Origin of the sequence: Mesorhizobium metallidurans STM 2683 (assembly GCF_000350085.1) — a bacterium.
GTDB lineage: Bacteria > Pseudomonadota > Alphaproteobacteria > Rhizobiales > Rhizobiaceae > Mesorhizobium > Mesorhizobium metallidurans.
This window is the reverse complement of record NZ_CAUM01000035.1, coordinates 1-46,726: the sequence shown is the minus strand read 5'-3', so window position 1 is coordinate 46,726 and position 46,726 is coordinate 1. Positions and strand designations below refer to the sequence as shown.

Below are 46,726 nucleotides of genomic sequence, written 5' to 3'. Positions count from 1 at the left end.
GTCCCATCCAGATGTTCGTTTCAAACCCTAACACCGCAAGGATCGCCAGCGCTAACAAGACCTCGCCTTCCCAGCGCGCCTCATAGCCCCACTTTCGCAAAGTGAATTTCCCGCTGATCTCCCGCAGTTCCCCCTTCTCGAACCAAAAGATGCTGCGGAGAACCGCCATCTACTTACGCCTCACGCGCGGCCTAGGCGGTGTCTTCGCTAGTCGTCTCATGAGTTCGTCCGCAACCGAATGTTCTTCGTCCGCCGCAATTTCCGAACAAGCAGCTCCGATTGCTCGGGGTCATTCTTGCTCGGGCGGCTCTTGGTTTTGGTCTTTCTTGTCACCTGCGGCCCTCGTGATATCTGCGGCATGTTCAAGCAAATCCAGCTGGGCTTTTTGAGGTGGAAGTGGCAATTCAGCCAGACCGATCACGTTTATTTTGGCGCGTTTTCCCAACGTCGCGATGTCGCCATCGTCTGAATAGATCGTCGTTGCGCCATTGACCTTGGCGATAGCGACTATTTGGCGGTCATACTTCACCTTCGCCCATGTCGCGCCCGAACCTCCCCGTTTGTTACCGCTCCCCATCGCCTCGCGGGACATTGCGGCTACCTCGATAGCGGCGCGAGTGTCGAACGGCTCAATACTGAAAACCGAATAGCGCTGTAAGTGGTCAATGATCTGCTGTGTCGCGGCGGCTCCAGCCTTCACCAACGCTTCGCCCAACGCAGGCGTCGGTATGACGATTTTCGCCTTTGCCTTATCTAGCTGCTGCACCAAGTAATCAATGCGATCCTTGGGTCTATCAATCGGTACTCCGTTTGGACCGCGCGGAACTGGTGTATCGGGACGCAGCATTAGCAACAACGTGGTGGCGTCAATGACCACCATTCCGTTGGCCCCCTGGTCCGTGACGCAGCTTCTCAAGCTCGCTGTATGCGTCGTCACCCCACTCGGCTGGAATCTCTCTGAGCGCGGCCAGAGCATTAGTCAAAGACACATCCTGCAACGCTTCAAAGCTTTCGATCTTGAAGTATTGAAGAGCCCATTCCCCATCGGCATCACGACTCCAGCGACCGCGCCCGAACAACCGCACTGGCTCAAAGAGCTTGGCTCCAAGCTGCTTCGCGATTGTTCGATTGGTTTCGCAACCACTGATTTGCTGCCCTTCGGATTGAATGGTTATGTGAATTGTATCGTCTTTCCCTCGAATACCTGTCACGAGGCCGTCGATAGACCCTTGCTGCCGAATGGAAGCGAACTTTTCCTCTGCAATTTCCCTGCCTGGGAAGCGCACAATGATGCCACTCGGGGCCGTATCACGCAGAATCCCGATTGCGTTGTCGTCCCTAAGAAACTTGTTAAGCATGTTGAACGCGCGCATGGGCTCACCGGGCGCGTCGCCGGCACGAACGGAAGCAACACGGTCCCGAACTTTCGGCGCCGCCTCACGATCAATCCTCGCATTTAGGACAGTGCTGCCTTTCGTCACACGCCTAAAGTGCACGGCATTCTGTTCGCCCAACAACGCAGCGAGTTCGCCCATGTATTGTGCGAGCCGCGCCATAGGCATGGTGTCCGGGCTATAGGCATCGATCTTGAATCGGTATTCGATACCGTCACCCCGCCCCGCGATTTTGGGTTTACGTGGCATAGCAATTGGCAACTCTAGTTGGCGTGGCCAGAGATCGACGCCTGAAACAAGCCCTTGTACATCAAACGTTTCACTATGATACCACGAGTGGGACTATCTGCACGAACTTCATTGCCAACGCCAACAAGCCATCGTACTTATCAAGTTTGCACCTCCGTTATTTGAGGCTGCCAGCTAAGGAACCTTGTCGCTGGTGCTGTCCAGATACTGGGTCAGCGCGCAGATCAGAGGGCAAAGGATGCTGGCCGGCACGTCGCTCATACCACGTTCAAAAATTCCTTGCTATTCGCGGCCTAGCTAAAAAGTCTGGTTGTAGGCGCCGACTTCCGGGCTGCGGCGCAGCACGGCATCGACGGCTTCGAACATCTGCCGGCGCCGCTCTGATGACACCGGGCTCTCGACCACGACGACGAGTTCCGGCTTGTTCGATGATGCCCGCACCAGGCCCCAGGTGCCGTCCTCGGCAACGACGCGGACGCCATTGACGGTGATCAGGTCGACGATCTTCTGCCCGGCAAACGCCGCGCCATCCTGTTTCATGGCCTGGAAGTCGGACACGACCCGCTCGACAACGCCATATTTCACCGCGTCGGCGCAATGCGGCGACATGGTCGGCGTGCCGAAGGTCAGCGGCAGATCGCGATAAAGATCGGCCATGCTGCTCGTCGGGCTGCGGTCCAGCATCTCGCATATGGCGATGGCTGTGATGAGGCCATCGTCATAGCCGCGCCCGATCGGCGGGTTGAAGAAGAAATGGCCGGATTTCTCGAAACCGGCGATGGCGCCGAGCTCGGCCACGCGCCGTTTGATGTAGGAGTGGCCGGTCTTCCAGTAGTCGGTGACGGCGCCATCGGCGCGCAAGGCGGCGTCGGTGTTGAACAGGCCGGTCGACTTGACGTCGACGACGAAGGTCGAGCCCGGATAAAGGCGCGCAATGTCGCGCGCCAGCATGACGCCGACCTTGTCGGCGAAGATCTCGTTGCCTTCATTGTCGACCACGCCGCAGCGGTCGCCGTCGCCATCGAAGCCAAGTCCGACATCGGCTCCCGCCTCCAACACCTTGTCGCGGATCGCGTGCAGCATCTGCATGTCTTCGGGGTTGGGATTGTAATGCGGAAACGTATGATCGAGCTCGACGTCGAGCGGGATCACCTCGCAGCCGATCCGTTCCAGCGCCTCGGGCGCAAAGGCGCCGGCGGTGCCATTGCCGCAAGCGGCGACCACCTTGAGCTTTCGCGAGATGCGCTTGTCCCGGGTCAGATCGTCGAGATAGGTCTTGCGGAAATCCGCAACGAAGTCGTAGGAGCCGCCGCCGACAAGGTCGAAGTCGCCGGCAAGCACGATCGCCTTCAGCGCGCTCATCTCCTCGGGACCGAAGGTCAAGGGGCGCGCCGCGCCCATCTTGACGCCGGTCCAGCCATTCTCGTTGTGCGAGGCGGTGACCATGGCGACGGACGGCGTGTCGAGCGCGAACTGGGCAAAATAGGCCATCGGCGACAGCGCCAACCCGATATCCTTGACGCGGGCGCCGGCGGCCATCAGACCGGAAACCAGCGCCAGCTTGATGGCCAGCGAATAGGAGCGGAAATCATGCCCGGTGACGATATCGGGTCCCGCGCCCAGGCGCCGGATCAGCGTGCCGAGCCCCATGCCGAGCGCCTGGACACCGATCAGATTGAGCTCCGGCGGCTCCGCCGAGGCCGGATGGCCGAACCACCAGCGCGCATCGTACTCGCGAAAGCCGGACGGCTTGATCAGCGCCGATGTTTCGAACTCGAAAGTGTTGGGACGGGATTCGCTAACGATCTTCAGGGGCAAGACAGCAAAACTCCAAGTGGCTGGAAATCACGGAGGCAGTATCGGTGGATCGCTTACCAAACAAGCCTTTAAGCCGTGTTTATCCGGCAGGAAACCGAAACCTGTATGACGTTGCCGCAAAAGCCGAGGAAATGCGACAAAGGCGCTTCCATTGGCGCTTGCAGGAACGAGGTGCGGCGGCTATAAGCCCGCGGTCTGGTCACGGAGTGTAGCGCAGCCTGGTAGCGCACATCGTTCGGGACGATGGGGTCGCAGGTTCAAATCCTGCCACTCCGACCAGAAAAACAAAGCGACTTAGTTGTTTCCCGAAGCCCCTGGGATGGGGGCCCATTCTCAGTAGGGCATAACCCTCAACGAGCGTATTCAGAGCACGGACGCTCAGTCCTCGCCGTAGCTCGCCGGGAGATGGCGTTCGAGTTCCATCACGTCATGAAGAACGCGGCCGACACCGATCAAATCGGCGCGGGCCACGTGATAGAGCAGGAGATGGCGCGGGCGCAGGACGATGCCGTGCTCGGTCCTTGCGCGCTCGCGACTGTGCCGCAGATGATAGCTGCGGACTTTGCCGCCGAGTTCATTGCGGGCAAAGCTACCTGGCCGTTCAGGGTCGGCCGCGATGTCGCGCAGCGCCGTGATCAGCAACCGTTCGTAGCGGACGCGCGCAATCTCACCGAAATTAGCTTCCGTGTAAGCCAGCAACTCGACGATATCTTCTTCGGCGGACGCAGCAAGCCGATAGACAGCCACCGCCTCACCGACCGGCGTTTTTTACGCTTGCCTGCCGTCCCAAGCCGCTCATGAATTTCTCAAGCCTGTCGTTGCTCACGTCGCGGAATCTTCCCTCTTCGAGGTCCCGAAATCCGATGCGCGCCGCCTCTTCGAGTGCGGCTAGCCTTGCCTTCTCCCGCGCCTCACGCTGCTCGACCAAACGCAGACCATCACGCAGCACTTCGCTGGCGTTCTGGTAGCGGCCGGTTTTCACCAGCCCCTCGATCACCTCTTCATGGTGTTCCGTCAGGACGACGTTACGCGTTGGCACCGGAATCTCCTTGAAGCTGTTGAGCAGCATATAGGATAATGGCATATTATGCCAATGACTCATATCTGGTCACGGACTGCAACGCGCCGGCCAAGCTCACTGCGATCGTGCTCGACAATATCGACAATAGATGTCGACTTTGACGAAATGGCCGCAGGACTTTAGTCGCGGTTTCCTTCATGGGTGAATCCTGATGAAGAGAAAGGTTGGCGGCTGACCGGCTCGGGCTTTGGGAAGATGGCCTTATGGTCGGAAGCAGTACCTCTGGTTCCGACAGTGGCCTCAAATGATGATTCGACAACGCAGGGAACCCCAACTCATCAGCCTTTCAAGTTAACGATCGCAGAAGCCAAACGGGGTCTTGCGGAAAGTTTTGGCGTTTCTCCTGATAGTATTGAGATCATCGTGAGAGGATGACCGACATACACGTCATTTGTCAGCATAAAATGAACTGGGCCAAACTCCAAGATGGCCTTTTTGAAGCCGGAGAATGGGTAGTTTCTGACGATACAGCCGACGAATTGAAGCAGACCCGTGGCCGAATATATCTCCACGAAAAGCAGAAGGAGAGGGCTTGGCACGGTGGTGCCGTTTTGGACTGGAAACCTTCACCCGGAGATTCCAAGCGGAAAATTTTTCCCTATAGTGTCGACGGCCCTTTTAGGAGCATTTGTCCGGGCAGTTGGTCGCGAGAAATCGCGATCGTTCGAGAGTAAAAGAGGTTCCGCCTCACGCGCTCAACCGAAACCGCGTGACATCGATGGCGGCGTTCATCAGCGTCTGTGTGTAGGCCGCCTGCGGATCGCTGAAGATCGCCTCGGTCGGCCCCTCCTCGACGATCTTGCCCTGCTTCATGACGATGATGTAGTCGGCCATGGCGCGCACGACGGCGAGATCGTGGCTGATGAAGAGGTAGGACAGTTCGTGGTCGGCCTGCAGCTTGCGCAGCAACTCGACGATCTGCTTCTGCACCGAGCGGTCGAGCGCCGAGGTCGGCTCGTCCAGCACCACCACCTTGGGCTTGAGGATCATGGCGCGCGCGATGGCAATGCGCTGGCGCTGGCCGCCGGAGAATTCGTGTGGATAGCGATTGCGCGCATTCGGATCGAGCCCGACTTCGCGCAGAGCCTCGACCGCGCGCTGGTCGCGCTGCTTGCCCGACAATGCCGGCTCATGCACCAGAAGCCCTTCGGTGATGACCTGGCCGATGGTCATGCGCGGCGACAGCGAGCCGAACGGATCCTGGAAGACGAGCTGCAATTCGCGCCGCAGCGGCCGCATCGCCTGGCGGTCGGCGCTGGAAATGTCGCGGTCGCCGAGGCGGATCACGCCGTCGCTCGGCAGGAGCCGCAGCAGGGCCCGGCCGAGCGTCGATTTTCCCGAACCGGATTCGCCGACGATGCCGATGGTCTGATTCCGCTTCAGCCGGATCGAAATGCGGTCGACCGCGCGCAGCAGCAGCGGCTCTCCGGCAAGGAATCCACCGCCGATCTTGAAGGTCACTTCGACATTCCTGCCTTCGAGCAGGACAGGCGCGTTTGGCGGCGGCGGCGCCTTGGTGCCGGTCGGCTCGGCGGCCAGCAGCATCTTGGTATAGGCGTGCTGAGGATTGGCGAATATCGCTTCGGCCTCGCCCTCCTCGACGACCTCGCCGTAACGCATGACATAGACCCGGTCGGCAAAACGCCGGACGATGCCGAGATCGTGGGTGATGAAGACGATCGCCATGCCGAGCTTGCGCTGCAGTTCGGCCAGCAGCATGAGGATCTGCGCCTGGATCGTCACATCGAGCGCCGTCGTCGGCTCGTCGGCGATCAATATGTCGGGATCGTTGGCCAAGGCCATGGCGATCATGACGCGCTGGCGCTGGCCGCCCGACATTTCGTGCGGGTAGGATTTCATCCGCCGCTCGGGGTCGGGAATTTGGACCAGCCGCAACAGCTTGAGCGCCTCTTCGCGCGCCTCGGCCGCGTTCAGCCCGCGGTGCCGGCGGATCGGCTCGATCAACTGGTTGCCGATCGAATAGAGCGGATCGAGCGAGGTCATCGGCTCCTGGAAGATCATGCTGATCTTGCGGCCGCGGACCTTGTTCAATTCGGATTTGCTCAGCGCCAAAAGGTTGCGGCCGCGATAGTCGACGGCGCCTGATGCCTCGCCGTTCGAGGCCAGCAGGCTCATCGCCGCCATCATCGTCTGGCTCTTGCCGGATCCGGACTCGCCGACAACGGCAACGGTTTCACCCGATTTGACGTGGATGTTGATGCCCTTGACGGCCTCGACCGCGCCGTCGAGCGTGCGGAAGCGGACGCGAAGGTCCTTGACGCTGAGGATCGTTTCGGAGGCAGCCATCTCAGCGGTCCTTGGGGTCGAGCGCATCGCGCAGGCCGTCGCCGACGAAGTTCAGCGCAAACAGCGTCGAGACGAGGAAGAAGGCCGGGAACAGAAGCAACCAGTTCGCCGAGCCGATGTTCTGGGCGCCGACCGAGATCAGCACGCCCCAACTGGTCATCGGTTCCTGGACGCCGAGGCCGAGGAACGACAGGAAGCTCTCCAGGATGATGACCTGCGGCACCAGCAGCGTCATGTAGATCACCACCGGTCCGAGCAGGTTGGGTATGACATGGCGGACCAGGATGCCGCGCTGGCCGACGCCCAGGGCTTCGGCCGCCTGGACATATTCCTGGCGCCGGATCGACAGCGCCTGGCCACGCACGATGCGCGCCATGTCGAGCCACAGCACGGCGCCCACCGCCAGGAACATCAGCACGAAGTTGCGGCCGAAGAACACCACCAGCATGATGACGAAGAAGATGAACGGCAGCGAATAGAGCACGTCGACGATGCGCATCATGACCTCATCGACCTTGCCGCCGGCAAAACCGGCGGTGGCGCCGTAGAGCACGCCGATCACCACCGCCACGACGCCGGCGAGCAGACCGATGGCCAGCGAGATGCGTCCCGCCATCAGCGTGCGCGACAACAGATCGCGGCCGGTGTTGTCGGTGCCGAACAGGAAATATTGCTGCTTGATCGAGGCGCTCATCGTCACTTCGAGACCGTCGGGCGATTTGCTCTCGATCTTTGTGTCGTCAAAGGCATCGGAACGGTCGAGATAGCGGATGTTGCGGTCGTCGATCGGCCTGGTCGACTTGACGGTGACGAAGACCTTGTTGCCTTCCTGGCGCCACTCCTTGATGTCGGTACGCATGCGCTTGATCGCTTCATCGAGCGCAACCTCGATCATGTCGGCTTTTGGATATGGCGAAAAGCTCGGCGGCGTGCGCACATAGTCGGCATAGATGGTGGTGTATTGATGCGGCGCGAACCAGGGGCCAAAGACGCTGATGGCCGCGATGAAAGCAAGATAGTAGAGGCTGAACATGGCGGCGCGATTTGCCTTGAGACGCGCCCAGGCATCGCCCCACAGGGAGCGGCCGACGACGGCCGAAGCGGTGGCTGCGATGTCAGTCATAGCGCACCCTCGGATCGACGACGGCATACATGAGGTCAACGATGAGATTGAAGATGATGGTGAACAGCGCGATCACCACCACCGTTCCCATCACCAGCGTGTAATCGCGGTTGAGCGCGGCAACGACAAAATGGCGGCCAACGCCTGGAATGGAGAAGATCGTCTCGACGATGACCGAGCCGGTAAGAAGCGCCGCCGCTGCCGGACCGGTGAAGGAGACGATCGGCAGGATGGCGCCGCGCAGCGCATGTTTCACCACTACCGACCAGTCGGACAGACCGAGCGCACGGGCGGTGCGGATATGGTGGGAGCGCAGCGATTCGATCATCGAGCCGCGCATCAGGCGGGCAACGATAGCGATCTGCGGCAAGGCGAGCGTCAGCACCGGGCCGATCTTGTTGATCAGAGCGCCATCGCCCCAGCCGCCGATCGGCAGCAGCTTCCAGGTCAATCCGAACAAAAGCTGGATCACAGGGGCGATGACGAAGGTCGGAATGGTGCTGCCGGCGGTCGCCAGCGCGATCACCGAATAGTCGGCGAGCTTGTTCTGGTTGAGCGCGGCGATCGTGCCGAGAACGCTGCCGAGCAGCAGCGCCAGAATGAGCGCCGAGGCACCGAGCTGGACCGAGATCGGCAGGCCCTTGGCAAACAATTCGCCAACCGTGAAGTCCGGCATGTTGTAGCTCGGGCCGAAATTGCCGCGCAGCAGATTGCCGAGATAGTGGACATATTGCAGCCAGAGCGGATCGCCCAGGCCGAACTGCGCATCAAGATTTGCCTTGATCTCGGGGCTCAGGCCCCGCTCCTGGTTGAACGGGCCGCCTGGCGCGACGCGTATCAGGAAGAACGCCGTGGTCACGATGACGAACAGCGTCGGGATGGCGGTCAGAAGCCGCCGGAATACATAACGCAGCATCGGCGCCCCGCTTCGGCCAGAGCGACACGCGTCCATGCGGACGCATAACCACGCTCCAGCGCCTTCAAATCTTCGCATCGTGTTTGCCGAAAATCGACCACGACTTTCGGACCGATGCGACGACCGACCGGACCATCGCGCCCCCGGAAGAGAGCGCGGCGATCCAGCCAAGGATGATTGTCATTCCTTGGAGATGAAGCGCGACGGATGCACATCCATCACGTTGTCGACGAAGCCTTGAAGCTTCGGAGAAACGATATCTTTGTAGCTAAAGTAGAGAAGCGGGATGTTGCCGACGTCGTCGACGAGGATGCGCTCGGCGTCAGCGAGGTCCTTCATGCGTTCTTCGGGTTTGCCGCCGGCGGCGGCCGCCTTGTCCATGGCCGCCTCGTATTGCGGGCTGTTGTAATTCGAATAGTTGTTGCCGCTCGCCTTGCGGGAGATGCCGAGGAAGGTTTCCGGATCCTTGTAGTCGGCGATCCAGGCGGCGCGCGCCACGTCATAGTCGCCCTTCTGCTCGAGGAAGGAGTAGTGGGTCTTGGTGTCGGTGTTGACCATGGTGACTTCAATACCGAGCGGCTTCAGCTGCTCCTGGATGGCCACGGCGGTGTTCTTGTGGTTTTCCGAGGTGTTGTAGCGGATTTCCATCTTCAATGGTTTCTCGGGCGTATAGCCGAGTTTCTCGAGGATCTTCTTGGCTGCGTCCTCGCGGTCGATCTGCGACATGTCCGCGTACTTGGCCACTGCCGGCGTGTAGCCCGCAATGCCCGGAGGCACCATCGAATAGCCGGGCAGCATTGAATTCTGCCAGACCTTTTCGGCGAGGAAGTCGCGGTCTATCGCCATCGAGATGGCGTTGCGTAGCTCAACATTGTCCCACGGCGCCTTGTCGGTCTTGATCGCGTAGTAGTAGGTGCCGAGATACGGCCCGACTCTTATCTGGTCACCGAACTTGGTCTTGAGGTCGGCGAGCTGTTCGGTCGGGAGATCGTCGTAGCTGTCGAGTTCACCTGCCTCGAAGCGCTTCATCGCCGACGAGCGATCTTCGGTCGGGATGTAGTTGACGGTGTCGATCTTGACGCTTGCCGCGTCCCAGAATTTCGGATTCTTGACCAGTTTCATATGGTCGTTGGGAACCCACTCGGCCAGCGTATAGGCGCCGTTGGAGACCAGATTGCCCGGCTTGATCCAGTCGGCGCCGAGCTTGTCCATTGAGGCCTTGTTGACCGGATAGGTCGCCTGGTGGGTCAGCATCTCCAGGAAATAAGGCGTCGGCGCCTTGAGCGTGACTTCCAGCGTGTTGGCGTCGACCGCCTTCACGCCCATATCCTCGGGCTTGCCCTTCTTCGTGTTGACGTCCTCGGCGCCCTTCACCGGATAGAGCATCGAAGCGTATTCGGCGCCGGTGGCCGGATCTTCCAGCCGACGGAAGGCGAAGACGAAGTCTTCAGCCGTCACCGGGCTGCCGTCCGACCACTGGCCGTCCTTGCGCAGCTTGAACGTGTAGACGGTGCCGTCATCCGATACCGTCCAGCTCTCGGCGGCGCCCGGGATGAGGTTCGCGTTCTGGTCCTGCATGACCAGCCCCTGGTACAGGTCACGCAAGATATTGGCTTCGTAGACCGTGGAGGTCTTATGCGGGTCGACCGACTCCGATTCGGCGGCGGTGCCTCTGTTATAGACGACCTCGGCGAAAGCCGGCGCAAGGAAGGCGCCAGCAGCGAGGGCCATGGTTGTGGCGAATACTGTCGCCTTCAGCATGTTTTTCAGCATGAAGTTCTCCCTGTCGAGACGGCCCTTTGGCGACGCCTCTGAGTGTTGTCGCCCTGAAACCGATCGATGGCCTCTTTGAGCGCGCCGCCGGTTCCCTTTCCGTCGGCTTGGTGCCCAGACAGTAACGCGGAGATTTTTTATTTCAACAGACTCTCGGGGTCACCCAAAGTAAGGCCTCCGCACGACAGCCAGACCGCCGATCGAAACCATGAGCCGCCGCCCCCCGTTCTTCTCGCCGCGAAGCCTTCGCTTCGGGCAAGGTACCTGCATTCATTTGCAGTTCGCCAAAACCTTAATGCGTTCTTAAGCAACCTTCGGTAACATCTTTAACTGGCCTCTGTACGTCTTCCACACATCTTTGATGGGCGAAGGACATGGATAAGATAGAAAGTAAAATAAACTTCAAAATGAAGCAAAATATACGCGGATTTAGCGAAAAACTACTTCAATTGAGAGAACGATCCGGGACCACCGCAGTCGAATTCGCATTTCTTTCGCCAATTTTTATCCTGCTTCTGCTCGGAATGGTTGCATACGGTATCTATTTCGGCGCAAGCAATTCGGTCCAGCAAATTGCTGCGGACGCCGCGCGCACCGCGATTGCCGGGCTAAACGAAACCGAGCGTCAGACGCTGGTTGCCAGTTTCGTCGCCAACAACGCCGGCGGATATCCGTTCGTCGATTCCGCCAAGCTGACCTACCAGGCCAAGGACAGCACCGCCGATGGAAACCAGTTCGTCGTGTCCATCCAATACGATGCGCGCAACCTGCCGATCTGGAACCTGTTGCCCGCCCTGCCAATGCCGGGAACCACGATTTCACGCAAGTCGACGATAAGGATCGGAGGCATCTGAATGTCGAAGTCCTTGCAGCGGAGAATCGGCGGGATCCTGCGATCGATGTTCGGCGATCTCAGGGCGAACTTCGCCGTGATGACGGCGCTAAGCGCGCCGGTCGCGCTGGCGGCGGCGGCTTTCGCCATCGACGAAGGCTCGATCTATGTGGAGCGCCGGGAAGCCCAGGCAATGACCGACCTGGCGGCAATCACGGCGGCCTCGAACATGACCAACATCGAGGCCGCAGTGGTGACCACGCTCGGCGACAACGGCATGCCGGGTATAATTGTCAAGAAGGCAGGCCAGACAGTCGTTCCCACTCTCGGAAAGACCGTCGTATCGGTCACCCCCGGCCGATATTCGGCGGCATCGTCGCTCAGCGTGGGAAAACGCTTCGAGGCCGGCAAGACGCCCTACAACGCTGTCCATGTCGCCCTCAACAAGATTCCCGCCCGCTATTTCGCCAGTTCGCTTATTCCGACCCCGGTCATCGGCACCGAGGCCATCGCCAGCATGACGCCGCAGGCGATGTTCTCGATCGGGTCCAGGCTTCTCAGCGTCAATGGCGGCATTCTCAACGCGCTTCTCAGCGGGCTCCTGGGCGGCAACATCTCGCTCAGCGTCATGGACTACAACGCGCTGATCTCGGCCGACGTCAATGTGCTTTCGTTTGTCGACGCCCTTGCGGTGCAATTGAACCTGACAGGCGTGTCCTATTCGGACGTGCTGGCGTCAAAGGCGACGGTCGGCCAGATCGCCACCGCCATGGCCAATGTTCCGGGGGTTGGCAGCGCGGCCAAGCTCTCCCTTCAGACGATCGCGTCCAAGGCCACCAGCACGGTCAAGATCCCGCTCAGTCATCTCGTCGATCTCGGCTCCGTCGGCCAACTGGGCCTCGGACAAGAGTCGGCAGGCCTTTCGGTCGGCGCAAGCGCCATGGGAATGCTGAGCGCTGCCGCGGCACTGGCCAACGGCTCGAACCAGGTCCAGGTCAACCTCGGAGCCACCATCCCCGGACTTACCTCAACCACCCTTGCCATCGCCATCGGCGAACCCATGCAATTCTCGCCATGGCTGACAATCGGCGAGAAAGGCGCCGTGGTGCGCACAGCGCAGACGCGGATCAAGCTGCTGGCGTCCGTAGGCATCGGCAACGCCGCCCTCGGCGGCGGCGTCAAGCTCCTGTCGGTCAATCTGCCCTTGCATGTGGAAGTGGCCTACGCCGAAGCCAAACTGACCGATATAAGTTGTCCAACGGGGCGTCCGGACAGCTTGAAGGTTACCATAGAAGCACGGCCGGGCGTCGCCGCGCTACACCTTGCCAACAGCGACGCCGACGGCAGTTCCTCCGCCTTCGCCGATTTCAGCAACCCGCAGTCGTTCTCCGATGCCACGATCGCGGCGGTAGAGGTGAAGCTTCTGTTCCTTACCCTCAATCTGCTGGGAGTGAACGGTTCTTCGGCACTTGCGATCACCAACAACGATCCGACGACGTTGACCTTCAACAGCACCGACATCGCCAACAAGACGATCAAGACCGTCTCCACGAAAAACCTGACGCAATCCCTCACCACCTCGCTCGTCAGCAATCTGTCGCTTTCGGTCAGCGCGCTGGGCCTCGGCCTTGACGTGACCGCCCTGCTCGGAGCGGTGAAGCCGGCGGTGGTGACGCTGCTGAATGGCGTGACCGCGCCCGTCGACGAGTTGGTCTACAACGTACTTGCGGCACTCGGCGTGCGCGTCGGCGAGGCGGATGTCCGGGTCGTCGGCGCGACCTGCGGGCGCTCCGTGCTCGTCCAGTAGTCCGGCCGTCAGTCAATCCGCCCGACGAAGCAGCCCAAAGGCGGCAGCGCCAGTCCGGCTTCTTCGAGAACGCCGGCAGGAGAGCCGGCGGCGTCGACGGCGAGAGCAACCACCTCGACACCGCCCAAATCGGGCGGCAGCGCCCAGCCTGCCGGCTCACCGGCGAAATTGAAGACGCAGAGCAGCCTTTCGCCATCACGCTCGCGAATGAAGGCCAGCACGTCGCCCCCGGCATCGAGAAAGCGGATCGAACCGCTGATCAGGGCCGGATGGCGCTTGCGCAAGGCAAGCATCGAACGGTAGGCCGACAGCACCGAGTGATCCTTGCCGTTCTGGACGTCGACGGCGCGGCTGCGATGGCCTGCCGGAACCGGAAGCCACGGCTTGCCTAGGGAAAAGCCGGCATTGTCGGCGCCGGCCTCCCAGACCATCGGCGTGCGGCAGCCATCCCTGCCCTTGACCCCCGGCCAGAAGCGGATGCCGACCGGATCGCGCAGATCCTCGAAGGCCAGTTCCGCCTCTTCCAGTCCGAGTTCCTCACCCTGGTAGAGACAGATCGATCCGCGCAGGCAGGACAGCAGTACAATCGAGAACCTCGCCACGGCATCCGGATCGTCGCCGGGTCTTGTCCAGCGGCTGACATGGCGCACGACATCATGGTTGGAGAAGGCCCAGCAGACCCAGCCATCGGCGACGGCAGCCGCGAACGCCTCGACGCAGCCGCGCACATGCGCGGCCGAGAATTGCGGCCCGAGCAGGTCGAAAGTGTAGCACATGTTGAGCTTGTCGCCGCCGGAGGTATAGGCGGCGAGCGTTTGCAGCGAGCGAGTTTCGTCACCGACCTCGCCGACGGCGGCGCGGCCTCCATACTCGTCGAGCAGCGCCCGGAAGCGCTTGAGGAAAGCGAGGTTTTCCGGCTGTGTCTTGTCGAACAGATGTTCCTGATAGAGATAGCTATTGGTTTCAGCGTTGGTGCCGGCGACACTTGACGCCAAGGGCGGATTGCTGCGTAGCCAGCGGTCATGGACATAATAGTTGACCGTGTCCAGCCGAAAGCCATCGACGCCTCGTTCCAGCCAGAACCGCACCGTGTCCAGAAGCGCATCCTGGACCTCGGGATTGTGGAAATTCAGATCCGGCTGCGAGGCCAGGAAATTGTGCATGTAATATTGCCTGCGGGTCGAGTCCCACTCCCAGGCCGGGCCGCCGAAGAGCGATAGCCAGTTGTTGGGCGCGCTGCCATCGGGCCTGGCGTCGGCCCAGACATACCAATCGGCCTTGGGATTGTCGCGGCTGGCGCGGCTTTCGACGAACCAGTCGTGCTTGTCGGAGGAATGCGACAGCACCTGATCGATGATGATCTTCAGGCCGAGCCGGTGGGCTTCGGCAACCAGCGCATCGAAATCCTCTGATATGCCGAACATCGGATCGACCGCGCAGTAATCCGACACGTCGTAGCCCATGTCGGCCATTGGCGACTTGAAGAAAGGCGACAGCCAGACTGCATCGACGCCAAGCGAAGCAACATGAGCAAGCCGCGACGTGATACCCTTGAGATCGCCGCTGCCGTCGCCAGTCGTATCCTGGAAGGAACGCGGATAGATCTGGTAGATGACGCAACCGCGCCACCACTCGGTCTTCTCGTCGGCCATCACGCACCCTTCCCGGCACGGGCTGTGCCGGCCCTGCGCTCAATCATGAAATTCACACTGCGGCCCGGCAGCGGCCGTGCAGAGCCGATCGCCTGCGTTTCGATCGCCTGGCGCCACTCGAACCCTTCGCGCGCCGGCAAGGTGAAGACACATTGGCGGCGGTCGCCGTTGACCATGACGGCAAGGCGGCCGCCTCCGGTATCGCCGAGCAGCATGACGAGCCGGTGTCGCGAGGGATCGTTCCAGTCCGCTTCGCCAAATGGCGCGCCGGTCTCGGTCAACCAGGCGACGTCGGGAATGTCTGACGCATCTGCCGCCTTCCCGGTCAGAAAATGCGTGTCCGAGAGCGCCGGCACGGCGCGGCGCAGCGTGGCGAGCAAGACCGCGTATCCTTCCAGCGCCCGGTCGCGTCCAGCCCAGTCGAGCCAGGTGATCCCGTTATCCTGCGCATAGGCATTGTTGTTGCCCTTCTGCGTGCGGCCGAATTCGTCGCCCGCCGTCAGCATGATGGTGCCGCGCGAGGCAAAGAGCGTGGCCAGCAGCGCGCAATGGTCATCGAAGCGGGCCTTGGCGACAGCCGCGTCCGATGTGGTGCCCTCGATACCGTTGTTCCATGACAGGTTCTCGCTGTGGCCGTCCCGGTTCTGCTCGCCATTGGCGTCATTGTGCTTGTGCTCGTAGGCGACGATGTCGGCCAGCGTCATGCCGTCATGCGCGGCGATGAAATTGACGGAGCGGCCGGTGCGCTGCCCTGCCCTGCCGAACACATCGGACGAGCCGGCAAGCCGTGTCGCCAGCGTGCCGACCATGCCTGCATCGCCGCGCCAAAAGCGTCTGACATCGTCGCGATATTTGTCGTTCCATTCGAGGAAGGGCGGGGGGAAATTGCCGAGCTGGTAGCCGTCCCGCCCGATATCCCAAGGCTCGGCGATCAGCGCCCGGTCGCCAAGAACCGGATCGTTCCGGATAGCTTTCAGCAACGGCGCATCGGGATCGAAAACCCCTTCGACACGGCCCAGAACAGGCGCCAGATCGAAACGGAAGCCATCGACGCCGGCATGGCCGACAAAATGGCGAAGCGTATCGAGGACCATTTCCTGGACAACCGGATGGTCGCAGGCAACCGTGTTGCCGGTGCCGGTGTCGTTGGCCAGCCCGCCGTCCGCCGCGTGCCGGTAGTAGGCGCGGTTGTCGAGGCCGCGCAGCGACAGTGTCGGCCCCAGCCTGTCGCTTTCGCCGGTATGGTTGAACACAAGGTCGAGAATTGTGCCGATGCCCGCCTCACGCAGCATGGCGACAGTCTGCCGCAACTCAGCCAGCCCGCCGGGCGCAAGACGCGGGTCGAGCGCCATGAAGGTCACGGGATTGTAGCCCCAGGCGTTGCGCAGCCCGAGCGGCGGCAAATGCCGCTCGTCGATCGATGCGGTCACCGGCATCAGTTCGACGGCGCCGACACCGAGTCTTTTCAGATGCTCGACAATCACCGGATGAGCGAGTGCTGCAATCGTGCCGCGCTGTTTTTCGGGGATGTCCGGATGCAGCATGGTGAAGGCGCGCACCGGCACTTCATAGATCAGTCCGCCGGGCCGGAAGAGCGGCGGCAAGACAGGCAGCGGTTTCGGCGAAGCGCCGGCAATCGCCTTCGGCATCAGCGGAGCGGTGTCGGCGCCCTCGCCTCGACGCGCAGCGAGCCTGCCGTCATAGGCATAAGGCCTGTCGACCTCCAGGGCATAGGGATCGACGAGCAGCTTGTCGGGATCGAACCAGAATCCGCGCTCGGGCGCGTAGTCGCCGTCGGCGCGGAAGCCGTATCGCGTGCCGGCGGCAAGGCCGGCGACGAAAAGCGCATGAACGCCCTCGCCTTCCGGCTGGAGTTCCTGCCGGTCGAGCTCGCGGTTTCCCTGCTTGTCGAAGATCGAGACCCAGAGCTTGCTGGCCGATGACGACCGGGCGGCAAAGCGGATGCCTTCGTTGGTGATGGTTGCGCCGAGCTGGCTCACGCGAACCAGCCTTGCGGTGCATTGCCGCAAACGCTCGGGATTGGCCGAGGCCGCCTCCACTTCGTCATCCCAGGGCGAAGCAGGAGCGAAGCTCCGTCGCGAAGACCCAGGGATCCATGCCGTAACCTCGATCGAAGAGTGCAACGGAGCAGAATTCTGCACCGTAACGGCGCCCTGATGTCACGGCATGGATCTTGGGGTCTGCGCCGCGTCGCTTCGCGCCTTGCTCCGCCCCAGGATGACGAAGCGATAGGCGTTTTGGCCAATCTCCAAAGCCTCAAGTAATGACGCTCGGCTTGTTACGGCCGGTGTGGCTCTTGATGCCGGCAATATCATCGGCCGCCGCGATCAGATCGGCCAGCGCTTCCTGCGTGTCGAGATCGTGCCTCGACTTGTCCGGCTCGTAGCGCTCGATATAGACGCGGATCGTCGCGCCCGAGGTGCCGGTGCCGGAAAGGCGGAAGACGACACGTGATCCGCCTTCGAATAGCACCCTGATGCCCTGGTTCTTGCTCACCGAACCGTCGACCGGGTCATGGTAGGCGAAGTCGTCGGCGCTGGCGATTGTCATGCCGCGCACGCTGGTACCGGGCAGCGCACCAAGCTTGGCGCGCAATTCGTCGACCAGTGCATTGGCGCGCTCGGTCTCGACTTCCTCATAGTCGTGGCGCGAGTAGTAGTTGCGGCCATAGGTCGCCCAATGCTCGGTGACGACCTGCCTAGCGCTTTCGCCGCGCGCGGCCAGGATGTTGAGCCACAAAAGCACGGCCCACAGGCCGTCCTTTTCGCGGACATGGTTGGAGCCGGTGCCGGCGCTTTCCTCGCCGCAGATCGTCGCCATGCCGGCATCGAGCAGATTGCCGAAGAATTTCCAGCCGGTCGGCGTCTCGTAGATGCCGATGCCGAGTTTTTCCGCGACGCGGTCGGCGGCACCGCTGGTCGGCATCGAGCGGGCTATGCCTTTGAGGCCGTCTTTGTAGCCGGGCGCCAGGCGGGCATTGGCGGCGAGCATGGCGACCGAATCGGACGGGGTGACGAAAATGCCCTTGCCGATGATCAAATTGCGGTCGCCGTCGCCATCGGAAGCGGCGCCGAAATCCGGCGCATCCGGTCCCATCATCTCGTCATAGAGATGCTTGGCATGGACGAGGTTTGGGTCCGGATGGTGGCCGCCGAAATCCGGCAGCGGCTTGAAATTGCGGCAGGTGCCGTTGGGCGCGCCAAGCCGGTTTTCGAGGATCTCCTTGGCGTAGGGGCCGGTCACCGCATGCATGGCGTCGAAGCGCATGCGGAAGCCCGACTTGAACAATTTGCGCAACGCGTCGAAATCGAACAGGCTTTCCATCAGCTCGGCGTAGTCGGCAACCGGATCGATGATCTCGACGGTCATGCCGCCTGCCTCGACCGTGCCGATTCTGTCGATGTCGATCGGCTCGACATCGGCGATCTTGAAGCTCGAAATCGCCTTGGTCCTGGCGAAGATCGCGTCGGTCAGCTTTTCCGGCGCCGGACCGCCATTGCCGGCATTGTACTTGATGCCGAAATCCTCGTGCGGGCCGCCTGGATTGTGGCTCGCCGACAGGATGATGCCGCCGAACGTCTTGTATTTGCGGATAACGTGCGAAGCCGCCGGCGTCGACAATATGCCGCCCTGCCCGACCATCACCTTGCCGAAGCCGTTGGCCGCCGCCATGGCGATGGCCTTCTGGATGACTTCGCGGTTGTAGAAGCGGCCGTCGCCGCCAATCACCAGGGTCTTGCCCTTGAAGCCGTCCAAGGCGTCGAAGATCGACTGGATGAAGTTCTCGGCATAGTGCTCCTGCTGGAACACCGGCACCTTCTTGCGCAGCCCGGACGTGCCGGGCTTCTGGTCGGGATAGGGTTTGGTGGCGACGGTGCGTATCATGCGTCAGGCAGCCCTTTTTGAAAGCAGCAAGCGGTAGAGTTCAACGTATTTTTCGGCGCTCTTGTCCCACGACACATCGGCCTTCATGCCTTGCTTCTGCATCGAGGTCCAGACGGTAGAGGCGCCGTGCGCCTCTACGAGGCGGCGGATGGCGTGCAGCAAGGCGCCGCCATTGTTGGGCGCGAACTGGAATCCGGTCGCGACGCCGGCCGAGACGGCTGCCTCATTGGCGTCAATGACAGTGTCTGCCAGGCCGCCGGTGCGGGCAACGACCGGCACACAGCCGTAGCGCAGGCCGTAAAGCTGCGTCAGCCCGCAAGGCTCGAAGCGCGAGGGAATGACAATGGCATCGCAACCGCCCTGCATGGTGTGGGACAGGCCCTCGTCCCAGCCGATAACGACGCCGACACGGCCGCGATGGCGGGCTGCCGCGGCGAGCAGCGCGCCTTCGAGGCCGGCGTCGCCGGATCCCAGGATGGCAAGGCGCGCACCCGCCGCGACTATGCCGTCGACGACGGCCGCCAATATGTCCATGCCCTTCTGCCAGGTCAGCCGGCTGATGACGCAAACGATCGGACTGTCGTCGCGGTCAAGGCTGAAACGATCCTCGACGGCAACCCTGTTGGGCGTTCGCGCCTGCAACGTCCTGGCTGTGTAGCTGGAGACCAGATGCGTGTCGGTTTCCGGGTTCCAGATCTCGGTGTCGATACCGTTGACGATGCCGTGGAGATCGGTGGAGCGCATGTTGATCAGGCCGTCGAGGCCCATGCCGAATTCCGGCAAGCGGATTTCCTGGGCGTAGGTCGGGCTGACCGTGGTGATCGCCCAGGCGGCCTGCAGGCCGGCCTTGAGGAAGCCGACACCGCCATAATATTCGACGCCGTCGAGCGCCATGGCCACCGCGGGCAGGCCAAGCTCGCCGAAGATGCCGGCGCCGAACCGGCCCTGGAAGGCGAGATTGTGGACGGTGATCATCGACGGCGTGCCGACCGCCTTGCCGTAGCGCATATAGGCCAGCGCCATCGCCGACTGCCAGTCATGAGCATGGACGATGTCGGGCTTGTAGCCGGAGATGGCGCCGCCGGCGATGTCGCCGCCAACCTGGCTCAGCGCCGCGAAGCGCCGCCAATTGTCCGGCCAGTCGGCGCCGCTCGCGTTGCCGTAGGGACCGCCGGGGCGGTCGAAGAGATGCGGCGCGTCCAGCACGAACAGGTCGAGCCCGGCGATCGCAACGGCATGGACCGAAGCCTTGCCTCCCTGCAGCAGCGGATATTGGTGAACGGCTTTCTTTTTCTTGAAGGCATCCATCACCTGGGGATAGCCGGGAATGAGCGTGCGCATGGTCACCCCCTTGCCGGCAAGCGCGACCGGCAAGGCGCCGGTCACGTCGGCAAGCCCGCCTGTCTTGATCAGCGGGAATATTTCGGGCGTGACCGACAGAACCTGCATGCGATTACGATCCCAGCCTGTCGACCATATCCTGCGTGATGAGGCAGATGCCCTTTTCGGAAACGCGGAAGCGCTTGGCGTCAAGAGCAGGATCCTCGCCGACCACGAGGCCCTCCGGTATCCTTACGCCATGGTCGATGACCACACGCTTCAACTTTGCGTTCCGGCCGACATGACAGTCCGGAAGCATGACGACTTCTTCCAGCGTCGAATAGGAATTGATCCGCGCGCCGGTGAAGATCAGGCTTCTTTTCAGTGAAGCTCCCGAGACGATACAGTCGCCCGAGACGAGCGAGGACACGGCCGAACCGCGGCGGCCATCCTCGTCATGCACGAACTTTGCCGGCGGCTTCAGCTCGGCATAGGTCCAGATCGGCCAGTCGCGGTCGTAAAGGTCGAGTTCCGGTGTCACGTCGGTGAGGTCGATATTGGCCTCCCAATAAGCGTCGACGGTTCCGACGTCGCGCCAGTAGGCCTCGTTCTCGGCGGTCGAGCGCACGCAGGATTTGGCGAAGCGATGGGCGATCGCCTTTCCGTGCTCGACGATATAGGGGATGATATCCTTGCCGAAATCGCGGCTTGAGCCCGGTTCTGCGGCATCGCGGCGCAACTGCTCCATCAGGAACTTGGTCTTGAAGACATAGATGCCCATCGAGGCCAGCGCGAACTCCGGTTTGTCGGGAATGCCGGGCGGGTCGGCCGGCTTTTCAACGAAGGCGATGATGTTGTCCTTGGCATCGACATGCATGACGCCGAAGCCGGTCGCTTCCATGCGCGGCACTTCGAGGCAGCCCACGGTGACATCGGCACCGGCGTCGACATGCTGGCCAAGCATCAGCTCGTAGTCCATCTTGTAGATGTGGTCGCCGGCAAGGATCACCATGTATTCGGGCCCGTAGGCCTCGATGATGTCGATGTTCTGGTAGACGGCATCGGCGGTGCCTTCATACCATTGCGTTTCCGATACGCGCTGGCTGGCCGGCAGGATGTCGAAGCTCTCGTTGCGCTCAGGGCGCAGGAAGTTCCAGCCGCGCTGCAAGTGCCGGATCAGCGAATGCGCCTTGTACTGGGTGGCGACGCCGAGGCGGCGGATGCCTGAGTTCAGCGCATTCGAGAGCGCAAAATCGATGATGCGCGTCTTGCCGCCGAAATAGACCGCCGGCTTGGCGCGCCGGTCGGTCAATTCCTTGAGGCGGCTGCCGCGCCCGCCGGCCAGCACATAGGCCATGGCATCGCGGGCCAGCGGCTGGGTTCGTTTTGTCTCTGCCATTTTCTACCCTCCCAATTTACTCAGTCCGGAAATAACTCAGTCCGGAGCAAATTCGAGCATGATCGTCGACAGCGGCGGCAAAAGCATCGTCGCCGATATGCTTGCTCCATCCGCCCGCGCCTCGACGACGCCATCATTGCCCTTGCCGGAACCGCCATAATCGGCAGCGTCCGTGTTGATGATCTCGCGCCATTTGCCGGCCTGCGGCAGCGGCACGCGGTAATTGTCGCGCGGCACCGGCGTGAAATTGGAGATGACAGCAACAGGATTTCCGTCCGGCGCGCTGCGCAGCCAGGCAAACACCGAGTTCGCGCTGTCGTCGACGATCAGCCAGGAAAAGCCCTCGGGCTCGCAGTCGCGCCCATGCAGGGCCGGGCGCGAACGGTAGAGATAGTTGAGATCGCGCACCGTCTGCCAGACACCGCGATGCAGCCGGAAATCGAGCAGGTTCCAGTCCAGCGCGCGCGCCTCGCTCCACTCGCGGCGCTGGGCGAATTCCTGTCCCATGAACAAAAGCTTCTTGCCGGGGTAGCCCCACATGAAGGCGTAGTAGGCGCGCAGTGTCGCGAATTTCTGCCAGTCGTCGCCGGCCATCTTGTTAAGCAGCGTGCCTTTGCCGTGCACGACTTCGTCATGGGAGAGCGGCAGCACGAAATTCTCGGAGAAGGCGTAGACCAGGCCGAAGGTGATGTCGTTGTGGTGATGCTTGCGGAAGATCGGCTCCTTGGAGAAGTACTCCAGCGTGTCGTGCATGAAGCCCATGTTCCACTTGAAGCCGAAGCCCAGTCCGCCTTCATGCACCGGCTGCGAAACCTTCGGCCAGGAGGTCGATTCCTCGGCGATCGTCATCACGCCCGGATGGTGGCCGTAGACTTCCTTGTTCATCCTCTGCAGGAAGCTGACTGCTTCGAGGTTTTCGCGCCCGCCCTTGTCGTTGGGAATCCATTCGCCGGCCTTGCGTGAATAATCGAGGTAGAGCATCGAGGCGACCGCATCCACGCGCAAGCCGTCTACATGGTATTTCTCGGCCCAGAACAGCGCATTGTTGACGAGAAAGGAGACGACCTCGCGCCGGCCGAAATTGTAGATCGCGGTGTTCCAGTCGGGATGAAAGCCCTTGCGCGGGTCGGCATGCTCGTAGAGCGCGGTGCCGTCGAACTTGGCCAGACCATGCTCGTCCACCGGGAAATGCGCCGGCACCCAGTCGAGGATGACGCCGATGCCGGCGCGGTGGGCGCCGTCGACGAAACGGGCAAACCCATCCGGATCGCCGAAGCGCGCCGACGGCGCGTAGAGACCGGTCGTCTGGTAGCCCCAGGACGGATCATAGGGATGTTCGGAGATCGGCATGAATTCGATATGGGTGAAGCCCGTATCGACGACATAGGGGATCAGTCTATGCGCGAGTTCGTCCCACGACAGGAAGCTGCCATCGTCGTTGAGCTGCCAGGAACCGGCGTGCACCTCATAGATAGATACCGCTTCGCGCCTGTGGTCGGCATTGCGCCAGAAATTGCGGTGCGCCTCGTCGCCCCATTCATGCGCCGGCGGAAGTGCTGTCACCGAAGCGGTGGCCGGGCGCAGTTCGGACCTGAAGGCAAACGGATCCGCCTTGAGCGGCAGCCGCACGCCGTCGGGGCCGATGATCTCGTATTTGTAGGGCCGGCCCGCACCGATATCGGGAACGAACAATTCCCAGATGCCGGTGTCGCGGCGGTCGCGCATCGGGTGCCGGCGGCCATCCCATTCGTTAAAGTCGCCGACGACAGAGACGCGCTTGGCATTGGGCGCCCACACCGCGAAATGCACGCCGGATGCACCCTCGTGATCGATCAGATGCGCGCCGAGCTTGTCGAACAGCCTGAGATGCGATCCTTCCGCGATGTAGTAATCGTCGAGCGGCCCAAGCACCGGACCGAAGGAATAAGGGTCGGTCAGCCACCAGTCACCGCCGGCGTTCCTGGCGTGATAGCGTAGCGGCTGGCGTTTCCTGAGCGACAGTCTGCCCTCGAAGAAACCGCCGTCGTCGCGCCGCGACAGTTCGCCCACCTTCTTGCCGGTCAGCGTATAGGCGGTAATGGACTCCGCATGCGGAACGAAGCAGCGGGCGACAAATCCCTTGCCTGCCTCCTGCACGCCGAGGACAGCAAACGGATCGCCATGCGTACCGGCGACAATCGCCGCGACATCGCCGGCTGGCGCCAGTCCGTCCGGCCCGCTTGTCGCAGCGGTCACGCGCGGCTTCCTCATCAGGCAGTGTCCCTCCCCGGCACCAAATGTTTGTTTTTAGTGGAATTTTGAATTCGACATTCGCGTTGCCGCCTGGCGCGCTCCTCTGCGGTGCGAAGGTCAAACTCACCCCACTTGCTCGTGGCCTATGCAATCATATCAAACGGGTACGTTCCAGATTTCTTTCGCATATTGACGGATGGTGCGATCGGAAGAGAACCAGCCGACGCGCGCGACATTGCGGATCGCCTTGGCGTACCAGTCCGGGCTGTTGCGCCAAACCGCGTCGACGGCGCGCTGCGCGTCGGCATAGGCATCGAAATCGGCCGCCACCATGAACCAGTCGCTCTGATAGAGACCGTTGATCAGCTCACGATAACGCTCCGGATCGTCAGGCGAGAAGACGCCCGACGAAACAGCGGCCACCGCTTGCGCCAGTTCGGGCGATCCTTCGATCACGGATCGCGGATTGTAGCCGTTGCCGCGCCGCTCGGCGACCTCGGCGGTGGTCAGGCCGAAGATGAAGATGTTGTCGTCGCCGACGCATTCCTTGATCTCGACATTGGCGCCGTCGAGCGTGCCGATGGTCAGCGCGCCGTTGAGGGCAAACTTCATGTTGCCGGTGCCGGAGGCTTCCATGCCGGCGGTCGAGATCTGTTCGGAAAGGTCGGCCGCCGGCATCATGATCTCGGCCAGGCTGACATTGTAGTTCGGCACGAACACCACTTTCAGCAGGCCGCGAACGGCCGGGTCGCGGTTGATGACCTTGGCGACATCATTGGCGAGTTTGATGATCAGCTTGGCGTTGTGATAGCTCGGCGCCGCCTTGCCGCCGAAGAATTTTACGCGAGGCATCCAGTCGCGCTCGGGATGGGAGCGGATCTGGTCGTAGAGCGCGATCGCTTCGAGGATGTTCAGGAGCTGCCGCTTGTATTCGTGGATGCGCTTGACCTGGATGTCGAACAGCGCCGAGGGATCGACCTTGATGCCGAGGCGGTCGGCAACGAGATTGGCGAGCCTCACCTTGTTCGCCCGTTTGACGGCGGCGAATTTCTCGCGGAAAGCGGCGTCGTCGGCAAAGGCGTCGAGACCCTTGATGGCATCGATGTCGTCCATGAAGCGGTCGCCGATCGCCTCGCGGGTCAAAGCGGTCAGGCCGGGATTGCACTGGATCAGCCAGCGCCGCGGCGTGATGCCGTTGGTCTTGTTGTTGATGCGGTCCGGATAGAGCTTGTGAAGGTCGGCAAACACCGTCTGCTTCATCAATTCGGTATGCAGCGCCGAGACGCCGTTGATCGAGTGCGAGCCGACAAAGGCCAGATTGCCCATGCGCACCCGGCGGTCGCCATTCTCCTGGATCAGCGAGATGCGGCTGATCTGTTCGCCGGAGAACTGGTCGGAGGCGCGTGCCTCAAGCAGCACCTCGGCGTTGATGGCGTAGACGATCTGCATGTGGCGCGGCAGCAACCGCTCGAACAGCGGCACCGGCCAGCTTTCGAGCGCTTCGGGAAGCAGCGTGTGGTTGGTGTAGCCGAAGGTGCGCCTGGTGATGCTCCAGGCAAGGTCGAAATCCATGCCGTGGACATCCATCAACAGGCGCATCAACTCAGGCACCGCGATGGCCGGATGAGTGTCGTTGAGATGGATCGCCGCCTTGTCGGGCAGCGATTGCAGGTCGCCATACTGGCTGAGATGGCGCTGGAGAATGTCCTGCAGCGATGCGGTGGAGAAGAAATACTCTTGCCGCAGCCGCAGCTCCTGCCCGGCTTTGTGGGAATCGGCGGGGTAAAGGACGCGCGACAAGGCATCGGCCTTGTTGCTTTCGGCCAGCGCGCCGATGTGGTCGCCGGCGTTGAATTTGTCGAGCAGGATCGGATCGATCGGCATGCCGGACCAGAGGCGCAGCGTGTTGACGCGCTTGGCCCGCCAGCCGACCACCGGCGTATCATAGGCGACGGCGAGCACATGTTCGGTCGGCTTCCAGACATGGCGCTCGAGGCGGCCGTCCTTCGAGGTGATCGATTCCACCGAGCCGCCGAAGCCGACCTCGAAGGAGCGTTCGCGCCGCTCGAACTCCCAGGAATTGCCGTGATCGAGCCAGGTCTCGGGCAGCTCCACCTGCCAGCCGTCGTGGATTTCCTGCCGGAACATGCCGTTGGCGTAGCGAATGCCGTAGCCATGCGCCGGGATATCGACAGTCGCCATGCTTTCCATGAAGCAGGCGGCGAGGCGGCCGAGACCGCCATTGCCAAGGGCCGCATCCGGTTCGAGCGCGGCGATGAGGTCAAGGTCGACGCCAAGCGACGACAGGGCTTCGCGCATATTGTCCATCAGGCCGAGATTGGAGAAGGCGTCGCGCATCAGGCGGCCGATGAGGAATTCGAGCGACAAATAGTAGACGCGCTTTTCCTGCTGGGCGTAAGCCTCTTGCGTCGCCTGCATCCAGTGATCGACGATGCGGTCGCGCACCACCTTGATCGACGCGGTGAGCCAGTCGTACTGGGTGGCGACGGTGGTGCCCTTGCCGACCCTGTATTTGAGGGCCAGCAAGACTTCGTCAGCAAGGGTCTTGGGATCGGGGATTTCGAGAAAGGGGGCTTCGGATGTCATCGCGCGTGTCATGTCGCCTCTCGTGCGGTTGCCATGATCATACCGGCTTTCACCATTCCTCCCAGCCCATGCTAGCGCATATGGCCATATGTTCAATCGATTTAGGCAGCCACGGGGCAAGGTAGCCCTGCGGCAATTTGGCAATTCAGGCCACCCGCAAGCGCCTCAGGCAGCGAGCGCTGCTTCAGGCGGCAGCTTGGCTCCGGTCATGAAGGCGACAGCGTCGGACATCGTATATTGCTTGGGATCGATGACGCAGAGGCGACGGCCCAGCCGATGGATGTGGATGCGGTCCGCCACCTCGAAGACATGCGGCATGTTGTGCGAGATGAGCACGATCGGCAGGCCGCGCTTCTTGACGTCGAGGATCAGCTCGAGCACGCGGCGGCTCTCCTTGACGCCAAGCGCGGCCGTCGGCTCGTCCATGATCACCATCTTCGAACCGAAGGCGGCGGCGCGCGCCACCGCCACGCCCTGGCGCTGGCCGCCCGAAAGCGTCTCCACCGCCTGGCTGATGTTCTGGATGGTCATCAGGCCAAGTTCGGTGAGCTTGTCGCGGGCGCGCTTTTCCATCGCCGGCCGGTCGAGCATGCGCAGCCATTCGCCCAGAAGGCCCGGCTTGCGGATCTCGCGGCCGAGGAACATGTTGTCGGCGATCGACAGCGCCGGCGACAGCGCCAGGTTCTGGTAGACGGTTTCGATGCCGGCTTCGCGGGCCTCCATCGGCGATTTGAAGGCGACGGGTTTGCCTTCAAGCCGGATCTCGCCCTCGTCGGGCACGGCCGCGCCGGAAATCGCCTTGATCAGGGACGACTTGCCGGCGCCATTGTCGCCGATGACGGCAAGGATTTCGCCGGGATAGAGGTCGAAGTCGGCATTGTCGAGGGCGGTGACACGGCCGTAGCGCTTGACCAGGCCGCGCGCGGTGAGGATGGGTTCCTGGGTCATGGCTATGCCGAAACCTTTCTGATCCATTGGTCGATCGCCACGGCGCCGATGATCAGCACACCGGTAAGCAGCACTTTCCATTGCGGATCGGCGCCCAGCATGTTGAGGCCCATCGAGACGACGCCGACGATCATCGCGCCGAACAGCGTGCCCAGAATTGAGCCGCGGCCGCCGAACAGGGAAATACCGCCGATCACCGTCGCGGTGATCGCCTGCAGATTGTAGTCGGTGACGGCGGCGGACGGCGAGATCGAGCCGTTGCGGCCGATGGAGACCCAGGCGGCAAAGGCGGCGATCAGCCCGGCCAGGGTGTAGACCGTCATCAAGACCTTTTTGGTCTGGATGCCCGACAGCTTCGCCGCCTCCTGATCATCGCCAACGGCGTAGACATGGCGGCCCCATGCGGTGTGATTGAGCACGTACCACAGGATCAGAACAAGCACTACCGTGGCAATGACGCCGAGCGTCAGCACCGCCGTGCCGACCTTGAAGCTCAGGGCAAACAGATGCAGCAGCGGCGCCTGGGTGTTGACGTCGGTGTCGCGGATCGTCTCATTGGCCGAATAGATGAAGTTCGTGGCCATGACGATGTTCCAGGTGCCCAGCGTCACGATGAAGGGCGGCAGCTTCATGTAGGCCACCAGCACTCCGTTGAGCAGCCCGCAGGCCGCTCCGGCGGCAAGCCCGATTGCCACTGCGAGCACGCTCGGCATACCGTAGCTGACCGCGCAATTTCCCATGATCACAGCCGAGATCACCATGATCACGCCGATCGACAGATCGATGCCTGCGGTAAGGATGACCAGCGTCTGCGCGGCCCCGAGAATGCCGACGATGGCGATCTGCTGCAGGATCAGTGTCAGCGTGTAGGACGAAAAGAACCGCCCTCCGATCGTCATGCCGAAGATGATGATCGCCAGAACCAGCACGATCAGCGGCACCGCGGCCGGCGTTGAATGCAGGAAATGCTGGATGCGCTTGACGGCCGATTTGTGCTCGTCAAAAGCCGCAACGCTTGTGTCGCTACTCGAGAGAACCTTCTCGAATTCCTGAGCTGCCTGAGCCATGCTTCCTCCCCGTCTGGGCCTCAGCCACGCGCTGACACCCGTCCACGCCCTTCCGGTCTGTCGCCGGGATTGTTTCGCGTATAAGTCGTCCATCGTCCACCCGAAGCGGCCGGGGATCAAGTCCCCCCGGCCGATCGGTTCTATTGCCGGTCAGACCAGCATCAGCCCCAGCACTTGGCGAGGCCTTCCTTGGTGTCGATGGACTTCACGCCGTTCGCGGGCTTGTCGGTCACCAAATTGACGCCCGTGTCGAAGAAATCCTTGCCTTCGGTCGGCTTTGGCTTGGTCCCATCCTTGGCGAAAGCGGCGATCGCCTCGATGCCGAGTGCGGCCATCTGCAGCGGATATTGCTGCGAGGTCGCACCGATCACGCCTTCCGTGACCGACTTCACGCCGGGGCAGCCGCCGTCGACCGACACGATCAGCACCTGGCTTTCGAGACCAACAGCCTTGAGCGCCTGATAGGCGCCGACGGCTGCCGGCTCGTTGATGGTGTGGATGACGTTGATGGTGTTGTCCTTCTGCAGAAGGTTTTCCATCGCCTTGCGGCCACCTTCCTCGTTGCCGTTGGTCACGTCGTGGCCGACGATGCGCGGATCGTCCTCATCGCCGATCTTGTTGGGGTCCTTCACATCGATGCCGTAGCCCATCATGAAGCCCTGGTCGCGCAGCACGTCCACCGTCGGCTGCGAGGGCGTCAGGTCGAGGAAGCCGATCTTGGCATCCTTGGCCTTGTCGCCAAGCGTCGCGGCGGCCCAGGCGCCGATCAGCTTGCCGGCTTCGAGATTGTCGGTTGCGAAAGTCGCGTCTGCTGCGTCGATCGGATCGAGCGGCGTGTCGAGCGCGATCACCAGCAGGCCGGCGTCACGCGCCTTCTTCACCGTCGGCACAATGCCTTTGGTGTCCGAGGCGGTGATCAGGATACCCTTGGCGCCGTCGGCGATGCAGCTCTCGATCGCCGCCACCTGGCTCTCGCTGTCGCCGTCGATCTTGCCTGCATAGGACTTCAGGTCGACGCCAAGCTCCTTGGCCTTGGCGGTCGCGCCTTCCTTCATCTTGACGAAGAACGGGTTGGTGTCGGTCTTGGTGATCAGGCAGGCGCCGACGCCGGCGGCCGATGCAGCAGAGGTGAACGCCATCAGGCCCAGCCCGGCCGCCGCAAAAACGGTGGACTTCAGTAGTGTTGTCTTGGTCACGATTTTCCTCCCAGTGGAACCATTTTCGGACACCGGCCAACCGGTCTCCGCACAGGCGCCCTGACGAATTCTCCCAGCGCGGGCGCCGTCGTCAACAGACACCAGCCCGGAGTTCCTGTCAATAATTAAATCACTCTTATTTATTATTGACAGCCTTGCATCGTTCACTCATTCTGGCCCAAAAGCATTGAGGGGAAACGACGGGAGGAACAGGGTGGAGACCGGCATTGCGAGGCACGGTTCGCCCGAGGCAGCCGAAAGCCAAATTCACCGCGGCACCAACCAGAGCGGCATGCGGGACCACAATGAGCGGCTGGTGCTGTCGTTGGTGCGCCAGCACGGCAGCCTGGCCAAGTCCGACATCGCCCGCATGACGGGGCTTTCGGCGCAGACGGTGTCTGTCATCATGCGCGAACTCGAGCAGGATAGCCTGCTGGTGCGCCAGGCGCCGCTACGCGGCAAGATCGGCCAGCCCTCCATCCCGATGGCGCTCAATCCTGAAGGTGCCTTCTTCATCGGCCTGAAGATCGGCCGGCGCAGCGCCGAACTCGTACTGATCGATTTCCTCGGCAATGTGCGCTCGATGCTGCAGCACTCCTACCGCTATCCAGCTCCGCGCGAGACGGTGGAGTTCGTCACCTCCGGCATGAAGAAGATGCGCGGGGAGCTGACCCCGGCGCAGGACAAGCGCATTGCCGGACTTGGCATCGCCATGCCGTTCGAGCTGTGGAACTGGGCCGACACCGCCGGTGCGCCACGCGACATCATGGATGAGTGGCGCCACCGCGACATTCGCGCCGACATCCAGGCGCAATGCGAATTTCCCGTCTACCTGCAGAACGACGCCACATCGGCTTGCGGCGCCGAACTGGTGTTCGGCCAGGCGGGTGCTGCGCGCGACTTCGTCTATTTCTACATCGGCGCCTTTGCCGGCGGCGGTATCGTGCTCAACGGCCGCCTGTTCGGCGGACCGACCGGCAATGCCGGCGCGCTCGGCTCGATGCCGGTGCCGGGACCCGACGGAAAGCCGACCCAGCTCATCGACGTGGCATCGATCGCCATGCTGGAAAAGGCGCTCAACGCGCGTGGCGTCGAGGCCTCGCATCTGTGGACATCGCCGCAGGACTGGGGCGAGATCGGCGTCGAACTCGACGACTGGATCGCCGGCGCCTCCGAGGCGCTCGCCTATGCCATTGTCGCGGCGGCCTCGGTCATCGATTTCGAGGCGGCGGTGATCGACGGATGGATGCCACTGACGGTGCGACGGCGCCTCGTCGATGCCGTCGTCGTGGCGGTCGGCAAGATCGACTGCGAGGGCCTGAAGCTTCCGGCCGTGCGCGAGGGTACGGTCGGCATTCATGCACGCGCGCTGGGCGGCGCCAGCCTACCGCTTTCCGAGCGCTTCCTGATCGGATCGACCACGATTTCCAGGAGCACCTGAATGCTGATCGGCATCCCGGCGCTGCTCGGCCCGGAGCTCCTGGCGACGCTGCGTGCCATGGGCCATGGCGATGAGATCGCGCTTGTCGACGGAAACTACCCGGCCGAAGAGCAGGCACACCGGCTTATCCGCGCCGACGGCCATCATCTCATTCCAATGCTCGATGCCATATTGAGCGTGTTGCCGGTGGACGACGCCGTGCCGGAGGCGCTGTTTCGCGCCTCGGTCAAAGGCGATCCCTCGCTTGCCGATCCGGTTCATCGCGAAATGGAGGCGATCTGCGCCAACCGCGCGCCGGGCCACAAGGTGGTTGCGCTGGCCGGCGCCGACTTCTATGGACGCGTCAGGTCCGCGCACGCGATCATCGCGACAAGCGAGCCCAGGCTCTACGCCAACATCATCATCCGCAAGGGCGTGATCTATCCGCCGGAGAACAGGAAATCATGATCCTTTGCTGCGGCGAAGCCCTCATCGACATGCTGCCTCGCGCCACCACGGATGGGGAGCCGGCCTTTGCCCCCTATGTCGGCGGCGCGGTGTTCAATTCGGCCATCGCGCTTGGCCGGCTCGGCGCGCCCGCCGGGTTCTTTTCCGGCCTGTCGTCGGACCTGTTCGGCGGCCAGCTCCGGGACGCGCTGGGGGCAAGCAAGGTCAGTTCCACCTATGCACACACATCGCCGCGGCCGACCACGCTTGCCTTTGTGCGGCTCACCAACGGCCAGGCGACCTACACTTTTTATGACGAGAACACGGCCGGACGCATGCTGACCATCGAAGACCTGCCGGAGCTCGGCAGCGAGATCGAAGCCATGCTGTTCGGCGCCATCAGCCTGATCTCGGAGCCGGCCGGAGCGGCCTATGAGGAGTTCATGCGGCGCGAGCATGAGCGCCGCTTGATGATGCTCGACCCCAACATCCGGCCGAATTTCATCCCGGACAAGGCCAGGCACCTCAGGCGCATCCGCTCCATGATGGCAATGGCCGATATCGTGAAGCTGTCGGACGAGGACCTGAACTGGTTCGATGAAGCCGGTTCGCATGAGGACGTCGTGCGCAACTGGCTGGACCGCGGCCCGAAGCTGATCGTCGTCACCCATGGCAGCGAAGGCGCGGTCGGCTATACCAGGGAGCACAAGGTCACGGTCATGCCGGACAAGGTCACGGTGGTCGACACGGTCGGCGCCGGCGATACTTTCAACGCCGGCATCCTGGCCTCACTGCACGAGCAAGGCATGCTGTCGAAGACAGCTATCACCGAACTATCGAAGGAGGCCATCCACAAGGCTTTGACGCTTGGCGCCAAGGCAGCGGCGGTGACGGTATCGCGAGCCGGCGCCAATCCGCCATGGCGGCATGAAATCGCCTGAGCAGGCAGAGAACCCTGAAACAGCACCGACTCCGCGATCACTTTATGTTTCGCAGGATCGGAAGGATGCGATTGAAAGGCCTGGCAACGACTCGCGAAGGCCGGATTTCCGCCATCTTGCCAAGACAGGCTCGAAAACAGAGGTAACAGGCTGCGACACCTAGGCAATTCGCCGTTTAGCCGGTTCGGCTTTCTCGGCCGACCCAAGTCTGGTACCAGCGGCCAATTATCTGGCTAACCCGCCGACCATCTGGCTAGAACGAGGCCGACATGCAGTTCATCGATCTTGGCGCGCAGCGCGAACGCATCCGCGACCGGCTGAAAGCGGCGATCGACCGCGTCGTCGACGACGGCCGCTACATACTCGGGCCAGAGGTCACTGAATTCGAGAACAAGCTTGCCGCCTATGTCGGCACCAAGCATGTCGTGGCTTGCGCCAACGGCACCGACGCGCTGCTGCTGCCGCTGTTTGCGGCCGGCATCGGCCCGGGCGACGCGGTGTTCGTGCCGAGCTTCACCTTCGCCGCCACGGCGGAGGTGGTGGCATTGGCCAAGGCCGAACCGGTCTTCGTCGATGTCGACCCCGAGACCTACAATATCGACATCGCCAGCCTCGAGGCGGCGATCGCGATGATCAAGAAGGAAGGCCGGCTTAAGCCGAAGGCGATCATTCCGGTCGACCTGTTCGGGCTCGCCGCCGACTACGAGGCAATCATGGCGATCGCCAACCGTGAAGGACTGTTGGTGATCGAGGATGCCGCCCAGTCGATGGGTGGCGCCATCGACGGCGAGATGTGCGGCGCGTTCGGCCATGTCGGCTCGACCAGCTTCTACCCGGCCAAGCCGCTCGGCTGCTATGGCGATGGCGGCGCGATGTTCACCAACGACGATGCGCTGGCGGAAAAACTCCGCTCCTTCGCTTTCCACGGCAAGGGCGAGACGCAATATGACAATGTCCGCGTCGGCATCAATTCGCGGCTCGATACGCTGCAGGCGGCGATCCTGATCGAGAAACTGGCCATTCTCGAAGACGAGATGGTCGCCCGGCAAGCGGTTGCGAAGCGCTACGCCGAGGGCCTGGGCGACATCGTCAAAGCGGCGCGCAACCTGGATGGCAGCCGCTCGGCCTGGGCGCAATACGCGATCGAGACGCCAAAGCGCGACGGTCTGAAGGCCCATCTCGGCGAAAAGGGCATTCCCTCGGTCATCTATTACGTGAAGCCGCTGCATGCCCAAGTCGCCTATCGCGACTATCCGCGCACGCCGACAGGCCTTGCCGTTTCGGAAGAACTGCCGAAGCGGATTCTCTGCCTGCCTATGCATCCTTATCTGAGCGAGGCCGACCAGGACCGGATCATCGAGACGATCCGCAACTATATCGGCTCGAATTCGGCGCACGTTGCTGCCGCATAGGGCATCTTGCTGCGACGACGCGCTTTCCCGGCACCAGCGCATGGCGGAGGCCGCCCTTCCCTTCCGAAATCTCAGGTCTTGGCGGCCTCAGGCTCGTCCGTCATAATTGCGATGATCGCCGACCAACATCAGTAGTCACCGCTGAGGTCATCGAAAAACGCCCTGTCTGCCGCAAGGCCGGTGTCCGGGTAAGCCGCGATTTTCGCGCGCAAAGGCTTCACCCGCTCCCACAGAGGGATCGCCTCCTCGATACGGCGCAATTCGTTCTCCAGGGCCAGCTTCACGGCAGCCGTTTTGTTCAACCCCGTGCGCGCCGCCAGCTTTTCGGCAAGCGTGTTTATCTCTTCACTGCGAATGTTGAGCGGCATTGCCAATGCTCCTGTGTGTAGACGTAAACACGGCGATGCCAACGTATGGCGGCAACTGCCCGTCAGGAGAGCATGAGGTTTTGTGGACGGCGGATGATGGGGTGCCATGGATCGTGACGCGCGGTTCAGGCAGATTTATGTTTTGCTCGGCGATTCCTGCAGGGCCACCGACACTATGGTCGTCAGGTTGGTCCGGCTACCTTGCCGCTGGCAATAAAATGCGGGTTGGCGAAATCCTCGTCGTCGCTCTGGTCGCGCTTGCCATAGGTGAGCGGCTGGCCGTCCAGCGTGCGCGTCAGGCCGCCGGCCGCGCGCAGCACCGCATCGCCGGCCGCCGTATCCCACTCCATGGTGCGGCCGAAGCGCGGATAGACGTCCGCCTCGGCGGCGGCGACGAGGCAGAATTTCAGCGACGAGCCGACCGAGACGATCTCGGCGGCGCCGAGATCACGGATATAGGCTTCGGTTTCCGGCGTGTTGTGGGAGCGGCTGGCGACGACGGTCAGCGGCACCACGCCGCTTCTCGCCGAAATCGGCTGACGGCCGACGATCTGGTAGTCGTCATCGATCTCGATTGTTTCGGCCCTGCCCGGCCGTCCGGAAAAGAAACGTCCGGTGCAGGGCGCGAGGACGACGCCGACCTCCGGCACGCCATCGCGGACAAGCGCGATGTTGACGGTAAAATCGGTCCGGCGATTGACGAATTCCTTAGTGCCGTCGAGCGGATCGACCAGGAAGAACGCATCGCCGAGATCCGGCGGCATGATGCCGGCAGAAGCGTCTTCCTCGGCCACGCAGGGGATATCGGGATATGCCGCGCGCAGCCCGGTGAGAATGATCTTCTCGCTTTCGCGATCGGCTTCCGTCACCGGCGAAGAGTCGGATTTGCGGTCGACGGCGCAGCCATCGTGAAAGACGCGCATAACCTCGCGGCCAGCCGCCAAGGCAAGATGCTCGAAAACATCGAGCATCCGCTCGTCGTCAGATGCCGCCGCCGCTGTCGTATTGGTCTTCGGCAATGTCACGCTCGTTCAGCCAGAGTTCCAGGGCCTCTACCATCTCCTCGGCCGTTTTGCCGAGCGTCCTGAGATGGATTTCGGGATTTTCCGGAGCCTCGTAGGGTGAATCGACGCCGGTGAAATTCTTGATCTCGCCATTCAATGCCCGCGCATAGAGACCTTTCGGATCCCGCCTGGCACATTCCTCGAAGGGCGTGTCGACAAACACCTCGACGAACTCGCCATCGGCCATCAATTCCCTGGCCATGCGCCGCTCGGCGCTGAACGGCGAAATGAAGGAGACGATGACGATCAGCCCGGCGTCGGCCATCAGGCGCGCCACTTCGGCGACGCGGCGAATATTCTCGACGCGATCGGCGTCGGTGAAGCCGAGATCGCGATTGAGCCCGTGACGAACATTGTCGCCATCCAGGATGTAAGTGTGACGCCCGGTGGCGAACAGCTTCTTCTCGAAGAGGTTGGCGATGGTCGACTTGCCCGATCCCGACAGCCCGGTGAACCAGAACACGGCGGACCGCTGGTTCTTCATGTCGGCGCGGCCGCGCTTGCCGACATCGAGGGACTGCCAGTGGATGTTTTCGGCGCGGCGCAGCGAGTGCAGGAGCATGCCCGCGCCGACCGTGGCGTTGGTGATGCGGTCGATCAGGATGAAGGCGCCGGTCGTGCGATTCTCGCCGAACGTATCGAAAGCGATCGGCGCCCGCGTCGAGAGGTTGCAGATGCCGACCTCGTTCATTTCAAGCGACTTGGCAGCCTCATGGGCGAAGTCGTTGACATTGACGCGATATTTCAGGTCGGTGACGGTGGCGCTGGTCTGGTCGGTTTCCGTGCGCAGGATGTAGGAGCGGCCCGGCAACAGCGCGTGCTCGTCGAACCAGACGATGTTGGCGGCGAACTGGTCGGCGACCTGCGGCCGCGCCGCCGGCGATACCAGCATGTTGCCGCGCGAGACCTCGACCTCGTCGTCGAGAACAAGGGTGATGGCCTGGCCGGCCACCGCCTGGTCCAGATCGCCGCCATGCGCGACGATGCGCCTGACGTGAGACGATTTGCCGGATTTGGCGACGACGACCTCGTCACCTTGCGACACCGAGCCGGAAGCGATCGTGCCGGCAAAACCGCGAAAGTCGAGGTTGGGACGGTTCACATACTGCACCGGAAAACGGAACGGCAGCTCGACCGCGGCCTCGTCGACGGAAACGGTTTCCAGGTGCTCGATCAATGTCGGTCCGGAGTACCAATCCGTCTTGTCGGAGCGGCTGGTGACGTTGTCGCCATAACGGGCGGACATCGGGATCGGCACGATCGTCTCGAAGCCGAGCTTGTGCGAGAACTGCCGATAGTCCTCGATGATGCGTTCGAAGACGGCCTTGTCGAAGCCGACCAGATCGATCTTGTTGACGGCCAGAACGACGTGCCGGATGCCGAGCAGCGAGGCGATGATCGAATGGCGCCTTGTCTGGCGCAGCACACCCTGGCGGGCGTCGATCAGCACGATGGCCAGATCCGCGGTCGATGCGCCGGTGGCCATGTTGCGCGTGTACTGTTCATGGCCGGGCGTGTCGGCAACGATGAATTTGCGTTTCGGCGTGGCGAAGAAGCGATAGGCGACATCGATGGTGATGCCTTGCTCGCGCTCGGCCTCGAGGCCGTCGACCAGCAGCGCGAAATCGATGTCGTCGCCGGTCGTGCCATGCTTGCGCGAGTCGCGCTCGAGTGCGGCGAGCTGGTCCTCGAAAATCTGCTTGGTATCGGACAACAGGCGGCCGATCAGCGTCGATTTGCCATCGTCGACCGAACCGCAGGTCAGGAAGCGCAGCAGCGACTTCTTTTCCTGTGCCGCCATGTAGTCGCGGACGCCGTCAGTGGGGGCGAGGCTCTTGGCCAAGATGTGGCGCATGCTCAGAAATACCCCTCGCGCTTCTTTTTCTCCATCGAACCGGCTTCATCGCGATCGATGAGGCGGCCCTGGCGCTCGGAGGTGCGCGCAGTGAGCATCTCGCCGACAATGGCCTCCAGCGTGTCGGCATCCGATTCGATCGCGCCGGTCAGCGGATAGCAGCCAAGGGTGCGAAAACGCACCAGGCGGTTCTCGACCGTCTCGCCGGGCTGCAATTGCATGCGCTCGTCATCCTTGAGGATGAGCATGCCGTCGCGCTCGACGACCGGGCGTTCCTTGGCGAAATAGAGCGGCACGATCGGGATATCTTCCTGCAGGATGTATTGCCAGATGTCGAGCTCGGTCCAGTTCGACAGCGGAAAGACCCGGATCGATTCGCCTGAGGCGATGCGGGTGTTGAAGATCTTCCACATCTCCGGCCGCTGGTTCTTCGGATCCCATACGTGCTGGGCGTTGCGGAAGGAGAATATCCGCTCCTTGGCGCGCGACTTCTCCTCGTCGCGGCGGGCGCCGCCAAAGGCTGCATCGAAGCCGTATTTGTCGAGCGCTTGGCGCAGCGCCACGGTCTTCATCACATGGGTGTGGGTGTTCGAGCCATGGTCGAAGGGATTGATGTTGTCGCGCACGCCGTCTTCGTTGACATGGACCAGAAGGTCGAAGCCGAGCTTTTGCGCCATCTGATCGCGAAAGGCGATCATCTCACGGAACTTCCAGGTCGTGTCGACATGGAGAAAGGGAAAAGGCGGCTTGGCGGGGTAAAACGCCTTCATCGCCAGATGCATCAGCACGGACGAGTCCTTGCCGACGGAGTAGAGCATGACCGGCTTGGCGAAGACTGCCGCGACTTCGCGAAAAATATGAATGGATTCGGCTTCAAGCCGCTGCAGATGCGTCAGCGTGATGTTCATGGACTGTGAGCGTTCTCTCGTGCCATCCAGACCTTGCATCGATGCATCGGGCGCAATTCACAGCCGCCCGGCTCAGCTTCACTTCTGGACAATCTTGTTTTCGTGCAGGCGTTCTAGCAGATCGCCATTGTCTATAACAATGCAAGACAGGCCTGCCGCAAAGTGCTTCGGGAATGAATCTTCTACTCAAGGCCCGGAACCCGGAAATTCCTACTCACCGGGCGGACGGGCTTGGTAGGCCGAGAAAAATATTGCCTATATGGGCGGAACGAGCGTCAATCAGTTCGGCGCAATGCACTGACGCATGAACGACACTGCTGATTTTTAACGATGGCCTGTCTCCGCCGGACTATCGAAAATCAATCTCAGCCGCTATACAGGTTCCCGCAAATCGGCCACCGTGCGTGGCGTCACGTGCGTGACATCCTGAAGATCGTGCACCGGCCACGGTCAAACCAGATCCCCAAAGACCCTTGCAGAATGCGACTTAAAACCTTGAGCTGGCTTGCATCGATAAAACAGCAATTCACACCGTCGCGGGTCAATATTTACTTCTCCGTTCTCTGTTTCTTTTCTCCTCCCGTTTTGGGATCGGTGGTCAGCTTCGTATTCAATGGCGGTGGTCTGTGGTCGACCTTGCTGGTTGCCCTGAAGAGACGGCGCTTCAATGTCGATCGGCCGATGGTCGCCCTCACTGTCGCGATCTATGCCTATTGCGGCGCCATTATTCTTGCTTCCATCGTCAACAATTCGATCGTGACGGATGCGGCGCAGCTTGTGCCACTGATCACCTTCCTGTTTTTCCCCTTCTCATATTCGGCCTGGAGCATTTCGCAGAAACCCACCCTTGCACGCATCATCATACTCAGCAGCATGGCCGCCTGCTTCGGCGCATTGCTGCTGACAGGCATCCAGTACTATTGGCTGGGCATGGAAAGGGTCGAAGGGGGCGCTGGAAATCCGATCGTGTTCGCGACAGTCGTCTGCCTGAGCGTCATGGTATGCATGGCTGGCGCCTTGTCGGGCATCGAAAGGAACCGAGGCCTTCTCGTCTGCGCGGCGCTGGCCGGGACAATCGCCATCCTCTATTCCGGTTCGCGTATCATGTGGCTGGCGATGCTGATCGCAGGTATCGCCGTGTTGCTGATCCACCGGCGGAAGCTCAGGAGCAGGAACGCTCGTCGCCTGTTGCTGGTATCTGGCGCGGTCGGTCTCGCGATCGCTGCCCTTGGATTCCAGATAATATTGGAGCGCGCCGAGTTCCTCCGCTCCGACTGGGAGGCACTCATTGCGCATGGCGACCACAACACCGCCTTGGGATTTCGCGTTGCCATGTGGCAAATCGGCCTCGACGCATTTCGCGAAATGCCGTTTTTTGGACATGGGGTGAGAGCCAGCGGGGCTTTGATAAAACAGGGATTTCTTGACCAATTCGGCATGGACAAAGGCTTCAGCCACTTCCACAACGGCTTTCTGACCGCGTTGGTGGAAGCGGGCATTGTGGGAGCCCTGGCGCTGGCGTCGATATTTGCCGTTGCCGCCAGAAACGCAGCCAGGGTGCTGCGCATGAGTGTCGATCCGATCGAGCGGTTCGGCGCCACCATGATCGTCATTGTCGTGATTACCTATCTCACAGGCGGAATGGTCGGCATTCTGGTCGGTCATGATATTCTGGATTCGGTGCTGATGATCTTCCTGGTGTCCGGGACCTATCTTGCGTCGGGACGCACCCTTCCGACCATGGACGAACCGACGCCTCCCGCGGCATCGACGGTCGTCGGCTAAGGCGATGAAGGTGTTGGTGACAGGCGCCACGGGATTTATCGGGCGCCTTGTCGTGCAGCAGCTTCGCCAAGCCCGGATCGAGGTTCGGATCGCCTCCCGGCGCCCGGAGCCCGGCGCGGCATATGACGTCGTCCAGCTGCCGGATTTCAACGCGCCCGCGCAAGCCTTCCTGGCGATCACGAAGGACGTCACGCATGTCGTTCACTGCGCCGGGCTGAACAATGATCGGGGCAGTGCAACCGAAGCCGACTATCTGAATGCCAATGCCGAACTGACCCGCCAGCTCGCACGCGCCGCCGCGGCGCAGGTCAGCGGACGCCTGGTTTATCTGTCGTCTATCAGGGCCGCGACCGGCCCCGATTTCAGCGGAACGATCGACGAAGACATGGCCCCTGCCCCGCAATGCGCCTATGGGCGTTCGAAACGCAAAGGCGAGATCAGGATGCTGGACGCCTATACTTCGTCCGGCCGCCGCGACGCCACCGCGCTGCGCCTGCCGCCGGTCTACGGATCCGGCATGAGGGGAAGTCTGGCGATACTGATGCGCCTGGCCGACACCGCCTTGCCGTTGCCCGCAGCCACCCTGGCAGGCGTCCGTTCATTGATATCGTCCGAGACGGCGGCACGAGCGGTCTTGCATTTGCTGACCCGTTCAGGCCCGCTTCGCCCGGTCTATGTCGCAAGCGATCTGTCGCCAATTTCCATCGCGGCCATCATCGAAGCCTTTCGGCAAGGCTTCGGGCGACCGAAGCGCCTGTTTGCCTTGCCTGCCGGCCTGATGCAACCAGTTGCGTCGTTGCTGGGCAAACGCAAATTCTGGGACGGCTTGAGCGCGACGCAGATATGCGATCCGTCGCTGCTCATTTCGGCGGGCTGGTCGCCTGAAACCGATACATTTCAACGGCTGAGCGAAGTAGCGCGGAACTCCAAAGCGCGGCGCGTTTGAACGGATACAGGCGACGCGCTTTGGATTCCTTTCTTCATGCATGTCGTGATCGCAAAACCGCTGCGCACTTTTGCGCGACATGCATTAACTTCGACCTGCTCAACCTCGATAGAACGTTCCCAGCATGATCCGGAGATCAAGAGCGAACGACGATGCCTTGAGATAAGCGGCATCGGTTTCGGCACAGAGCGCCGGGTCGGACATGTCGATGGACCGGATCTGGGCCAGGCCGGTTATGCCCGGAAGCAGCGACGACACGCCCAATTCTCTGCGACGTTCGATGAGCTCCGTTTGCGTGGGCAAGCACGGCCTTGGCCCGACCAGGCTCATCTCGCCCTTCAGGACGTTCCAGAGCTGCGGCAATTCATCGACCTTGAACCGCCGCAGAATCCTGCCGACCGCCGTGACCGATTTTGCCGGCGCCTCATGCGTGGGCAATGAGGGCGTTCCCACAACCATCGTTCGGAGCTTGTGGCAGCGAAAAAGCCTGCCATTGCGGCCGACCCGCGTTTGAGAAAAGAGCGCCGGCCCGGGCGACGACAACCGAATTGCCAGGCTGGCAAGCACCAGGACCGGCGAGGTGACCAGCAACAACAGCGCCGCCAATACGAGGTCGAAGATCCGCTTCGCCGCCTTCATGGATGCCCGACAATGCTCCTGTCCAAGAATAAATGCTTCATTCCAAAAAACGCTCAGGCCTCGGGTCAGCCAAAGGCGCAGGCTTTGGATTAGACTGGGTTAGACGCAACTTTTGTTTGTGCATGTCGTTGCCCCAAAACCGCTGCACACTTTTGGGCGACCAGCATCAAACCCGGCCCGCGACGACCGAGAGATATAGCCCAAATGTTCCAAAAGGTGTCTGCCGATAGACACCACTCCTGCGCAACAGGTTCAAGCGGCTCAAGACATTGCCTTTTCGTGACTGTGTGAACAGGCTGAGGCAGGCGGCCGCATCTGTCGTGAGAAGGTCCCGATTGGCGGCCAGGCCATTGAGATTCTCATCTGTCCAACGGGCAAATCCGCCATTCAGCAGATGCTCGAGCCGGGAAAATCGTGCTCGCCATGAAACATTGGCCCCAACCAGATTCGCCTCATGCTGGCGATAGCGTACCAGAGGCCGCGGCTCATAGCGAACAACGCCGCCGGCTGCTGTCACTATGAGATAAGCCCACCAATCGTGACTGACAAAATGCGTTCTTGACGAGGCCTTGGCCAGCAGGTCGCGCGCCACCCGGTTGAGCAGAATCGTGTTGCCGCCGGCGATGCTTTGCACGAGGGCGTTGCGGAAGGACGGCGGCCGCTGGAACAGCGGCGAACAGCCGACCATGGTTCCGGTTTCGGACATGGTCACGGTTCTGGAGCAAAACATAAGCGGGACGGTTGCGTCCCGCGTTTGCATCCAGGAGAGCGCGCTCTCCAGCCTGTCAGGCTCCCAGATGTCGTCCTGATCGCAAAAGGCGTAGCAGTCCGCCTCGATCCGCGGATCGACGATCATCGATCGAAAATTGGCGGCGAAGCCCTGGCGAGGCCCGTCCACCAGCGTCAAGCGACCCTTGTGCCAGCGGGTTTTCCAGGCGTCGACGATGGCGGTCGTGCCGTCGATCGAGCCATCGTCGGAGACCCACAGGTCGATGGCGGAATGCGACTGCGCAAGCAGCGAGCGCAGCTGTTCTTCAATGAAAGCCGCGCCGTCCTTCGTGCCCATCAATATGGCCACACGCTGATCTTGCTTGCTCACGGGCTTGGTGTCGTCTGCAAACGCCTGGGAACGATCATGGGGTTGTTCGCTTCACCCAGCATGTCCAACTGTTTTCGGACTTGTCTGCCGATACGCGTCGCCCGCTGATTTTTCCGCCTCATGAAAGCCGTCCAGCACTGCAAGGGCCGAGACCTTGTCCTGGTTTTTCACCACCGTCTCCAACGCCGTGAGGGCGGCCTTGACCCGCGGCCATTCGATGACATCGGTCCTCAGGCCAAAAATCTTCGAGGTGCTGAGTTCGACGACCTCCTCATTGTCGCCGTTAAGCCTCTCATGAAGTTTCTCACCTGGCCTGATCCCGGTGAACCGGATGGGAATATCCGTATAGGGGCTCTTTCCAGCCATGCGGATCATCGTCTCGGCAACTTCAACGATAGGCACCGGCTTGCCCATGTCGAGCATATAGACGGCATAGTCGTCCCTGCCCTGCCGCAGCGCCGCATCGGCTGCCGACATGATGACGAGGTCGACGGCTTCGGCCACTGTCATGAAATAGCGCGTCATGCGCTGATCCGTAACGGTGACCGGCCCACCGGCCTCGATCTGCGCCTGGAATATGGTCGCCACCGACCCGTTGCTGCCAAAGACGTTGCCGAAACGGACAGCAATGAACTTGGTGCCGGAGTGAAGCCCATCGGCGCGAGACCCGTTTGGCGGAGCCGCGTGCGTTTCATGCAACGCGCTCACGATCTGCTCGGCGGCTCGTTTTGTCATGCCAAGCACCGACGTCGGATCCACCGCCTTGTCGCTCGAGACAAGCACGAATTGCGGAACTCCGCACTTTGCGGCAACCTCGGCACAGACGAGCGTTCCGAAAACATTCGTCTGGATCGCCGAGTCCCAGTTTTCTTCGAGAAGGGGGACGTGCTTGAGCGCGGCGGCATGAAAGATGATGTCGGGTTTGAACTCGCTGACGGCACGCGTCATCTGCCGCCGGTCCGCCACGTCGATGATACGGGCCTTGAGACGATGGTGATCCTTCCCGTCGATATACTGGCTCAACTGGAAAATTCCGAACTCGGAGAGGTCGGCAACCAGAACCGCCTCGGCGCCCAGTTCCAGCGACCGTCTGACCAGGGTTCGCCCGATGGAACCGGCTCCGCCGGTCACCAGGACACGCTTGCCGCGGATGAAAGTGCCAATGCGTTCAATGTCGGAAGGCACAGCTGGACGGCGCAGGATCGTCTCCATCTCGACAGCGGCGAGGACCAGCTTTCCTCTCTGCCCCAGTTCGGAGAACCCCGAGAACTGCAGGACGGCTATGCCATCGTGCCGGGCGACACGGACCAGCTCCGCATACTCCTCGATCTCCCGTCCGGCTCCATTGCCGAAGATCAGCATGTCGAGACTTTTCGTGCCCCTTATGTAGTCCTCCAGAAATTCCGTCAAACGAGGCCGGATCGCCACCACCGGAACCCCCTGGATCCGGGTGCGCAGCGGAGCGTCGTTCTCGATCGCCATGATGCCCGCGATGGAATAATCCCCGGGCTCGGCCGTGCGCGTAAAGCGGATGATCAGATCGGCCTCGCCAAGACTGCCGACGAAGAGGGCTTGCCTGGTCAACCCCTTGTCGGCGGCCCTCTTCATGATGCTCCAACTCGCTCCGTCGCGAAAAAACCGGTAGAAGAGCCGAGGCGCCGATATGATCGTGAAGGACACGAGGAAAAAGACTATGAACTGGCGTTCGTTGATGCCCGTCACCGGCTTGAAGAAACGGAACGCGAGCGATGCGCAATAGAGTGCGACGGTTAAAATCGCGCAGCTCTTCAGGATGTTGAAAAAGTCAGGGGTCGAGGCGAAGCGCCAGACCGTGTTGTAGAGGCCGCAATATCTGAACAGCAAATGGCTGAAAACGACGATGCACGCCCAGGTGGTCAGACCCTCGTAGGAAAAAGCCTCGAACGAGAGGTTGGACCGCGAAAGAACCAGACTGAGCGCGACCGCGACCAGGACCATGACTGCATCCTGGATCATGATAAAAAAACGCCGTATGTCCGGTCGAAGTCCGAATACGGCTTCTACATATGGTGTCATTGGATAGTATGGACTCCTGGCGCGAACGCTCGGCCGTTGACTGACACCGGACCCCTATAGTCCGTAGCCCCTCCAAAGTGTCAATTCAACTGCTATCGGCATAGCGTGGAGTCGCGGGCATCGCCAGATGTTTTTTGGAAGTTCCGCAGGGTAACAGGGTGGAAAACGTGCAATCGACTGGTTCGCTTGCGGTTCGACTTCGGCTCGACATGGTAGATGCCAATGTTCTAATACTAATGTGAATGCAGCCTCAGCTTCATTTGGGTGCGGTCCATTGCCAAATTCGCATGGCGATGGTTATGAAGACTTGGCATTGGCGGCCGAACGACCGCAATGACGAACCCGCTTCGCGCCACGGTGCGACTGTGATACTAGCGCCAAACTTTGTAGGGACGACAATATTGAATGTAGTACGAAGCGCCGCTGCCGATTTCGATCGCGGCCTCAGAATGCGCAGCGTGTGGATGGCGCTGGCCCACGAGGATATCGGCGACCAGCACAAGCGCACGACGCTCGGCCCCGTCTGGCTGTTGATCAACTACCTCGCCTTTGCCGGCACTTTCGTCGTCATGTTCGGCGACAATCGCTCGGTGCCGCATTTTGCCGCCTATGTGGCGACCGGGCTGTTCGTCTGGCTCTATCTCACGGAAGTGATCACCCAGAGCGTCACGCTCTTTAACCGCGAGGAGGGCTTCATCAAGGGCACCACCCTGCCACTCACCGTCTATGTCATGCGCATGACCATGCAATCGGTGATCCGGGCGAGCTATGCGCTGGCCGGCTGCGTTGCCATCCTGCTGCTGGTACGCACGCCACTCACCGTTGACTGGCTTTGGTCGGGGCTGGCGCTCATCATGATCATTGTGGCGACGCCGGCGGCGATCATGATCTTCGCCGTCGCCGGCGCCTTCTTCCCCGATTTGAGCTTCATCGTGCAGAACCTGATGCGCATCGGCATGTTTCTCACCCCGGTATTCTGGATGCACCCAGGCGGGGGCATCCGCGGCGAGCTCTACCGCTGGAACCCCTTCACCTATTTCCTCGAGATGGTACGCCAGCCGGTGACCAATGCCGAATTTCCGGTCACCGCCTTCGGCATTTGCGCAACGATCATCCTCTTCCTATGGGTGTTGGCCACACTGCTTTTAGGTGGCTACCGCAAGAAAATCGTGTTCGTGCTCTGATGGTTTCGATCCGCGCCGACAATCTCGGCCTCACCTACAAGGTTCGCCAAAAGCTGACGCTGGCCCCGCGCGACAGGCGCATGCCGACGGGCGGGCGCATCGAAGGGATGGGCCGGGCCCGCCATGTGACGGCGCTTGAAGGCGTGAGCTTTTCGCTCGAGGCGGGCGATCGTCTCGGCCTCGTCGGCGCCAATGGCGCCGGCAAGACCACGCTTTTGAAGGTGCTCTATGGCATTTACGAGCCGACAAGCGGCACGGTCGCAATCGACGGACGGGTCGATGCGCTGTTCAACATCACCCTCGGCTTCCGCCCCGAGGCCACCGGGCGACGCAATATTGAGCTGCGCGGCCTCATCAATGGCTGGAGCCCCGATGAGATCGGGGCGCGCATGGACGCGATCATCGAATTCAGCGAACTCGGCGATTTCATCGACCTGCCCTTCAAATCCTATAGCCAGGGCATGGGTGCGCGGCTGGCCTTTTCCATCGCCACGAGCTTCGAGCCCGAGATCCTGCTCATGGACGAGTGGATCGGCGCTGGTGATCCGAGCTTCCAAGAGAAAGCGCGGGAGCGCATGGCGAAGTTGGCGGAGAAGGCCGGGATCATCGTGCTGGCGAGCCACAATCACGGACTGCTGCGGAAGACCTGCAACAAGATCCTGGAATTGCAGGAAGCCCGGCTGAAGGCGTTCTGCGGAGCAGAAGAGTGGTTCGACAAGCAGGCCGACACTGCGCCAACCACGCCAGTTCGTGCTTCACGTTGATGGCTTGATCGGCTGGGGAGCGAACGGGGCGGCTCACACGCAAATTCGCCAACGCCGTGAACGGAGACGACAATAGGCCGCCGTTTATTTCGGAGTCTAGACAACTAAAGCGCGCCGCGTTTGACCGAACTCATGCGACCCGCTTTAGGTTGTTGTTTTTATGCATGTCGTAATCGCGAAATCGCTGCACACTTTTGCGCGACATGCATTAG

36 protein-coding genes and 1 tRNA gene are annotated in these 46,726 nt (G+C 61.7%); 11 read left to right on the top strand and 26 right to left on the bottom strand.

Annotation, left to right across the window (positions count from 1 at the left end; genetic code table 11):
* Positions 1-289: 289 nt before the first annotated feature.
* The 3 genes from MESS2_RS07005 to MESS2_RS06995 all read right to left on the bottom strand — a co-directional run bounded on the left by MESS2_RS07005 (position 290) and on the right by MESS2_RS06995 (position 3,461).
* Complete coding sequence (locus MESS2_RS07005; protein ID WP_008873457.1) at positions 290-880, bottom strand: type II toxin-antitoxin system VapC family toxin; 591 nt, start codon at positions 878-880, stop codon at positions 290-292.
* Positions 867-1,643, bottom strand: a complete 777-nt coding sequence (locus tag MESS2_RS07000) for a hypothetical protein (protein WP_008873456.1) — start codon at positions 1,641-1,643, stop codon at positions 867-869. Before MESS2_RS07000 ends, MESS2_RS07005 begins: the two co-directional genes overlap by 14 nt.
* Before the next feature lie 297 nt (positions 1,644-1,940).
* Positions 1,941-3,461: a phosphomannomutase/phosphoglucomutase gene (locus MESS2_RS06995; protein WP_008873455.1), complete on the bottom strand. Its 1,521-nt coding sequence runs from the start codon at positions 3,459-3,461 to the stop codon at positions 1,941-1,943.
* Positions 3,462-3,663: 202 nt separating this feature from the next.
* On the opposite strand from MESS2_RS06995, the gene MESS2_RS06990 reads away from it, so the two are divergent.
* Positions 3,664-3,740, top strand: a tRNA-Pro gene (locus MESS2_RS06990).
* A gap of 99 nt (positions 3,741-3,839) precedes the next feature.
* Here MESS2_RS06990 and MESS2_RS06985 read toward each other — a convergent pair.
* From MESS2_RS06985 to MESS2_RS06955, 6 genes are all read right to left on the bottom strand, one after another.
* Positions 3,840-4,208 (bottom strand): type II toxin-antitoxin system RelE/ParE family toxin, encoded by a 369-nt coding sequence (locus MESS2_RS06985; RefSeq protein ID WP_008873454.1) that lies wholly within the window; start codon positions 4,206-4,208, stop codon positions 3,840-3,842.
* A gap of 4 nt (positions 4,209-4,212) precedes the next feature.
* On the bottom strand, positions 4,213-4,500 hold the full coding sequence (locus MESS2_RS06980) for a type II toxin-antitoxin system ParD family antitoxin (RefSeq protein WP_040592388.1): 288 nt from the start codon (positions 4,498-4,500) through the stop codon (positions 4,213-4,215).
* Between the two features lie 729 nt (positions 4,501-5,229).
* Positions 5,230-6,849 carry an ABC transporter ATP-binding protein gene (locus MESS2_RS06970; protein ID WP_008873451.1) on the bottom strand — a complete coding sequence of 540 codons (1,620 nt, stop codon included), beginning with the start codon at positions 6,847-6,849 and terminating at the stop codon, positions 5,230-5,232.
* A 1-nt stretch (position 6,850) separates the two neighbouring features.
* Positions 6,851-7,972, bottom strand: a complete 1,122-nt coding sequence (locus tag MESS2_RS06965) for an ABC transporter permease (RefSeq protein ID WP_008873450.1) — start codon at positions 7,970-7,972, stop codon at positions 6,851-6,853.
* Complete coding sequence (locus MESS2_RS06960; RefSeq protein ID WP_008873449.1) at positions 7,965-8,888, bottom strand: ABC transporter permease subunit; 924 nt, start codon at positions 8,886-8,888, stop codon at positions 7,965-7,967. The genes MESS2_RS06965 and MESS2_RS06960 overlap by 8 nt, the downstream gene beginning before the upstream one ends.
* A 180-nt stretch (positions 8,889-9,068) precedes the next feature.
* On the bottom strand, positions 9,069-10,661 hold the full coding sequence (locus tag MESS2_RS06955; protein ID WP_008873447.1) for a peptide ABC transporter substrate-binding protein: 1,593 nt from the start codon (positions 10,659-10,661) through the stop codon (positions 9,069-9,071).
* 407 nt (positions 10,662-11,068) lie between these two features.
* Here MESS2_RS06955 and MESS2_RS06950 point away from each other — a divergent pair, with 407 nt between their 5' ends.
* Both MESS2_RS06950 and MESS2_RS06945 read left to right on the top strand, forming a co-directional pair.
* Positions 11,069-11,515, top strand: a complete 447-nt coding sequence (locus MESS2_RS06950) for a TadE/TadG family type IV pilus assembly protein (protein WP_085987157.1) — start codon at positions 11,069-11,071, stop codon at positions 11,513-11,515.
* Positions 11,516-11,560: 45 nt separating this feature from the next.
* A complete protein-coding gene (locus tag MESS2_RS06945; RefSeq protein ID WP_008873445.1) occupies positions 11,561-13,300 on the top strand; it encodes a pilus assembly protein TadG-related protein in 1,740 nt (579 codons plus the stop codon).
* 8 nt (positions 13,301-13,308) lie between these two features.
* On the opposite strand, the gene bglA is transcribed toward MESS2_RS06945, so the two are convergent.
* The 10 genes from bglA to MESS2_RS06895 form a co-directional block, all read right to left on the bottom strand.
* Positions 13,309-14,952 carry a beta-galactosidase BglA gene (gene bglA, locus MESS2_RS06940; protein ID WP_008873444.1) on the bottom strand — a complete coding sequence of 548 codons (1,644 nt, stop codon included), beginning with the start codon at positions 14,950-14,952 and terminating at the stop codon, positions 13,309-13,311.
* Complete coding sequence (gene glgX / locus MESS2_RS06935; protein WP_040592386.1) at positions 14,952-16,952, bottom strand: glycogen debranching protein GlgX; 2,001 nt, start codon at positions 16,950-16,952, stop codon at positions 14,952-14,954. Before glgX ends, bglA begins: the two co-directional genes overlap by 1 nt.
* Before the next feature lie 277 nt (positions 16,953-17,229).
* Positions 17,230-18,858 (bottom strand): alpha-D-glucose phosphate-specific phosphoglucomutase, encoded by a 1,629-nt coding sequence (locus MESS2_RS06930; protein ID WP_008873442.1) that lies wholly within the window; start codon positions 18,856-18,858, stop codon positions 17,230-17,232.
* A 3-nt stretch (positions 18,859-18,861) separates the two neighbouring features.
* Positions 18,862-20,307: a glycogen synthase GlgA gene (gene glgA / locus MESS2_RS06925; RefSeq protein WP_008873441.1), complete on the bottom strand. Its 1,446-nt coding sequence runs from the start codon at positions 20,305-20,307 to the stop codon at positions 18,862-18,864.
* A gap of 4 nt (positions 20,308-20,311) precedes the next feature.
* A complete protein-coding gene (gene glgC, locus MESS2_RS06920; RefSeq protein WP_008873440.1) occupies positions 20,312-21,577 on the bottom strand; it encodes a glucose-1-phosphate adenylyltransferase in 1,266 nt (421 codons plus the stop codon).
* A 36-nt stretch (positions 21,578-21,613) separates the two neighbouring features.
* The gene (glgB, locus tag MESS2_RS06915; protein ID WP_008873439.1) at positions 21,614-23,827 is read right to left on the bottom strand and encodes a 1,4-alpha-glucan branching protein GlgB; all 2,214 of its coding nucleotides are present in this window, start codon (positions 23,825-23,827) and stop codon (positions 21,614-21,616) included.
* A 138-nt stretch (positions 23,828-23,965) separates the two neighbouring features.
* The gene (locus tag MESS2_RS06910) at positions 23,966-26,428 is read right to left on the bottom strand and encodes a glycogen/starch/alpha-glucan phosphorylase (RefSeq protein WP_008873438.1); all 2,463 of its coding nucleotides are present in this window, start codon (positions 26,426-26,428) and stop codon (positions 23,966-23,968) included.
* A 153-nt stretch (positions 26,429-26,581) separates the two neighbouring features.
* Positions 26,582-27,364, bottom strand: a complete 783-nt coding sequence (locus MESS2_RS06905; RefSeq protein ID WP_040592375.1) for an ATP-binding cassette domain-containing protein — start codon at positions 27,362-27,364, stop codon at positions 26,582-26,584.
* A gap of 2 nt (positions 27,365-27,366) precedes the next feature.
* Positions 27,367-28,431: an ABC transporter permease gene (locus MESS2_RS06900; protein ID WP_008873436.1), complete on the bottom strand. Its 1,065-nt coding sequence runs from the start codon at positions 28,429-28,431 to the stop codon at positions 27,367-27,369.
* Positions 28,432-28,592: 161 nt separating this feature from the next.
* Positions 28,593-29,570, bottom strand: coding sequence for a sugar ABC transporter substrate-binding protein (locus MESS2_RS06895; protein ID WP_425277746.1), 978 nt, complete (start codon positions 29,568-29,570; stop codon positions 28,593-28,595).
* Positions 29,571-29,841: 271 nt separating this feature from the next.
* Here MESS2_RS06895 and MESS2_RS06890 point away from each other — a divergent pair, with 271 nt between their 5' ends.
* The 4 genes from MESS2_RS06890 (at position 29,842) to MESS2_RS06875 (ending at position 33,847) form a co-directional block, all read left to right on the top strand.
* Positions 29,842-31,068, top strand: a complete 1,227-nt coding sequence (locus MESS2_RS06890) for an ROK family transcriptional regulator (RefSeq protein ID WP_008873434.1) — start codon at positions 29,842-29,844, stop codon at positions 31,066-31,068.
* On the top strand, positions 31,069-31,515 hold the full coding sequence (locus tag MESS2_RS06885) for an RbsD/FucU family protein (RefSeq protein ID WP_008873433.1): 447 nt from the start codon (positions 31,069-31,071) through the stop codon (positions 31,513-31,515).
* On the top strand, positions 31,512-32,435 hold the full coding sequence (locus tag MESS2_RS06880; protein WP_008873432.1) for a carbohydrate kinase family protein: 924 nt from the start codon (positions 31,512-31,514) through the stop codon (positions 32,433-32,435). The genes MESS2_RS06885 and MESS2_RS06880 overlap by 4 nt, the downstream gene beginning before the upstream one ends.
* A 269-nt stretch (positions 32,436-32,704) precedes the next feature.
* Entirely contained in the window at positions 32,705-33,847 is a 1,143-nt protein-coding gene (locus MESS2_RS06875; RefSeq protein ID WP_008873431.1) for a DegT/DnrJ/EryC1/StrS family aminotransferase, read from the top strand.
* A gap of 128 nt (positions 33,848-33,975) precedes the next feature.
* On the opposite strand, the gene MESS2_RS06870 is transcribed toward MESS2_RS06875, so the two are convergent.
* From MESS2_RS06870 to cysD, 4 genes are all read right to left on the bottom strand, one after another.
* Positions 33,976-34,215: a type II toxin-antitoxin system VapB family antitoxin gene (locus MESS2_RS06870; protein ID WP_008873430.1), complete on the bottom strand. Its 240-nt coding sequence runs from the start codon at positions 34,213-34,215 to the stop codon at positions 33,976-33,978.
* Between the two features lie 182 nt (positions 34,216-34,397).
* Entirely contained in the window at positions 34,398-35,186 is a 789-nt protein-coding gene (gene cysQ, locus MESS2_RS06865) for a 3'(2'),5'-bisphosphate nucleotidase CysQ (protein ID WP_008873429.1), read from the bottom strand.
* 10 nt (positions 35,187-35,196) lie between these two features.
* Positions 35,197-37,134, bottom strand: a complete 1,938-nt coding sequence (cysN, locus tag MESS2_RS06860; protein ID WP_008873428.1) for a sulfate adenylyltransferase subunit CysN — start codon at positions 37,132-37,134, stop codon at positions 35,197-35,199.
* A 2-nt stretch (positions 37,135-37,136) separates the two neighbouring features.
* On the bottom strand, positions 37,137-38,042 hold the full coding sequence (gene cysD / locus MESS2_RS06855) for a sulfate adenylyltransferase subunit CysD (protein ID WP_008873427.1): 906 nt from the start codon (positions 38,040-38,042) through the stop codon (positions 37,137-37,139).
* Positions 38,043-38,636: 594 nt separating this feature from the next.
* Here cysD and MESS2_RS06850 point away from each other — a divergent pair.
* Positions 38,637-39,827: an O-antigen ligase family protein gene (locus tag MESS2_RS06850; protein WP_008873426.1), complete on the top strand. Its 1,191-nt coding sequence runs from the start codon at positions 38,637-38,639 to the stop codon at positions 39,825-39,827.
* A gap of 4 nt (positions 39,828-39,831) precedes the next feature.
* Entirely contained in the window at positions 39,832-40,773 is a 942-nt protein-coding gene (locus MESS2_RS06845) for an NAD-dependent epimerase/dehydratase family protein (RefSeq protein WP_008873425.1), read from the top strand.
* Between the two features lie 99 nt (positions 40,774-40,872).
* Here MESS2_RS06845 and MESS2_RS06840 read toward each other — a convergent pair whose 3' ends face one another.
* The 3 genes from MESS2_RS06840 to MESS2_RS06830 all read right to left on the bottom strand — a co-directional run bounded on the left by MESS2_RS06840 (position 40,873) and on the right by MESS2_RS06830 (position 44,566).
* Positions 40,873-41,412, bottom strand: coding sequence for a sugar transferase (locus MESS2_RS06840; protein ID WP_008873424.1), 540 nt, complete (start codon positions 41,410-41,412; stop codon positions 40,873-40,875).
* A 166-nt stretch (positions 41,413-41,578) separates the two neighbouring features.
* Complete coding sequence (locus MESS2_RS06835; RefSeq protein ID WP_244439896.1) at positions 41,579-42,478, bottom strand: glycosyltransferase family 2 protein; 900 nt, start codon at positions 42,476-42,478, stop codon at positions 41,579-41,581.
* Positions 42,479-42,562: 84 nt separating this feature from the next.
* The gene (locus MESS2_RS06830; protein ID WP_040592371.1) at positions 42,563-44,566 is read right to left on the bottom strand and encodes a nucleoside-diphosphate sugar epimerase/dehydratase; all 2,004 of its coding nucleotides are present in this window, start codon (positions 44,564-44,566) and stop codon (positions 42,563-42,565) included.
* Positions 44,567-44,967: 401 nt separating this feature from the next.
* Between MESS2_RS06830 and MESS2_RS06825 the strand changes: the two genes are divergently transcribed.
* Positions 44,968-45,750 (top strand): ABC transporter permease, encoded by a 783-nt coding sequence (locus tag MESS2_RS06825; RefSeq protein WP_244439894.1) that lies wholly within the window; start codon positions 44,968-44,970, stop codon positions 45,748-45,750.
* Positions 45,666-46,514, top strand: coding sequence for an ABC transporter ATP-binding protein (locus MESS2_RS06820; RefSeq protein WP_244439892.1), 849 nt, complete (start codon positions 45,666-45,668; stop codon positions 46,512-46,514). Before MESS2_RS06825 ends, MESS2_RS06820 begins: the two co-directional genes overlap by 85 nt.
* Positions 46,515-46,726: the final 212 nt, after the last annotated feature.

Excerpts from the sequence above, each read along its gene's own strand:
- MESS2_RS07005 (WP_008873457.1), bottom strand. The coding sequence starts at position 880 with ATGGTGGTCATTGACGCCACCACGTTGTTGCTAATGCTGCGTCCCGAT.
- MESS2_RS07000 (WP_008873456.1), bottom strand. The coding sequence starts at position 1,643 with ATGCCACGTAAACCCAAAATCGCGGGGCGGGGTGACGGTATCGAATAC.
- MESS2_RS06970 (WP_008873451.1), bottom strand. The coding sequence starts at position 6,849 with ATGGCTGCCTCCGAAACGATCCTCAGCGTCAAGGACCTTCGCGTCCGC.
- MESS2_RS06965 (WP_008873450.1), bottom strand. The coding sequence starts at position 7,972 with ATGACTGACATCGCAGCCACCGCTTCGGCCGTCGTCGGCCGCTCCCTG.
- MESS2_RS06960 (WP_008873449.1), bottom strand. The coding sequence starts at position 8,888 with ATGCTGCGTTATGTATTCCGGCGGCTTCTGACCGCCATCCCGACGCTG.
- MESS2_RS06955 (WP_008873447.1), bottom strand. The coding sequence starts at position 10,661 with ATGCTGAAAAACATGCTGAAGGCGACAGTATTCGCCACAACCATGGCC.
- MESS2_RS06950 (WP_085987157.1), top strand. The coding sequence starts at position 11,069 with ATGAAGCAAAATATACGCGGATTTAGCGAAAAACTACTTCAATTGAGA.
- MESS2_RS06945 (WP_008873445.1), top strand. The coding sequence starts at position 11,561 with ATGTTCGGCGATCTCAGGGCGAACTTCGCCGTGATGACGGCGCTAAGC.
- bglA (WP_008873444.1), bottom strand. The coding sequence starts at position 14,952 with ATGGCCGACGAGAAGACCGAGTGGTGGCGCGGTTGCGTCATCTACCAG.
- MESS2_RS06930 (WP_008873442.1), bottom strand. The coding sequence starts at position 18,858 with ATGATACGCACCGTCGCCACCAAACCCTATCCCGACCAGAAGCCCGGC.
- glgA (WP_008873441.1), bottom strand. The coding sequence starts at position 20,307 with ATGCAGGTTCTGTCGGTCACGCCCGAAATATTCCCGCTGATCAAGACA.
- glgC (WP_008873440.1), bottom strand. The coding sequence starts at position 21,577 with ATGGCAGAGACAAAACGAACCCAGCCGCTGGCCCGCGATGCCATGGCC.
- glgB (WP_008873439.1), bottom strand. The coding sequence starts at position 23,827 with ATGAGGAAGCCGCGCGTGACCGCTGCGACAAGCGGGCCGGACGGACTG.
- MESS2_RS06910 (WP_008873438.1), bottom strand. The coding sequence starts at position 26,428 with ATGACACGCGCGATGACATCCGAAGCCCCCTTTCTCGAAATCCCCGAT.
- MESS2_RS06905 (WP_040592375.1), bottom strand. The coding sequence starts at position 27,364 with ATGACCCAGGAACCCATCCTCACCGCGCGCGGCCTGGTCAAGCGCTAC.
- MESS2_RS06900 (WP_008873436.1), bottom strand. The coding sequence starts at position 28,431 with ATGGCTCAGGCAGCTCAGGAATTCGAGAAGGTTCTCTCGAGTAGCGAC.
- MESS2_RS06895 (WP_425277746.1), bottom strand. The coding sequence starts at position 29,570 with ATGGCGTTCACCTCTGCTGCATCGGCCGCCGGCGTCGGCGCCTGCCTG.
- MESS2_RS06885 (WP_008873433.1), top strand. The coding sequence starts at position 31,069 with ATGCTGATCGGCATCCCGGCGCTGCTCGGCCCGGAGCTCCTGGCGACG.
- MESS2_RS06880 (WP_008873432.1), top strand. The coding sequence starts at position 31,512 with ATGATCCTTTGCTGCGGCGAAGCCCTCATCGACATGCTGCCTCGCGCC.
- MESS2_RS06875 (WP_008873431.1), top strand. The coding sequence starts at position 32,705 with ATGCAGTTCATCGATCTTGGCGCGCAGCGCGAACGCATCCGCGACCGG.
- MESS2_RS06870 (WP_008873430.1), bottom strand. The coding sequence starts at position 34,215 with ATGCCGCTCAACATTCGCAGTGAAGAGATAAACACGCTTGCCGAAAAG.
- cysQ (WP_008873429.1), bottom strand. The coding sequence starts at position 35,186 with ATGCTCGATGTTTTCGAGCATCTTGCCTTGGCGGCTGGCCGCGAGGTT.
- cysN (WP_008873428.1), bottom strand. The coding sequence starts at position 37,134 with ATGCGCCACATCTTGGCCAAGAGCCTCGCCCCCACTGACGGCGTCCGC.
- cysD (WP_008873427.1), bottom strand. The coding sequence starts at position 38,042 with ATGAACATCACGCTGACGCATCTGCAGCGGCTTGAAGCCGAATCCATT.
- MESS2_RS06845 (WP_008873425.1), top strand. The coding sequence starts at position 39,832 with ATGAAGGTGTTGGTGACAGGCGCCACGGGATTTATCGGGCGCCTTGTC.
- MESS2_RS06840 (WP_008873424.1), bottom strand. The coding sequence starts at position 41,412 with ATGAAGGCGGCGAAGCGGATCTTCGACCTCGTATTGGCGGCGCTGTTG.
- MESS2_RS06835 (WP_244439896.1), bottom strand. The coding sequence starts at position 42,478 with ATGGGCACGAAGGACGGCGCGGCTTTCATTGAAGAACAGCTGCGCTCG.
- MESS2_RS06830 (WP_040592371.1), bottom strand. The coding sequence starts at position 44,566 with ATGACACCATATGTAGAAGCCGTATTCGGACTTCGACCGGACATACGG.